Source organism: Aeromonas sp. DSM 116730 (genome assembly GCF_046581335.1).
GTDB lineage: Bacteria > Pseudomonadota > Gammaproteobacteria > Enterobacterales > Aeromonadaceae > Aeromonas > Aeromonas rivipollensis.
Genome location: NZ_CP144265.1, coordinates 2551135 through 2608805, shown reverse-complemented (window position 1 = coordinate 2608805; position 57671 = coordinate 2551135). Strand labels below are relative to the sequence as shown.

Annotated in this window: 48 protein-coding genes and 1 pseudogene (2 of these 49 only partly in view); 30 read left to right on the top strand and 19 right to left on the bottom strand. The window is 59.0% G+C overall.

Translation table 11 applies throughout. The annotated features are described in order from the left end of the window. From serS to purF, 3 genes are all read left to right on the top strand, one after another. Positions 1-443, top strand: partial view of a serine--tRNA ligase gene (gene serS, locus Aeroheme_RS11905; RefSeq protein WP_106886969.1) — the 3' portion only. The gene continues 853 nt to the left of window position 1, outside the view; 443 of the gene's 1296 nt are visible here — the last part of the coding sequence; the start codon falls outside the window, past its left edge; it ends in the stop codon at positions 441-443. Positions 444-629: 186 nt separating this feature from the next. Continuing rightward, a complete protein-coding gene (locus Aeroheme_RS11900) occupies positions 630-1121 on the top strand; it encodes a CvpA family protein (protein WP_106886968.1) in 492 nt (163 codons plus the stop codon). A gap of 18 nt (positions 1122-1139) precedes the next feature. After that, complete coding sequence (gene purF / locus Aeroheme_RS11895) at positions 1140-2660, top strand: amidophosphoribosyltransferase (RefSeq protein ID WP_025326767.1); 1521 nt, start codon at positions 1140-1142, stop codon at positions 2658-2660. Positions 2661-2766: 106 nt separating this feature from the next. On the opposite strand, the gene Aeroheme_RS11890 is transcribed toward purF, so the two are convergent. Continuing rightward, positions 2767-4197 (bottom strand): 6-phospho-beta-glucosidase, encoded by a 1431-nt coding sequence (locus Aeroheme_RS11890; protein WP_411165897.1) that lies wholly within the window; start codon positions 4195-4197, stop codon positions 2767-2769. 31 nt (positions 4198-4228) lie between these two features. Then, entirely contained in the window at positions 4229-5683 is a 1455-nt protein-coding gene (ascF, locus tag Aeroheme_RS11885; RefSeq protein ID WP_393935650.1) for a PTS cellobiose/arbutin/salicin transporter subunit IIBC, read from the bottom strand. 253 nt (positions 5684-5936) lie between these two features. Between ascF and Aeroheme_RS11880 the strand changes: the two genes are divergently transcribed. Then, positions 5937-6947, top strand: coding sequence for a LacI family DNA-binding transcriptional regulator (locus Aeroheme_RS11880; protein ID WP_411165896.1), 1011 nt, complete (start codon positions 5937-5939; stop codon positions 6945-6947). A 128-nt stretch (positions 6948-7075) separates the two neighbouring features. Then, positions 7076-7834 (top strand): tRNA isopentenyl-2-thiomethyl-A-37 hydroxylase MiaE, encoded by a 759-nt coding sequence (gene miaE, locus Aeroheme_RS11875; protein WP_234690610.1) that lies wholly within the window; start codon positions 7076-7078, stop codon positions 7832-7834. 145 nt (positions 7835-7979) lie between these two features. On the opposite strand, the gene Aeroheme_RS11870 is transcribed toward miaE, so the two are convergent. The 6 genes from Aeroheme_RS11870 to pspF all read right to left on the bottom strand — a co-directional run bounded on the left by Aeroheme_RS11870 (position 7980) and on the right by pspF (position 15253). Next, entirely contained in the window at positions 7980-8765 is a 786-nt protein-coding gene (locus Aeroheme_RS11870; protein WP_111910994.1) for an ATP-binding cassette domain-containing protein, read from the bottom strand. 136 nt (positions 8766-8901) lie between these two features. After that, entirely contained in the window at positions 8902-9900 is a 999-nt protein-coding gene (locus Aeroheme_RS11865; RefSeq protein ID WP_005325353.1) for an oligopeptide/dipeptide ABC transporter ATP-binding protein, read from the bottom strand. A 210-nt stretch (positions 9901-10110) separates the two neighbouring features. Continuing rightward, a complete protein-coding gene (locus Aeroheme_RS11860; RefSeq protein WP_005325348.1) occupies positions 10111-11004 on the bottom strand; it encodes an ABC transporter permease subunit in 894 nt (297 codons plus the stop codon). 314 nt (positions 11005-11318) lie between these two features. Then, on the bottom strand, positions 11319-12278 hold the full coding sequence (locus Aeroheme_RS11855; protein WP_163155166.1) for an ABC transporter permease: 960 nt from the start codon (positions 12276-12278) through the stop codon (positions 11319-11321). A gap of 76 nt (positions 12279-12354) precedes the next feature. Beyond that, positions 12355-13950 (bottom strand): ABC transporter substrate-binding protein SapA, encoded by a 1596-nt coding sequence (sapA, locus tag Aeroheme_RS11850; RefSeq protein WP_411167240.1) that lies wholly within the window; start codon positions 13948-13950, stop codon positions 12355-12357. 259 nt (positions 13951-14209) lie between these two features. Further along, the gene (gene pspF, locus Aeroheme_RS11845) at positions 14210-15253 is read right to left on the bottom strand and encodes a phage shock protein operon transcriptional activator (RefSeq protein WP_411165895.1); all 1044 of its coding nucleotides are present in this window, start codon (positions 15251-15253) and stop codon (positions 14210-14212) included. A gap of 195 nt (positions 15254-15448) precedes the next feature. On the opposite strand from pspF, the gene pspA reads away from it, so the two are divergent. The 12 genes from pspA to hutW all read left to right on the top strand — a co-directional run bounded on the left by pspA (position 15449) and on the right by hutW (position 26639). Next, positions 15449-16126 (top strand): phage shock protein PspA, encoded by a 678-nt coding sequence (gene pspA, locus Aeroheme_RS11840; protein ID WP_411165894.1) that lies wholly within the window; start codon positions 15449-15451, stop codon positions 16124-16126. 3 nt (positions 16127-16129) lie between these two features. Beyond that, positions 16130-16366, top strand: coding sequence for an envelope stress response membrane protein PspB (gene pspB / locus Aeroheme_RS11835; protein ID WP_106886960.1), 237 nt, complete (start codon positions 16130-16132; stop codon positions 16364-16366). Between the two features lie 94 nt (positions 16367-16460). Then, entirely contained in the window at positions 16461-16862 is a 402-nt protein-coding gene (pspC, locus tag Aeroheme_RS11830; protein WP_106886959.1) for an envelope stress response membrane protein PspC, read from the top strand. Positions 16863-16938: 76 nt separating this feature from the next. Continuing rightward, positions 16939-18345, top strand: a complete 1407-nt coding sequence (locus tag Aeroheme_RS11825) for a YcjX family protein (protein ID WP_408817403.1) — start codon at positions 16939-16941, stop codon at positions 18343-18345. 30 nt (positions 18346-18375) lie between these two features. Next, positions 18376-19407 (top strand): YcjF family protein, encoded by a 1032-nt coding sequence (locus Aeroheme_RS11820; protein ID WP_408817405.1) that lies wholly within the window; start codon positions 18376-18378, stop codon positions 19405-19407. Positions 19408-19628: 221 nt separating this feature from the next. Then, complete coding sequence (gene phhA / locus Aeroheme_RS11815; RefSeq protein ID WP_408817408.1) at positions 19629-20423, top strand: phenylalanine 4-monooxygenase; 795 nt, start codon at positions 19629-19631, stop codon at positions 20421-20423. Between the two features lie 40 nt (positions 20424-20463). After that, a complete protein-coding gene (locus Aeroheme_RS11810) occupies positions 20464-20802 on the top strand; it encodes a 4a-hydroxytetrahydrobiopterin dehydratase (protein WP_163149019.1) in 339 nt (112 codons plus the stop codon). A 146-nt stretch (positions 20803-20948) separates the two neighbouring features. Next, positions 20949-22496: a transcriptional regulator TyrR gene (gene tyrR, locus Aeroheme_RS11805; RefSeq protein WP_106886955.1), complete on the top strand. Its 1548-nt coding sequence runs from the start codon at positions 20949-20951 to the stop codon at positions 22494-22496. 195 nt (positions 22497-22691) lie between these two features. Continuing rightward, positions 22692-23240 carry a YfiR family protein gene (locus Aeroheme_RS11800; protein ID WP_163149018.1) on the top strand — a complete coding sequence of 183 codons (549 nt, stop codon included), beginning with the start codon at positions 22692-22694 and terminating at the stop codon, positions 23238-23240. Next, positions 23237-24478, top strand: a complete 1242-nt coding sequence (locus tag Aeroheme_RS11795; protein ID WP_408817411.1) for a diguanylate cyclase domain-containing protein — start codon at positions 23237-23239, stop codon at positions 24476-24478. Before Aeroheme_RS11800 ends, Aeroheme_RS11795 begins: the two co-directional genes overlap by 4 nt. A gap of 34 nt (positions 24479-24512) precedes the next feature. Continuing rightward, positions 24513-25001, top strand: a complete 489-nt coding sequence (locus Aeroheme_RS11790) for an OmpA family protein (RefSeq protein ID WP_106887963.1) — start codon at positions 24513-24515, stop codon at positions 24999-25001. Between the two features lie 264 nt (positions 25002-25265). Next, the gene (hutW, locus tag Aeroheme_RS11785; protein WP_408817414.1) at positions 25266-26639 is read left to right on the top strand and encodes a heme anaerobic degradation radical SAM methyltransferase ChuW/HutW; all 1374 of its coding nucleotides are present in this window, start codon (positions 25266-25268) and stop codon (positions 26637-26639) included. Positions 26640-26697: 58 nt separating this feature from the next. On the opposite strand, the gene xseA is transcribed toward hutW, so the two are convergent. Both xseA and Aeroheme_RS11775 read right to left on the bottom strand, forming a co-directional pair. Continuing rightward, the gene (gene xseA / locus Aeroheme_RS11780) at positions 26698-28062 is read right to left on the bottom strand and encodes an exodeoxyribonuclease VII large subunit (protein WP_408817416.1); all 1365 of its coding nucleotides are present in this window, start codon (positions 28060-28062) and stop codon (positions 26698-26700) included. A gap of 161 nt (positions 28063-28223) precedes the next feature. Further along, complete coding sequence (locus tag Aeroheme_RS11775) at positions 28224-29138, bottom strand: DMT family transporter (RefSeq protein ID WP_163149013.1); 915 nt, start codon at positions 29136-29138, stop codon at positions 28224-28226. A 386-nt stretch (positions 29139-29524) separates the two neighbouring features. Between Aeroheme_RS11775 and Aeroheme_RS11770 the strand changes: the two genes are divergently transcribed. From Aeroheme_RS11770 to Aeroheme_RS11750, 5 genes are all read left to right on the top strand, one after another. Next, the gene (locus Aeroheme_RS11770) at positions 29525-32731 is read left to right on the top strand and encodes an alpha-amylase family glycosyl hydrolase (protein WP_411165893.1); all 3207 of its coding nucleotides are present in this window, start codon (positions 29525-29527) and stop codon (positions 32729-32731) included. 621 nt (positions 32732-33352) lie between these two features. Beyond that, positions 33353-33988: a YitT family protein gene (locus Aeroheme_RS11765; protein ID WP_106886946.1), complete on the top strand. Its 636-nt coding sequence runs from the start codon at positions 33353-33355 to the stop codon at positions 33986-33988. 268 nt (positions 33989-34256) lie between these two features. Beyond that, entirely contained in the window at positions 34257-35720 is a 1464-nt protein-coding gene (guaB, locus tag Aeroheme_RS11760) for an IMP dehydrogenase (RefSeq protein ID WP_041205879.1), read from the top strand. A gap of 83 nt (positions 35721-35803) precedes the next feature. Further along, positions 35804-37393: a glutamine-hydrolyzing GMP synthase gene (gene guaA, locus Aeroheme_RS11755; RefSeq protein ID WP_005330318.1), complete on the top strand. Its 1590-nt coding sequence runs from the start codon at positions 35804-35806 to the stop codon at positions 37391-37393. A 307-nt stretch (positions 37394-37700) separates the two neighbouring features. Continuing rightward, positions 37701-38894: a tyrosine-type recombinase/integrase gene (locus tag Aeroheme_RS11750; protein WP_323582251.1), complete on the top strand. Its 1194-nt coding sequence runs from the start codon at positions 37701-37703 to the stop codon at positions 38892-38894. A 149-nt stretch (positions 38895-39043) separates the two neighbouring features. Here the strand turns inward: Aeroheme_RS11750 and Aeroheme_RS11745 are convergent, their stop codons facing one another. Together Aeroheme_RS11745 and Aeroheme_RS11740 are read right to left on the bottom strand one after the other, a co-directional pair. Further along, on the bottom strand, positions 39044-40909 hold the full coding sequence (locus Aeroheme_RS11745; protein WP_323582252.1) for a hypothetical protein: 1866 nt from the start codon (positions 40907-40909) through the stop codon (positions 39044-39046). Positions 40910-40949: 40 nt separating this feature from the next. Beyond that, on the bottom strand, positions 40950-41936 hold the full coding sequence (locus tag Aeroheme_RS11740; RefSeq protein WP_323582253.1) for a LuxR family transcriptional regulator: 987 nt from the start codon (positions 41934-41936) through the stop codon (positions 40950-40952). A gap of 86 nt (positions 41937-42022) precedes the next feature. Between Aeroheme_RS11740 and Aeroheme_RS11735 the strand changes: the two genes are divergently transcribed. The 4 genes from Aeroheme_RS11735 (at position 42023) to Aeroheme_RS11720 (ending at position 45318) form a co-directional block, all read left to right on the top strand. Then, on the top strand, positions 42023-42253 hold the full coding sequence (locus Aeroheme_RS11735) for a helix-turn-helix transcriptional regulator (protein WP_033134993.1): 231 nt from the start codon (positions 42023-42025) through the stop codon (positions 42251-42253). 4 nt (positions 42254-42257) lie between these two features. Further along, positions 42258-43121, top strand: coding sequence for a helicase RepA family protein (locus tag Aeroheme_RS11730; RefSeq protein WP_323582067.1), 864 nt, complete (start codon positions 42258-42260; stop codon positions 43119-43121). Next, positions 43108-43863: an ABC transporter ATPase gene (locus Aeroheme_RS11725; protein ID WP_323582068.1), complete on the top strand. Its 756-nt coding sequence runs from the start codon at positions 43108-43110 to the stop codon at positions 43861-43863. Before Aeroheme_RS11730 ends, Aeroheme_RS11725 begins: the two co-directional genes overlap by 14 nt. Before the next feature lie 906 nt (positions 43864-44769). Then, positions 44770-45318: a 3'-5' exonuclease gene (locus tag Aeroheme_RS11720; RefSeq protein ID WP_323582069.1), complete on the top strand. Its 549-nt coding sequence runs from the start codon at positions 44770-44772 to the stop codon at positions 45316-45318. Between the two features lie 25 nt (positions 45319-45343). On the opposite strand, the gene Aeroheme_RS11715 is transcribed toward Aeroheme_RS11720, so the two are convergent. The 5 genes from Aeroheme_RS11715 to Aeroheme_RS11695 all read right to left on the bottom strand — a co-directional run bounded on the left by Aeroheme_RS11715 (position 45344) and on the right by Aeroheme_RS11695 (position 50542). Next, positions 45344-45826, bottom strand: coding sequence for a Mov34/MPN/PAD-1 family protein (locus Aeroheme_RS11715; RefSeq protein WP_410198458.1), 483 nt, complete (start codon positions 45824-45826; stop codon positions 45344-45346). Beyond that, positions 45823-47340, bottom strand: a complete 1518-nt coding sequence (locus Aeroheme_RS11710) for a HesA/MoeB/ThiF family protein (protein ID WP_411165892.1) — start codon at positions 47338-47340, stop codon at positions 45823-45825. Before Aeroheme_RS11710 ends, Aeroheme_RS11715 begins: the two co-directional genes overlap by 4 nt. A gap of 247 nt (positions 47341-47587) precedes the next feature. Then, a complete protein-coding gene (locus tag Aeroheme_RS11705; protein ID WP_323582071.1) occupies positions 47588-48841 on the bottom strand; it encodes a nucleotidyltransferase in 1254 nt (417 codons plus the stop codon). Beyond that, positions 48835-50127 (bottom strand): SAVED domain-containing protein, encoded by a 1293-nt coding sequence (locus Aeroheme_RS11700; protein ID WP_323582072.1) that lies wholly within the window; start codon positions 50125-50127, stop codon positions 48835-48837. The genes Aeroheme_RS11705 and Aeroheme_RS11700 overlap by 7 nt, the downstream gene beginning before the upstream one ends. A gap of 193 nt (positions 50128-50320) precedes the next feature. Next, positions 50321-50542, bottom strand: a complete 222-nt coding sequence (locus Aeroheme_RS11695) for a hypothetical protein (RefSeq protein WP_411165891.1) — start codon at positions 50540-50542, stop codon at positions 50321-50323. Positions 50543-50774: 232 nt separating this feature from the next. Between Aeroheme_RS11695 and Aeroheme_RS11690 the strand changes: the two genes are divergently transcribed. After that, entirely contained in the window at positions 50775-51047 is a 273-nt protein-coding gene (locus Aeroheme_RS11690; protein WP_265435599.1) for a hypothetical protein, read from the top strand. 527 nt (positions 51048-51574) lie between these two features. Continuing rightward, on the top strand, positions 51575-52810 hold the full coding sequence (locus Aeroheme_RS11685) for a PIN domain-containing protein (protein WP_411165890.1): 1236 nt from the start codon (positions 51575-51577) through the stop codon (positions 52808-52810). Positions 52811-53176: 366 nt separating this feature from the next. On the opposite strand, the pseudogene Aeroheme_RS11680 reads toward Aeroheme_RS11685, so the two are convergent. Beyond that, positions 53177-53335: pseudogene (locus Aeroheme_RS11680) on the bottom strand (methylated-DNA--[protein]-cysteine S-methyltransferase); the annotation flags it as partial. A 139-nt stretch (positions 53336-53474) separates the two neighbouring features. Between Aeroheme_RS11680 and Aeroheme_RS11675 the strand changes: the two are divergent. Continuing rightward, on the top strand, positions 53475-54836 hold the full coding sequence (locus tag Aeroheme_RS11675; RefSeq protein ID WP_411165889.1) for a leucine-rich repeat-containing protein kinase family protein: 1362 nt from the start codon (positions 53475-53477) through the stop codon (positions 54834-54836). Between the two features lie 216 nt (positions 54837-55052). Then, positions 55053-55700 carry a thiopurine S-methyltransferase gene (locus Aeroheme_RS11670; protein ID WP_234678175.1) on the top strand — a complete coding sequence of 216 codons (648 nt, stop codon included), beginning with the start codon at positions 55053-55055 and terminating at the stop codon, positions 55698-55700. 318 nt (positions 55701-56018) lie between these two features. Here the strand turns inward: Aeroheme_RS11670 and Aeroheme_RS11665 are convergent, their stop codons facing one another. After that, positions 56019-57671 carry the 3' portion of an insulinase family protein gene (locus tag Aeroheme_RS11665; RefSeq protein ID WP_411165888.1) on the bottom strand. The gene runs 1122 nt beyond the window's last position, so only the last 1653 of its 2775 coding nucleotides appear in the window; its start codon lies off the right edge, out of view; it ends in the stop codon at positions 56019-56021.

The window sequence follows — 57671 nt, the reverse complement described above, 5'->3', positions numbered from 1 at the left end:
TCCGAATGCACCAGTTCGACAAAGTCGAGATGGTCCAGCTGGTGCACCCGGAAAAGTCCTGGGATGCGCTGGAAGAGATGGTGGGTCACGCCGAGAAGGTGCTGCAACTGCTGGAGCTGCCGTATCGCGTGATGGCGCTCTGTACCGGTGACATGGGCTTCTGCGCCGCCAAGACCTACGATCTGGAAGTCTGGCTGCCGGCCCAGAACACCTACCGCGAGATCTCCTCCGTCTCCAACTGCACCGACTTCCAGGCGCGCCGCATGCAGGCCCGCGTGCGTGTCGATGGCAAGCCGCAGCTGCTGCACACCCTGAACGGCTCCGGCCTGGCGGTGGGCCGCACCCTGGTGGCGGTGATCGAAAACTACCAGCAGGAAGACGGCCGCATCGCCATCCCGGCGGCGCTGCAGTCCTACATGGGCGGCCTGACCCACATAGGGTAAGCGCCTCTTGCTGAACACAACGCCATGGCCATGCCATGGCGTTGTGCATTTGGGCGCCAGTCGCCCCCCGGCAGGGGAGAGGAGCGTCTCCTTCGGCGCTCCATTGAACCTTTAACACATTTTTATCAAGCATTGCGCAATCGTTTTTGTTAGACTGCGCCGCAATTTCGCAGGACATCTTTTTCTATGGTCTGGATTGATTACGCCATCATCGGCATCGTCGGTTTCTCTGCCCTCATCAGCCTGGTGCGCGGCTTCCTGAAGGAAGCCATGTCCCTCGTCACCTGGTTCGTCGCCTTTTTCATTGCCAGCCATTTCTATCCCGATCTCGCCATCTACTTCACCTCCTTCTCCGACGCCATGGTGCGCAACGGCCTGGCCATCGCCGCCCTCTTCGTGGCGACCCTGATCCTGGGGAGCGTGGTCAACTACGTGGTGGGCCTGCTGGTGGAAAAGACGGGACTCTCCGGCACGGATCGGGTGCTGGGGGTCTGTTTTGGCGCCATTCGCGGGGTACTGATCGTCAGTGCCCTGCTGTTTTTTATGGATACCTTCACCAGCCTCTCCCAGAGCGACTGGTGGGTGGCGTCCAGACTGGTTCCCGAGTTCAAGCCGGTGATCCAGTGGTTTTTCGGGTTCATGCTGAACTCGTCCAGTTTTCTTCAACAGGTACAGTGACTTCGAGGTAGCAAAGACATGTGCGGTATTGTCGGTATAGTTGGCACCACCCCCGTCAATCAGGCCCTCTACGACGCCTTGACGGTGTTGCAGCACAGGGGACAGGATGCCGCCGGGATCGTGACCATTGACAGTGGAAACTTCCGGCAACGCAAGGCCAACGGCCTGGTGAAGGATGTGTTTGAAGTGCGCCACATGCAGCGACTGAAGGGGCATATCGGCATAGGACATGTCAGATATCCCACCGCAGGCAGCTCCAGTGCCGCTGAAGCCCAACCTTTTTACGTGAACTCTCCCTACGGCATGGTGCTGGCCCATAACGGCAACCTCACCAACGCCAAGGATCTCAAGGAGCAGCAGTTCAAGGTGGCCCGCCGCCACATCAACACCACCTCGGATTCCGAAGTGCTGCTGAACGTGCTGGCCCACGAGCTGGATCTGTGCGACAAGATGGCGCTGCGGCCGGAGGATATCTTCTCTGCGGTGCGCAAGGTGCACCAGCAGATCCGCGGCGCCTATGCCGTGGTCTCCCTGGTGATCGGCCACGGCCTCATCGGTTTCCGCGATCCCAACGGCATTCGCCCGCTGATCCTGGGTCGTCGCGTCGACGATCAGGGCCAGGTGGAGTACATGCTCGCCTCCGAGAGCGTGGCGCTGGACGCCATCGGTTTCGAGACGGTGCGTGACGTCGCCCCGGGCGAGGCCATCTACATCACAGAGCAGGGCCAGCTGTTCTCCGAGCAGTGTGCGGAGAACCCCCAGATGAGCTCCTGCATCTTCGAGTACGTCTACTTCGCCCGTCCCGATTCGTGCATCGACAAGGTCTCCGTCTACGCCGCCCGCCTCAACATGGGTCGCAAGCTGGGCAAGAAGATTGCACGGGAGTGGGAAGATCTCGACGTGGACGTGGTCATCCCCATCCCCGAGACCTCCTGCGACGTGGCGCTGGAAATCGCCCATACCCTGGGCCTGCCTTACCGTCAGGGCTTCGTGAAGAACCGCTACATAGGCCGTACCTTCATCATGCCGGGCCAGACCCAGCGCAAGAAGTCGGTGCGTCGCAAGCTCAACGCCATCAGCTCCGAATTCAAGGGCAAGAAGGTGTTGCTGGTGGATGACTCCATCGTCCGTGGCACCACCTCGGAGCAGATCATCCAGATGGCCCGTGAAGCGGGGGCGGCCAAGGTCTATTTCGCCTCGGCTGCACCAGAAATTCGCTTCCCCAACGTCTACGGCATCGACATGCCCACCGCCAACGAGCTGATCGCCCATGGCCGTGAAGTGGAAGAGGTGTGCAAGCTGATCGGCGCCGATGGCCTGATCTTCCAGGATCTGGAAGATCTGGAAGAGGCGGTGCGGGAGATCAACCCCGAGCTGCGCCACTTCGAGACCTCGGTGTTCAATGGCCACTACGTGACCTCGGACGTGGATCAGGGGTATCTGGACCACCTGAACGCCCTGCGCAGCGACGACAACAAGGCGGTGCGCGAGTGGCAGGAAGGGACCAGCAACCTGGAGATCTTCAACGAAGGCAGTTAAACGTTTTCCGATTGCCGTCGACATGAAACAGAGATGGGGGCCCAGGCCCCCATCTCTGTTTTCGTCTCTGTCTCAGGCCGCCGCCCTCATCGGGGGGCGGCCCTCGTCACGCCAGATCTTCCCCGTTGCTGGCGATCACCTTTTGGTACCACCAGAACGACTTCTTGCGCCTGCGCGCCAGGGTGCCCCGGCCGGCATCGTCCCTGTCCACGTGGACGAAGCCGTAGCGCTTGCTCATCTCGCCGGTGGAGGCGGAGACCAGATCGATGCAGCCCCAGCTGGTGTAGCCCAAGAGCGGCACCCCGTCGGCGATGGCATCCCCCATGGCGCTGATGTGCGCGCGCAGGTAGTCGATGCGATAGTCGTCCTCTATTTCGCCAGCGGCATTGATCTCGTCCATGGCCCCCAGGCCGTTCTCCACCAGGAACAGCGGCTTCTGGTAGCGGTCGTACAGGCTGTTCATGGTGATGCGAAGGCCGAGCGGGTCTATGCCCCAACCCCATTGGCTCACTTCAATGTGGGGGTTGCGCAGGGACTTGACCACGTTGGCGGCGCTGGTGTTGCCCGCGTTCATGTCGGCCGAGGCGCAGCGGGAGGCGTAGTAGCTGAAGGAGACGAAGTCGACGCTGTGTTTGAGGATCTCATCATCCTCCGGCGCCTTGACGAGCTGGATCCCCTTCTCGCGAAACAGGCTGGCGGCATAGGCCGGGTAGGCCCCCCGGGCCTGCACATCGATAAACAGCAGGTTCTCCCGCTCCTTTTGGAGCGCAGCCCAGACATCTTCCGGCTTGCAGGAGTAGGGGTAGAAGCTGCCCCCCGCCAGCATGCAGCCCACCTGGTTGTGCGGGTTGACCTCGTGGGCTATTTGGGTCGCCAGAGCGCTCGCCACCAGCTCGTGGTGGGCGGCCTGGTATTTGACCTGCTCCCTCTCTTCCCCTTCCTCGAACACCAGCCCGGCGCCGGAGAAGGGGCTGTGCAGCAGGATATTGATCTCGTTGAAGGTGAGCCAGTACTTCACCAGACCGTCAAATTGCTCGAAACAGGTGCGCGCATAGCGGGTGAAGAAGGTCACCATCTGGCGATTGCGCCAGGAGCCGTACTCCACCACCAGGTGCATGGGCACGTCGAAGTGGCACAGGGTCACCAGGGGCTCGATGCCGTACTTGCGGCACTCCTCGAACAGCGCCCGGTAGAAGGCGATGCCCTCGGGATTGGGTTCGGCCTCGTCGCCCTTGGGATAGAGCCGGCTCCAGGCGATGGAGGTGCGAAACACGGTGAAGCCCATCTCGGCCATCAGGGCGATGTCTTCCTTGTAGCGGTGATAGAAATCTATGGCCTCGTGGCTTGGGTAGAACTCGTCATCCCGCAGGGTGAAGCGCTTCTCCTGGCCGAGTTTGACCGCCATGCGGTTGGCGCCATGGGGGATCATGTCGACCGTGGTCAGCCCCTTGCCCCCCTCGAGATGGGCCCCTTCCGCCTGGTTGGCGGCCAGGGCGCCGCCCCAGAGGAAGCCTTGGGGAAATCTTGCTAACGACATTGGTTACCTCTTGTCATGTCTGATGGGGGAGTCACGCGCCGGCGGTGGCCTGCGTCTGGCTGGCCGCGACGGGCTGGGGTGCGGCGCTCTCGCCGGGTACCTCCACAGGTATGTCTTCAAAGCCCATCAGCAGGGTCAGCACGAAGGAGAGCACCACCGAGAGTGCCATCACGGCGAACACCCAGGCGATACTCATGGGGTTGGCCGGATCGAAGAACTGCACGCTGGTGAAGAGACCCGGTGCCGCCATGGAGTGGCTGGCGAGCCCGGCCATGCCCGCCACGGCGCCGCAGATGAAACCGCTGATGAGGCTGGCGATGAGGGGCCGCTTCAGTCGCAGGGCCACCCCGTAGAGGGCGGGCTCGGAGATCCCCGCCATGATGGCGGAGGCGGCGGCCGCCAACGCGGTCTGGCGCAGCTCGGGGTTCTTGGTACGCCAGGCCACCGCCAGGGAGGAGCCCCCCAGGGAGAGGTTGGCGCCTATCTCGGAGGGCATCACCATGCCTTCCTTGCCGGTCTCGGCGATGGTCTGGATGATGGTCGGGGTGAAGACGCGGTGCATGCCGGTCATCACCAGCAGGGGCCAGAGCGCGCCCATGATGGCCACCGACAGCCAGCCCAGGTAGTCGTGAACCGTGTAGACCAGGCCCGAGATGGCGGTGCCAATCCAGATGCCGATGGGACCGATGAGCAGGATGGCGAGCGGCGCCGCGATCAGCACTATCAGCATGGGCTTCAAGAAGTTCTTGGTCACCGCCGGGGTGACGCGATCGACCCAGCGCTCTATGTAGGAGAGGCACCAGGTCATGACCAGGGCCGGGATCACTGTGTAGGTGTATTTCACCGCGGTGACCGGGATCAGGGCGAAGGTCACCTGCTCCCCCTCGGCGGCCCTGGCCATCAGCTCGATGAAGCTGGGGTGCACCAGCACCCCGGCGATGGCGATGGCGAGCGACATATTGGTCTTGAACTTGACGGCGGCGGAGGCGGCCACCATCAGGGGCAGGAAGAAGAAGGCGCCGTCACCGGCCACAGTGAGTATGGTGAGGGTCGAGGATCCTTTCTCCAGCACCCCTGTCATCTCCAGCACCATGGCCAGCAGCTTGAGCATGGAGCCGCCGATGATGGCCGGAATGAGGGGCGACATGGTGCCGATCAGGGCGTCCAGAATGGCGGCGCCCAGGCGGCGCAGGCTGAAACCTGGCTTGGCCGCCGGCACGTCTCCCTGTGCACCTTCCGGCAACTGGGCAAGCACCTCGCGATAGGCGTGGGAGACCATGTTGCCGATGATCACCTGGCACTGGTTATCACTGCTGACCACCCCAAGTACCCCGGCAGTGGCCTTGAGCGTTGGACTGTCCACCAGGGTGGGGTCTTGCAGCACGAAACGCAGGCGCGTCATGCAGTGGGTCACGGCGACTATGTTGCCGGTTCCGCCGAGGGCCGTGATGACCTTGCCGGCCAGGGCCGCGTAGTTCTTTGACATCTAGTCGTATCCTTTTTACCAAATGAGGCCTGTCGAACCCCGTCATTGACGACGGGAAGAACGGGAATGAAACTGCATTGTGGAACCGGTTCCACATAGCATGCTCAGTTTCATGCTCACAGACAAGACGGTCGCACCGCCATTGTGCAGAAGCGTGAATGGGATCACTGAAAGAGGGGGCCTGCGCCCATTCTCGTTAGCACAAGCGGGTCCCGTGCAGTACACTGCGGCCCGTCGAGAAGAGGGGAAGACGATGACGACTATGCTGGAGGTGGCGAAGCGGGCAGGGGTGTCGAAGGCGACTGTCTCCCGGGTGCTGTCGGGCAATGGCTATACCAGTCAGGAGACCCGGGATCGGGTGTTCCAGGCCATAGAGGAGAGCGGCTATCGCCCCAACCTGCTGGCGAGGCAGCTGGCCACCAAAAACACCCAGACTCTGGGCCTGGTGGTGACCAATACCCTCTATCACGGCGTCTATTTCAGCGAGCTGCTCTCCCACGCGGCGCGGTTGACCGAAGATCGGGGCCGGCAGCTGATCCTGGCCGACGGCAAGCACAGCGCCGAGGAGGAGCGACAGGCCATCCAGTACCTGCTCGACTCCCGCTGTGACGGCGTCATCATCTACCCGCGTTTTCTCAGCGTCGAGGAGATGGACGAGATCATCGAGCAGCACTCCCAGCCCATCATGGTGCTCAACCGGCGGCTGCGCCGACACCCGGCGCACTGCGTCTACTCCGATCAGCAGGCGGCCGCCGCGGCCGTGGTGGACAGGCTGATCGGGATGGGGCACAGGGACATCGCCTTCATCACAGGCTCGGCGGATTCCCCCACCGGTATGGAGCGCCTCGCCGGCTACCGCGAGGCCCTTGCCCGGCACGGCATTCCCGTGCGAGAGGCACTGATCGCCCCCGGCAAGTGGACCCCCGCCTGCGGCGCGGCCGGGGTCTCGACCCTGCTGGCGCGCGGGGTGAGCTTCAGTGCCCTGATCGCCAGCAACGATGACATGGCGATCGGTGCCATCAAGCAGTTGCACGAGTGCGGCCTGTCGGTGCCGGAGCAGGTCTCTGTGGTGGGGTTCGACGACATCGCCCTGGCTCCCTATGTCATTCCTTCGCTGGCCAGCGTCAAGATGCCGGTGACCGAGATGATCCAGGAGACCATCAGCCGGCTGATCACCATGGTGGAGGAGGGGGAAGCCGGTGAGCTGCCCTCTTTCAGCGGCAAGCTGGTCCGGCGCGATTCCCTCAAGCGCCTGCTGGAGTGAGGCCGCCTCTGCGCTGGGCAGGCGGGTCGGGATCCGTTAGCATGGGCCCCCTTCGCGGGCTTCGCCCGCCGTATCAAGCCGCATCAATATATGCCAATCAAGACTAACCAGAGAGTACAAGAGTTCAGATGGATGACCTGCTAGCCCCCGTTCGCCAATTCCTGCATTGTGAGACCCCGGATGAGTGGGTGGAGATGGCGCGGGATCCCGCCCAGTTGCCGACCCTGCTCATCGATCACGCCAACTGCGAGAACAAGGCCGCCCTGACGGCCCACAGCCTGGTGCGCCGCTACTGCCTGCCCAAGGAGAAGCGCCACCTGCTGCCCAAGCTTGAATTTTACCGTGAGCTGGATGCCATCCCCGAGAAGGCCGAGATCCTCGGCAAACGCACCATGGGGGAGTCCGACAGAAGCGTGTTCGCCGAGCTCGAGCGCAATCCCCTGCTGTTTCCCATGGTGCGGCTCATCCAGGAGGAGCTGCACCACTTCGAGCAGGTGCTGGAGATAATGCAGGCCCGCGGCATCCCCTACGGGCCCGTCACCGCCTCCCGCTATGCCCGCAGCCTGCTGGCCCACGTGCGTACCTACGAGCCGGCGGCCGTGGTGGACAAGATGATCATCGGCGCCTACATAGAGGCGCGCTCCTGCGAGCGCTTTGCGAAGATTGCCCCCCACCTGGACGAGGAGCTGGGTCGCTTCTATGTCTCCCTGCTGCGATCGGAGGCACGCCACTACCAGGACTACCTGGCACTGGCGGAGCAATATGCGGGGGAGGATATCGGCGAGCGGGTCGCCTATTTTGGCCGGATTGAAGCCGAGCTTATCTGCTCGCCGGATCCGCAGTTCAGGTTCCATAGCGGCCTGCCTGTCAGATCTGACAGTTGTTGACCCCAGAGGGGCTGCCTACTATCTCGGTGTTCCTACTACGAGCGACGCAATCACTTTTTTGAGCGCAATCCCCCGGCGACTGATGCGACATCAGGCCGGGTTTTTTTATGCCCGGCCCATGGGCCGGAGGGGGAACGGCTGGGGATCAGCGGCGATATTCGTTGTTGTAGTTCTGGATGAGGCGGCGGGTCACGTCGTGCTGGGGATCGGCAAACACCTTGAGGGTCTTGCCGCGCTCCACCACCCGGCCCTCGTGCATCACCAGCACCTCGTCGCTGATGTGGCTGACGATGCCCAGATCGTTGGCCACCAGCACATAGCTCAGCCCCGTGGTCTCCTGCATCTCCAGCAGCAGGTTGATGATCTGGGAGCGCACCGAGATGTCCAGGGTCGAGAGCGCCTCGTCGGCCACCACTATCTTGGGATTGAGGATGAGCGCCCGCGCCAGCCCCACCCGCTGCTGCTGACCGGCGGAGAGCATCTGGGGGTAGAAGAGTGCGTGATCCGCCAGCATGCCCACCATGCGCAGGGTCTGGACCACCTTCTCCCGGCGCTCCTCCTCGCTCAGGGCCGTGTTGAGGCGCAGCGGCGTCTCCAGGATCTGGCCGACCCGGATCTTGCGGTTGAGCGAGGTATTGGGGTCCTGGAAGATCATCCGCAGCAGCTTGCAGCGGGTCTGATAGTCACCGTGAACCAGGGGCTGCCCCTCGATGGCGATCTCGCCGCCGCTCGGCTCTATCATGCCAGCCAGGATCCGCGCCAGGGTGCTCTTGCCAGAGCCCGCCTCCCCGACGATGGCCAGGGTCTGGCCCACACCGAGATCAAACGACAGGGGCTTGATGGCCTCCACCGCCTGGCGCCGGAACAGGCCGGTGCGGTTCTGATAGGTCTTGCACAGGCCCCTGACCTGCAACAGGGCGGGTTCGATCACAGGCTGGGCTCCTTTATGGCGGTATTCAGGGTCAGGCTCATTTCTTCGATTTTTCCATGTTCAGCGGGAAGTGGCAGCTGGGAAATGGATGTCCCTTGGCCTTGCTGATGGGACATGGAGTGGTGATGACTCGGGTTCATTTCTTCGGCTCTTCCATGTTCAAGGGGAAGTGGCAGCTAAATTGGTGTCCCTTGACCTTGCTCATCAGCGGGGTCTGCACGCACTGCTTCTGGGCGTAGGGGCAGCGGGGGCCGAGGCGGCAGCCGATGGGCAGGTGCTGCAGAGGGGGGATCACCCCGGGCAGGGTCTCGAGCCGGGACTTGTGGCGCACCAGCTTGTCAAAGTCGGGAATGGACTTGAGCAGGGCGTCCGTATAGGGGTGGCGGGGGGATTCGAGGATCTGATCCCGGGTGCCCACTTCCACCATCTGGCCGCAGTACATGATGTTGATGGTGTCGGTCAGGTTGGCGATGGCGGCGATGTCGTTGCTGATGATGAGGATGGTGGTGTTGCCCAGCTTGTTCATCTTGTCCAGCAGCCGCAGGATCTGGGAGTGGGTGGTGGACTCCATGGCGCTGGTGGGCTCGTCCGCCACCAGCAGCCGCGGCTGGTTGGCGATGGCCATGGCGATCATCACCTTCTGGCACATGCCATCCGACAGCTCGTGGGGATAGGCCCGCATCACCTTGCGGTGATCCTTGACGCCGACTCTGTGCAGCAGGGCGATGGCCCGCTTCTTGCGCCACTGGAAGCGCTGCCAGAACTTGCCGGCGAAGGCGCTGGTGGGGATGGCCTCCTCGAGCTGGGTGCCTATCTCCTCGGAGGGGTCGAGGCAGCTGATGGGATCCTGGAAGATCATGGCGATCTCCCGGCCCATGATGCGGCGTCGCTCCTTGGGGGCCATGGTCAGCAAGTCCATGTCGTTGAAGCGCATCCGGTCGGCGCGCACCGTCCAGTTGTCCTTCTGGATGCCGACGATCACCTTGGCCACCAGGCTCTTGCCCGAGCCCGATTCTCCTACCAGGCCGCGGATCTCCCCCTCGTTCAGGGTCAGGCTGACCCTGTCCACCGCCTTGACCTTGCCCTGGGGGGTGTCGATCTCTATGGTCAGGTTGCGTATGTCGAGCAAGGGCATCAGTGGCGCTCCTCATGAGGGTGTGGCAGGGCGTGCTGCATCTGGGCCATGCCGTCCTTGATGGTATAGAGCCGCAGTATCATCAATCGTTCCCCTCTTTGAGCGCTTCGCGAATGCCTTCACCCACCAGCGATGGGTTAACCAGCACGCCGTACAGGAATGGGCGGAGAACAAGGGTGAGCATGCCTATCTTCGGCACAGAACATTGCATCAATCGTTCCCCTCTTTGAGCGCTTCGCGGATCCCTTCACCCACCAGGTTAGTCACCAGCACGCTGAACAAAATGGCCATGCCCGGCAGGGTCACTGTCCAGGGGGCCAGATAGATGAGATCGCTCGAATCGGCCAGCATGGCGCCCCACTCCGGCTGGGGTGACTGGGCCCCGAGGCCGAGAAAGCCCACCGCCGAGATATCCAGGATGGCGGCAGAGAGGGTCCGGGTGGTCTGAGTCACTAGGGTTTCCACTATGTTCGGCAGTATGGCGAGGCGCATGATCCGCAAGGGGGGTGAACCGTCGAGGCGGCTCGCGATGATGTACTCCTTCTGCATCTCGGCGTGGACGGCGTTGTAGGTCGCCCGGATGAAGGGGGGGATCAGCGCCAGCGTGATAGCGATCAGGGTGTTGAACAGCCCTGGCCCCAGGATGGCGACCACTATGATGGCCAGCAGCAGGGAGGGGATGGAGAGCAGGGTATCGAGCAGGTGATGGAGCACGCTCGACTTCACCCCCTTGCTCATGCCGCCGAGGATGCCGATGGCGGAGCCGACGAGGAGCGCTATCACCACCACCAGCAAGGCGTTGCCGAAGGTGAGGCGGGCCCCCACCACGAGGCGGGAGAGGATGTCGCGGCCCAGATCGTCGGTGCCGAGGAAGTAGTCTATGTTCCCCGTGCTGGCCCAGGAGGGGGCTAGCAGCAGGCGGCCGCTGTGCTGATCATCGATGCCGTAGGGCACCACCAAGGGGCCCACCAGGGTGATGAGCAGCAGCAGGCCGAAGCACCAGAGGCCGCCCATGGCCAGCGGATTGCGGCGGTAGGAGGCCCAGGTCTGCTCCAGGGGGGAGAGGATCTTGAGCTCCGGATAGATGTTCGATTTATCGTGCATGATGCAGGCTCCAGCCCTGGCCATGAGCGGGGTCAGTCTTGTTTTGCATGGTGTTCTTTACGCCGTGGCGGACAAGGGGGGCGCACATGCGGCCGCAAGCCCAATCAGTCCTGTTTTGCATAGCGTTCATTGCATCGTGCCGGATACAGCATGAAGGCGGTGAGCAGCGCGAGGCCGACATGCAGGCGTGTGTGCCGCTGTGGGCGTACTCAGTCTTGTTTTGCATAGAGTTCTTTGCGCCGTGCCGGATACAGCATGAAGGCGGTGAGCAGCGCGAGGCCGACATGCTGGCGTGCGTGCCGCTGTGGGCATACTCAGTCTTGTTTTGCATAGAGTTCTTTGCGCCGTGCCGGATACATTATGGTGGTCAGCAACTCGGTGCTGACGCTGATGAAGATGACGAAGCTGGCCACCACCAGGAAGGCGCCGCGGATGGCGGCATAGTCCTGAAGCGCTATGCTGCTCACCAGCCAGCGACCGATCCCGGGCCAGTCGAACACCACCTCGGTGATCATGGCGGAGGTGAGCACGCTGCCGAGTTGCAGGCCGAGCAGGGGCAGCACGGGGGGCAGGGCATTCTTGAGGCCGTGGCGCCAGACGATCTGGCGGCGGGAGAGACCGCGGCTGGCGGCGGCCTTGATGTAGTTCTGCTTCATCACGTCGATGAGGGAGCTGCGCACGTGGCGGATCACCTCGGTGGTGGGCACCACGGCCAGCACCAGGGACGGCAGCACCAGGTGGCGCAGGGCGTCATGGAGTGCCGCCTCGCGCCAGGGCTCCTGGCTCATCAGCACGTCGACGATGGCGATCCCCGTGATGGAGGGAACGTCGTAGAGCAGGCTGATCTGGCCCGAAGAGGGCAGCCAGCCGAGATCCAGGGAGAAGAACATCACCATCAGCAGCGCCAGCCAGAAGACGGGCACGGCGTAGCCGATGAGGCCGGCGGCCATGATGGAGAGATCCAGGCCACGCCCCTGATAGAGGGCCGCCAGGGTCCCGAGCGGGATCCCCACCAGCAGCGAGATGGCAAAGGCCGCGAGACAGAGGGTCAGGGTCGCCGGGAAGTAGTGACGGATCTCGTCCAGCACCGGCAGGCCGGAGACGCTGGAGAAGCCGAAATCTCCGGCGGCGATGCGCTGCAGGAAGTCCGGGTAGCCGTGCCAGAAGTCCAGCACCTGGCCGATGAGGCGAAACTCCAGCAGGTAGGCCCCCATGGTCAGCACCAGCAGGGTGATCACCAGCAATGTGATGCGACGCAGAATATAAAAAAACATGCTTATGCCTCCGCGCAGGGGTGCGTCGATGGGAAGGGAGGCCAGATGCCACCGATGGGATGGATGCCCGCCATGTTCACTCCCGATAGGCCTGGTTGAAGGTGGTGCCGCCAAAGGGCATCAGGGTCAGTCCCTGAATGTCACTGCGGCTCACCTGGGTGCGCAGGGCATGGGCCAGCGGGATGAGCGGCAGCTGTTCGTTGAGCAGCGACTGGGCATAGTAATAGTTGCGCAGGCGGAAGGCGAGTTGCGGTGTGGTCACAGCGTCGTCCAGCAGCTGATCGAAGGCGGGGCTGCACCAGCGGCTGTAGTTGTTGCCCCGCTCGACGGCGGCGCAGCTCAGCAGCTGGCGGAAGAAGTTGTCCGGATCCGCGTTATCGGCGATCCAGCCGGAGAGCAGGCTGTCATATTGCCCGTGGGCGAGCCGGGTCTCGATGACCGGCCAGGCCTGCTGCACTATCTTGAGCTTCACCCCTATCTTGGCGAGATCGCTGCGCATCAGCTGGGCCGTCTTGAGACCATCCGGGTTGTAGGGGCGGGCGCCGGGCTGCACCAGCACCTGCATCTCGAACCCTTGCGGGTAGCCGGCATCCCTGAGCAACTGACGGGCGAGCTTCAGATCGGGCTTGCGCTGGGTCAGGGAGGGGTTGTAGCCCCAGGAGAGCGGCGGCAGCAGGCTGGCGGCAGGCTGACCCGTCTCGAAATAGACCGCCTGCAGCAGGTTTTGCACGTTGATGGCACTGGCCAGCGCCTGGCGCACCTGCACCTTGTTGAAGGGGGCCTTGCGGGTATTGAGGGCGAGGAAGGCGACGTTCATGCCCGACTGCACCGACAGATTGAGGTGGGAGTCCTTGTCTATCACCGACAGCTGGCTGGCGGAGGGGGTGCTCATCACATCGCACTCGCCGGTCAGCAGCTTGGCGAGCCGCTTGGACGACTTGGGGGTGATGTCGTAGATGAGCTGCTCAATCTTCGCTTCGCCGCCCCAGTAGCCGGGGTGGCGCAGGTAGCGCACGAACTCGTTGTGACGGTACTCCTTGAAACTGAAGGGCCCTGTGCCTATGGGGCGGCTGTCCAGCAGCTCGGGGGTGCCAGCCTTGTCCATCTGCTCGCCATATTCAGCCGAGAGCACTATGGCGTAGTCACTGGCCAGGGTCGCGAGGAAGGAGGCATCCGGCCGGTTCAGCTCGAACACCACCTCATTGGGGCCCTTCTTGTAGACCCGCTTGATGAGGCTGCTTAGCCCCAGGCTGTGAAAATAGGGGTACTCGCCACCCGAGATGCTGTGGAAGGGGTGGTGCTCGTCCAGCAGGCGATGATAGGTGAAGAGCACGTCGTCGGCGTTGAAGTGGCGCGTCGGATTGAACCAGGGGGTGCGATGGAAGGTCACGCCCTTGCGCAGGGTCAGGGTATAGGAGAGGCCGTCCTCGCTGCTGCGCCAGTGGGTGGCCAGGCCCCCCTCGATGCTGAGGGTATTGGCATTGACCTCGAGCAGGCGATCGTAGAGCGGGCGGGCGCTGGCATCCAGGGTCGCCTCGGAATTGGCAAGCTGCGGGTTGAAGGATCTGGGCGCCCCGTCGGCACAATAGATGAGCCCGGTCCTGGAGGCATCGTCTTGTTTCTGACAGCCGGTGACCAGTACCAGGAGGCCGAGCAGCAGTGGTGTGAGCATTCTCATGTTGGAACCATGTTTTCAGACAGAGTTGCCCGCCAGAGGGCGGGCGCGTTGCGGGATCCTGCCGGGCAGGGCGTCCCATCGGGGTGTGCGAACATTCCCCTCGTCAATTCCCTCGAGCAGCGGGTATTTACCAGGCATGTCTCGACGGGGGTGGTGGCAGAGGGTCAGTCGTTGTCCGCATTGCCATTGTTGTCATCCCCCTCGAGCAGCTGGTATTTGCACAGCATGCTTCGGAACGGGTGGTGGCAGAGGGTCAGTCGTTGTCCATGTTGCCATTGTTGTCATCCCCTTCGAGCAGCTGGTATTTGCGCAGCATGCCCCTGAACTGGTGGTAGCTCAGGGTCAGCAATTGGGCGGCTTTGCGCTGATTATACTGGGATTGCTGCATCGCTTGCTTGAGTAAATTAATCTCGTATTCCGCGACCGCCCCCTTGAGATCCAGTGGCAGGCTCATGGCCTGGGTGCCGCTTGCCGAGGTCGCCTCGGTGGTGACCGGGGACGGGCTGCCGGTACGGGGGCGCCAGGGGGAGTCGAAGGGGTTGATCACCAGCTCCGAGAGCGGCAACTGCGGATTGCCCTGACGGTAGAGGCTGCGCTCCACCACGTTCTTGAGCTCCCGCACGTTGCCGGGCCAGGGGTAATCTTGCAGCAACTGGGTCGCCTTGCGAGAGAAGCCGGCAAACAGCGGATACCCCAGCTCCCGGGTCATGCCGTGGGCGAAGTGCTCCGCCAGCATCAGGATATCTTCTCGCCGCTCCCGCAGCGGGGGCAGGGTGATGACGTCGAAGGCCAGCCGGTCCAGCAGATCGTGACGAAACTGCCCCCGGGCCGCCAGCTGCGGCAGATCCTCGTTGGTGGCGCACACCAGGCGCACATCCACCTTGAGTGCCTTGGCGCCGCCCACCCGCTCGAATTCACCGTACTCTATGACCCGCAGCAGCTTCTCCTGCACCCGGGCGCTGGTGGTGGCCAGCTCGTCGAGGAACAGGGTGCCGCCATCGGCCCGCTCGAAGCGACCCTGATGACGCTTGGCGGCGCCGGTGAAGGATCCCGCCTCGTGGCCGAACAGCTCGGTTTCCAGCAGGCTCTCGCTCAAGGTGGCGCAGTTGATGGTGACAAAGCTTTGATCCCAGCGATCCGAGAGATAATGTAGGCGGTGGGCGATGAGCTCCTTGCCGGTCCCCCGCTCGCCGATGATCAGCACGGGTTTGCGCAGGGGGGCGAGTCGCGAGGCCTGCTCGATGATCTCTAGAAACGCGTTGGACTCACCCAACAGACTTTCCGTGGCCGTGGTCATCCTGATCCCTGTTCGTTGAAAAATCTGGTTAATCTTACCAAAAGTTGGTTATTTTAATCATCTCTTGTTCCGGGCGTCTTGAAACTCATGGAGAGTGCCCATATAAATCAACAAGTTAATTATTGTTCCAGATTGGCACACAAGTTGCCATTGTCAATGGAGAAACAACCCAATGCCCATCACAGGAGTACAACCATGAGTATTTTTTCCCGCCTGGCCGACATCATCAATTCCAATCTGACGTCCCTGCTCGACAAGGCCGAGGATCCCCAGAAGATGGTGCGCCTGATCATCCAGGAGATGGAAGATGAACTGGTGAAGGAGCGCTCCAACCTGGCCCGCTTCCTCGCTAACCAGAAAGAGATCGGCCGTCAGGTCAGCCGCCATCAGGAGCGGGTGAACGAATGGCAGGCCAAGGCCGAGCTGGCCCTGACCAAGGGGCGCGAGGATCTGGCCCGTGCCGCCCTCATCGAGAAGAACAAGCAGAGCGAGCTTGCCGAGGCGCTCTATCGCGAGCAGCAGGCGGTGGACTGCGGCATCGACAAGCTGGGCGACGAGATCCGCCAGCTGGAAGCCAAGCTCGAAGACGCCCGTGCCCGCCAGAAGGCGATGGCCATTCGCAGCGAGGCCGCCAGCAGCCGTTTGAACGTGCAAAGCCAGGTGGCCCGTGGCGACAGCCAGGCCGTGGTCAGCAAGTTCGAGCGGATGGAGCGCCGCATCGACGAGATGGAAGCCCGCGCCGATCTCGGCCAGTCCGACAAGGCGCTGGCCCAGCAGTTTGCCGAGCTGGAAGCGGACGATCAGATCAGCCGCGAGCTCGAGGCCATGCGCCAGAAGCTCGGCCAGAGCGACACCGCCTCGAAAGGAGAGTGATGAATGGAAGACATTCTTGGGATATTGGCGACGCCACTCATCGTCTTCATGGTCATAGTGGCCCCCATCTGGCTGGTGCTGCACTATCGCGCCAAGGGCCGGATCGGTGCGGGTCTCGCCGACAATGAGCGGGAGCAGTTGCAGGGCCTGCTGGTCCGTGCCGAGAAGATGCAGGAGAGAGTCGGGGCACTGGAATCCATTCTGGATGCCGAGGTCCCCGGTTGGAGGAACAAGGTATGAATGCCATCTATGGCTGCCATGGCGTGAGGTCTGCGTCGGTCGGTACACAGGGTTTCATTGCGGATGCTGAAGTCTCTGGCTGGAGGAACAAGGTATGAGCGCCTCGAACAACTCTCGCAATCTCTACCGGGATCCCCAGAAGGGCAAGATAGCCGGCGTCTGCGCCGGCCTTGCCGACTACTTCGGGGTGGAGACCTGGATAGTGCGGCTGCTGGCCATCACAGGCCTCATCTTCGCCGGTTTCATCACCTTCACCGCCTACATTGCCGCCTGGTTCCTGCTCGACAAGAAGCCGGTCACCCTCTACGGGGAGCAGGAGGCGGATTTTGCCGAGGTGCGCATGAAGGCGCGCAGCTGGCAGGCGGGGGTCACCCCCCATCAGGCGCTCGGCCGCATCGCCCAGGAGCTCGACACGCTCGAGCCCAGACTGCAACGCATCGAGAAGCTGGTGACCTCCAAGGAGTTCACCCTGCAGCGCGAGTTCAGCAAGCTCTGAGTACCGTACGGGCGCGGGGCCCTGGCCCCGGCCCTTATCCCCATGGTTCGGCTGTGACAGGAGAAAAAGACCCGCCTTGATACGCAACAAACTCGAACAGTCATGGTCTGTGCTGCAGCACAAGGCCTTTGAGGTGGTGAACCGGGCTCGGGATCGCCACATCCGGCTGGCGGTCACCGGCCTGTCCCGCAGCGGCAAGACCGCCTTCATCACGGCGTTGGTCAATCAGCTGGAGCACGCCGCCATCGACGGTCGTCTGCCCCTGTGGGATGCCCAGCGCCAGGGGCGGATCCTCGGCGCCCGCCGGGTTCCCCAGCAAAATGCCCACATTCCCACCTTCCCCTACGAGCGGGGCCTAGACGCCCTGTTCGGCGAGCCCCCTGCCTGGCCCGAGCCGACACGTGGGGTGGCCGAGGTGCGCCTGGAAATCCGCTACCGCACCCGCCACCCCTTGCGCCGGCACTTGGGGGAGATCTCCACCCTCTATGTGGATCTGGTGGACTACCCCGGCGAGTGGCTGCTGGACTTGCCGCTGCTGGATCTCGACTACGAGCAGTGGAGCGAGCAGGTGGCAAACCAGTTGCGTCGCCCCGAGCTGCAGGCCCTGGCCGCCGACTGGCTGACCCCCGGCTGGCAGGCCGAGCAAGCCTTCGAGGAGCGGCCGGCGAGCCAGCTGGCGGAGCGTTACACCGACTATCTGCACGCCTGCAAGCGCGAGCTGGGGCTGCACCTTATCCAGCCGGGCCGTTTCGTGTTGCCGGGGGAGTATGCCGGGGCGCCGCTGCTGCAATTCGTGCCCTGGGTCTGGGACAAACCCGCCCAGGAGCCCGCCGATGGCAGCCTCTACGCCACCTTCAAACAGCGCTTCGAGCAGTACAAGCAGCACCTGGTGCAGGGCTTCTACGAGCAGCACTTCGCAGGCTTCGATCGCCAGATAGTGCTGGTGGACTGCCTGGCGCCCCTCAACGCCGGGGCCGCCAGCTTTGGCGACATGCAGCAGGCCATAGCCCGCATCATGGAGAGCTTCGCCTATGGCAAGAGCAACTGGTGGCGCCGCCTGTTCTCCCCGCGCATCGACAAGCTGCTGTTCGTGGCGAGCAAGGCCGATCACGTCACCCCGGAGCAGCATGGGCCCCTGGTCTCCCTGCTCCAGCATCTGGTGAGCAGCGGCCGGGGCCAGGCCCGCTTCGAGGGGATAGAGACCGAATGCCTGGCGCTGGCCGCCATCAAGGCCACAGAGGTGGGCAAGGGGCAGGCCAATGGCCGCGAGTTCCCGGCCATCCGTGGCACCAGCCTGGCAGGGGAGCCGCTCTTGCTCTTCCCGGGGGAGGTACCGCCCCAGATACCGCCTGCCCTGTGGTGGCAAAGCCAAGGTTTTGATTTTCAGGCATTTCGCCCCATGCCCATGAGCGCCCATCAGGCGCTGCCCCATATCCGGCTGGACGCGGCACTGGAGTTCTTGCTCGGGGATCACCTCGAATAACCGGCGCCGCACCAAGGAGCAGAGAACAAGATGAACGATCAGACAACACAGAAGGTGCCGCTGCAAGGCAAGGTGATCCTGGAGCCGACCCTGTCGGTGGCGAGCGAAGCGCCGCCCCCGGCCCCGGCCCAGCGGCTGGAAGAAGAGAGCTTCGAGCGACTCGAGGAGCTCGATGAGTTCACCGAGGTAGCCCCGGCCCTGACGGTGCGGCCCCGTCGCCGCCATCGCCTCTTGGGCTGGGGACTGGGGGCGGTCGGCCTGCTCTCTCTGGGCCAGTTTGGCGCCTTCCTCTACGACCAGTTTCTCACCACCCCGCTATGGGGCGGCGCCTGGCTGCTGGCTTCTGGCCTGGTGGCGGTCGGCACGGCCGGGGTGGTCGGGCGCGAGTGGCTGCGGCTGCGCACCCTCAAGCGGCGCCAGGATGTGCGCTCCCGGGCCGAAGATCTGCTGGCCCATCAGGGGGTAGGGCAGGGGCAGGCATTCTGCGAGGCCCTGGCCGAGAAGAGTGGCGACAAGGGGCGGGAGGGGTATCGCAACTGGCTCAGCCAGCTCGATAAGAGCCACAGCGATCGGGAGGTGCTGACCCTCTACAGCCAGCTGGTGCTCGGCGAGCGGGACAAGCTCGCCCAGGCCAGGGTCGCCAAATGGTCGGGGGAGGCCGCCGTGCTGGTGGCCCTGAGCCCGCTCGCCACCGTCGACATGATGCTGATGCTGTGGCGCAATCTGCGGATGATAGAGGACATCGCCGATGTCTACGCCATCGAGCTTGGCTACTGGAGCCGCATTCGCCTCATCCGCCAGGTGTTTCGCAACATGCTCTATGCCGGCGCCACCGAGCTGGTGACAGAGGTGGGCATGGATCTGCTGGGGGCCGAGCTCACCGCCAAGCTCTCCGCCCGCGCCGCGCAAGGGGTGGGGGCCGGCCTGCTCACCGCCCGCCTGGGGCTGCGCACCATAGAGGCGTGCCGCCCGCTGCCCTGGTGTGCGGACGAGAAACCCAGGCTAGGTGAGCTGCGCAAACGGCTTATCGGCCAGCTGGCGGGCTATCTTCGCAAGTCATAGGGGCCATTCAAGGGCTGTGATCTCCCTGCCTGAGCCATCCCCGGGCGGCTTGCCTCATCCACGGCAGCGCCCCAGGAAAGCACATCGAGATGTCACAAATTATTTACATCTGTGGCAGTCAGCCGACCTCGGGGTCGGCTGCTTTTTTGATGGGCAAGCCGTTACAGTGATCCTGAAGAGCAACGACAAGGGGCCTTTAGGGGCCGAAGATGGCAGGGATCATGGCAAGTAGCTACACAGCACACCAACCGGACGATCAGGGCTGCATCCACTACTCGGAGGAAGAGCAGGGGACCTGGCAGATCCTGATCGCGCGCCAGCTCGCGGCGCTCGAGGGCAAGGCCTGCGACGCATACCTGGCGGGGCTGGATAGGCTGGCACTGCCCCGGGATCGTATCCCGCAACTGGGGGAGATCAACGCCGCCCTGAGCCCCACCACCGGCTGGTCGGTGGCCGCCGTGCCCGCGCTCATCTCCTTCGATCGCTTCTTTGCCCTGCTGGCGGATCGCCAGTTCCCGGTGGCCACCTTCATCCGCCGCCGGGACGAGCTCGACTACCTGCAAGAGCCCGACATCTTCCACGAGATCTTCGGCCACTGCGCCATGCTGACCAATCCCGCCTTCGCCCACTTCACCCACCTCTATGGCCAGCTCGGGCTGAACGCCAGCAAGGAGGAGCGGGTCTATCTGGCGCGGCTCTACTGGTTCACCGTGGAGTTTGGTCTCCTGCAGGAGGGGGAGGGGCTGCGCATCTACGGGGGCGGCATCCTCTCCTCCATCGGCGAGACTGCCTATGCCCTTTCCGGCAAGCCGGTGCTGCAACCCTTCGATCTGCTGGAGGTGCTGCGCACCCCTTATCGCATCGACATCATGCAGCCCGTCTATTTCGTGCTGCCAAGCCTGGATTGCCTCTACCGCCTGGGGCCGCAGCAGATCATGGCGGCGGTGGCCGAGGCCCGTCGCCTTGGCCTGCGTCCGCCCCGCTTTGCCCCGGCCTCTGGCCGGCAGGCGAGCTGACCCCGTTTCCAACCCATTCCATTGATGAAAGGAGTCCCGAATGTCTGAACTGGCAAATCAGCGGTGCGAAGCGTGCCGCGCCGATGCCCCCAGGGTGACCGAGCAGGAGCTGAGCGAGCTGATGCACGCCATCCCCGACTGGCAGCCCCTGGTGGTGAACGGCGAGCTGCAACTGAGGCGAGAATTTGCCTTTCGCAACTTCAAGGAGGCGCTGGCCTTCACCAACCGGTTGGGCGAGCTGGCGGAGGTCGAGTTCCACCATCCGGCGATCTTGCTCGAGTGGGGCAGGGTGACAGTGAGCTGGTGGACCCACAAGATAGGAGGATTACATCGCAACGACTTCATCATGGCGGCACGCACGGACGAGCTGCTGAGCTGAGATCCTGCGCCTCTGCATCTCCATTGAGAGGGCCTGCCCGGTGAAAACGGGGCGGGCCCGCATTTTTATGGGGGAGCGCTCGCACTGGCGGGATCGAGTCTGTATCATCCGGCTATTCAGAATGTTAGCTAGGAAGTGTGTGCCGAATGCGTCTTGAAGTCAGCTGTGAAGACCGTCTGGGCCTGACCCGGGAACTGCTCGACCGACTGGTGGAGCACAACATCGATCTGCGCGGCATCGAAATCGATACCTCAGGCATCATCTATCTCAATTTCCCCGAGCTGGAGTTTCGCGATTTCCAGCATCTGATGCCGGAGATCCGCCGCATTCCCGGCGTCTATGACGTCAAGACCATCCCCTATATGCCCTCCGAGCGGGAGCATCACGAGATAGAGGCCCTGCTCAAGGCGCTGCCGGATCTGGTCTTCTCCCTCGACAGCAAGGGGCGGGTGACCCAGGCCAACCAGGCCGCCCTCACCACGCTGGCGCTGCCGCCGGAAGAGGTGCGCGGGGTGGCGCTCGGCTCCCTGGTCAAGGGCTTCTCCTTCGCCCGCTGGCTGGAGGCGAGCGAGATCAAGCCCCAGACCTGCAAACTCAGCCTCGGCGGCGAGGAGTACCTCGGCGATCTGATGCCGCTGTTCGTGGCCGAGGAGAAGGGCAAACAGGCCCTGGCCGGCGCCGTTGTGGTGCTCAAATCCGCCCGCCGGGTCGGCATGCACTTCAGCGCGCTGCACGCGGTGGAAGTCGGGGGCTTCGAGCACCTGCAGGCCGAGAGCCAGAAGATGAAGGAGGTGCTGGCCCAGGCCGCCAAGCTCGCGATGCAGGATGCCCCCTTGCTCATCGTGGGCGAGACCGGCACCGGCAAGGAGTTGCTGGCCCGCGCCTGCCACGGCGCCAGCCTGAGATCCAGCCATCCCTTCATGGCGCTCAACTGCGCCGCCATGCCGGACAACGTGGCCGAGAGCGAGCTGTTTGGCTACGCCCCCGGCGCCTTTGGCAACAACACCGAGGGCAAGCGCGGTGTGCTGGAGCTGGCGAGCGGCGGCACCCTGATGCTGGACGAGATAGGCGACATGTCCCCCCATCTGCAGACCAAGTTCCTGCGGGTGTTGCAAGACGGCGTCTTCCGTCGGGTCGGGGACGAGCAGGAGGTGAGGGTCAACGTGCGCTTCATCTGCACCACCCAGAAGCAGTTGCTGGATCTGGTGCACGAAGGCAAGTTCCGGGAAGATCTCTACTACCGCCTCAACGTGCTGAGTCTGGCGCTGCCCCCCCTGCGCGAGCGCAAGGCGGACATCATGGCCCTGGCACAGCAGTTCGTCTCCCGCTTCGCGAGCGAGTTGCAGCGCCCACGCCCGCGCTTTACCCGCAACATGGCCGAGTACCTGACCGCCTACCGCTGGCCCGGCAACGTGCGCCAGCTGCGCAACTGCCTCTACCGGGCCATGACGTTGCTGGAAGGGGACGAAATAGGCCCCGAGCACGTGGACCTGCCGGTGGCGGCCGACGCCATGCCCCTTATCGACGAGTGGTTCGAGGGGGGGCTCGACGAGGCGGTGAAGCGCTTCGAGAGCCGGCTGCTGGAGCGGCTCTACCCGGCCTTCCCCTCTACCCGCCAGTTGGCCAAGCGGCTCGGGGTCTCCCACACCGCCATCGCCAACAAGCTGCGTGAATATGGGATTGGCAAAAAGTAACCCTGAAGGCGTGCCCCCGGGGCGCCCGTCCTGGTCTGTGGCGTTGTGCTCGCTGCGTCGGCCGCTGACGCAGCCGATGCCAGTACGGATAGGCAGCCGCTGGGCGGCTGATAAGCTCGGTGCGACTCCTCTCTGGCACTCCCTCCATGGGCGTCGGACCACCCAGGTACCGATGTGGGCATAAGCGCGGGCATCATGCAGTTTTTCTCCTCCTTTCGGATCCTGGCGTGGCTGACGCCCCTGTGCTGCCTCTGGGTGCTGACCTGCGAGGCGGCCCCGGCGACCTCGGCGGAAGTGCGCAGCGAGCTGGTGCGGCAAACCGTGCTCGATATCCTGAGCTACACCCGCTGGCCCAGCGAGCCTGCCAGGTTGCGGCTCTGCGTCGCCGCGCCCACGGAATATGCGGCGTCGCTGCTCACCATCCGCCAGCAGGCCAATGGCCGCCCGGTCGATGTGCATCGCTACGAGGTCGACGACGAGGCGCTGATCCAGCGCTGCGATGTGATCTATCTGGGGGTGCTGGTCCCCGAGCAGCGGCTCTCCCTGTTCGAACGTCTGCGGGGGTACGCCATCCTCAGCATCAGCGAGCAGAGCCGCGAGTGCATCGCCGATGCGGTGTTCTGCCTGCAGGCCGGCAAAGAGAGGGTCCGTTTTCGGGTCAACCTGGATGCACTGGCCCGCAGCGGCGTGCGGGTGCACCCGGCCGTGCTCAAGCTCGCCAGAGCGGATGAGGAGGCGCGATGACCATCAATCACGCCAGCCCCCGGCTCACCCTGCGCCAGAGCCTGGGGCGCACCCACATGGTGATCTCCCTGACCGCCGTCTGTATGGCGGGCCTCTTCCTGACCATCACGGCGCTGCTGGCGCTGCGCCTCTATGCGGATCACAACCTCAAGCTGGTGGCACGAGCCATCAGTTACACCGCGGAAGCGGCCGTGGTGTTCGATGACAAGGATGCGGCCAAGGATGCCCTGGAGGCCATTACCTCCCGGGAGGACGTGGCCAGCGCCCGCATTCTGCTGCCCGGTGGTCAGGTGCTGGCGAGCTGGCGCCGGGACATTACGACCCCCTGGAGCAGTCTGGAGCAACATCTGGCCCATCTTATTCTGCCGGGACCTGTGGAGCAGCCCATAGTGCGGGAGAACAAGGAGATAGCCCAGGTTCACCTGGTCGGTCACGGCCAGCACCTGCTGCGCTTCCTGTTGCAGACCCTGATGGCGACCCTGCTGTGCCTGCTGCTCAGTATCCTGGGGGCGCTCTATGTGGCGCGCCGGATGCAGCGTTCCATCACGGCGCCCCTCAAGGCCCTGACCGAGGTCGCCTACAACGTCAGCCGCCAGCGCGCCCTCAAGCAGCGGGTGCCGGAGGCCAACATCGCCGAGCTGCACGAGCTCGGGGAGGACTTCAATTCACTGCTCGACGAGCTGGAAGCCTGGCAGGCCCACCAGAAGCGGGAGAACGCCACCCTGCTGCACCAGGCGACCCATGATCCCCTCACCGGTCTGCCCAACCGGGCGCTGTTCGAGGCGCGGCTGGAGCAAGCCATCCAGGCCGGGCGCACCCGACAGGAGCGCTTCGCCCTGCTCTATCTGGACTGTGATCGCTTCAAGCAGATCAATGACAACCTGGGCCATGCAATCGGTGACGAGGTGCTCATCACGCTGGCGCGGCGGGTGCAGCATCAGCTCAGGCCCATGGACCTGGTGTGTCGGCTGGGCGGGGATGAATTTGTGGTCCTGCTCTTTCCGGTGCATCAGGGGAGTGAGGTGCAGGAGGTGATGATGCGGATCCAGCAGGCGATGAGCACCCCTGTGGTCTTGAGCGATGGCCGTCATCTGGGGGTCGGCATCAGCGTCGGCGCGGCCCTCTACCCCGAGCAGGGGGAGACGGCGGATGCCTTGTTGCAGGCCGCCGACGGTGCCATGTATGAATCCAAACGACAACGCAGGGAGGGACACAGAGACGACCAGACAACCACGTGAAATTGATATGAAAAATAATGAAAGGACAAGAATGATGACGTTTTTCAACCTGATGAGAGCAGGTCTGTTCGCACTCTTGCTCGGTGGGCTGGCGGCTTGCCAGAGCGCTCCCCAGGGCCTCACGCAGGCGCAGATCGCCGCACTCAAGGAGCAGGGGTTTCACCTGACCGACGAGGGCTGGACCCTGGATATCTCCAACAAGGTGCTCTTTGCCAACAACGTGGGGGCCCTCAATCCCGGCACCCGCCAGGTGGTGGAAGCCTTGGGCAGGGCCCTGATTGAGGTGGGGCTGAACCGGGCCCGGGTGGACGGTCACACCGACTCCAACGGCGAGGCGGCCTACAACGAGCAGCTCTCGTTGAAACGGGCCCAGTCCGTGGCCGAGGTGCTGGCGTCTGTGGGCATGCCCGCGGCCAACCTGGACATCCGTGGACGCGGTGAAGAGGCGCCGATCGCCGATAACGGCACCGCCGCCGGACGGGCGGAGAATCGCCGGGTCGCCATCATCATAGACAACGGCTGATCTGCCCAGCCCGGCGTCAGCGCCCTGATCCCGCCGCCGGGATCCTTCTTCTGGCCTGATCGCGTGTGTGCCACCACTCTCCCGCCGGAGAGTGGCTCTCTTCCTGCCATTCCTCCTGCATGATCTCGCTTTACATCTGCTCTCGCGCCCAGTCAGAGGGGGAGATGACGCCCTCTCAATGTCCCTGACTTGATCCAGCACAACACAGGGCTTAACTGATATTCGTTATCATTTGCATTATTTCCAGACGGTAACCTGCCAGTGATGACGCCACAGTTCACCCCGACCATGACGGGGCTCGCCACCCCGGATCCCCTGAAGTTCGCCTTTGGCGCCAAGACCTCGGCCCATGCCAGCCGGGGCGGCGCAGGCCCCCTGACGCTGGACGACGCCGGCTGGCAAGCCTGGTGGCAACGGCCGAGCGAGGCCCGGGAGCGGGCGCTCTATATCCATGTTCCCTTCTGCCGCAAGCGCTGCAGCTTCTGCAACTTCTTCGAAAATGGCGCCAACCCGGCGCGCATGAGCCGCTATATGGCGGCCCTGTGTGACCAGCTAAGTCGGGCGGCGAAGACGCCGCTCGTGCAGAGCAAGCCCTTCTCGGCTGTCTATGTGGGAGGCGGCACCCCCACCGACATGGCGGCGGACGATCTGGCGTGCCTCGCCGAGGCCATCCGCCGTTTTCCGCTGACGGCCGATGCGGAAGTGACCCTGGAGGGGCGCCTCAACGGCTTTGATGATGAGAAGTGGCAGACGGCCCTGGCGGGGGGCTTCAACCGCTTCTCGTTCGGGGTGCAGAGCTTCAACACAGAGGTGCGCCAGCAGGCGGCCCGTTTCGACGACAGGGAGACACTGCTCGCCCGGCTGGGGGAGCTGACCCGGGATGACGCCGCCGTCATAGTGGCGGATCTCATCTTCGGCCTGCCGGGGCAGGATGAGGCCCTGTGGCGCGAGGACATCGCGGATGTGATGGCCAGCGGCGTGCACGGGGTGGATCTCTATCAGCTCATCGCCATGCAGGGCACCAATCTGGATCGGGCGCAGGAGAAGGGCCGACTCGGCTGGTCCGCCGATGGTCAGCAGCGGGCGACCATGTATGCCTATGGCGCCCGCACCCTGGAGCAGGGGGGCTGGCAGCGGCTCTCCTGCAGCCACTGGCGGCGAAGCGAGGCCGAGCAGAGCCGCTACAACCAGATGGCCAAGCGCGGCGCCGAGATCCTCCCCTTCGGTGCGGGGGCGGGGGGCAGCATTCATGGCCACGGCCTCATGTATGGCCGGGATCTAGGGGCCTGGCACCAGGCGCTGGCGGCCGGTCAGCGTGCCCCCGGCATGGTGATGAGGCCCAATCCCAACGGGCCCATGGACGGCCTGCTGCGCGGTGGCCTCGATACCGGCTGGCTTGCCCTCGGGCGCTTGCCATCCCCCGTGCGGGCGCATCTGTTGCCTCTTTTTGAGCGCTGGCAGCAGCATGGCCTTGCCGAGCTGACCGGGGAGATACTGGCGCTGACCCTGGCGGGGCGCTTCTGGAACGTCAATCTGCAGGCAGGTTTGTTCGAATATCTGCAGTCAAATCCCTTGGGAGGGGAGGCGGCAACCCCCGCCGCTCATCCGGGCGGGGCCCGGCATCATTCGCGGGTGTAGCGGGCAGGGGCAAGACTAAGGAGGGAACGAAAGGGGGCCGCTTGACGGCCCCCTTTCGTTATTGGTTGTGCACTTCCTCCACCCGCACCCGCAGCTCCCCCTCTGCGAGCATGGTGACCAGTTGTTGGCCCGGGCTCACCTGGGCGGCGCGGCTTATCACCTCGCCACTGGGCGTGCGGGTGATGGAGTAACCCCGCCCCAGAGTGGCCAGCGGGCTCACCCCGTCGAGCCGCGCACTCAGCATGGCGAGGCGGTGGGCGGCCAGATCCTGGCGCTTGCTCATCAGGGTATGGAGCCGCTCTTCGGCCAGCTGGTGACGGCGCTTGCCGGCGGCCAGCAGCGTTGAAGGGCTCCTGGCCTGCAGCCGCAGTTCGAGGTTCGCGAGGCGCCGCTCCCCCTGATGCAGGCGCAGATTGAGCAGTTGCTGCAGGCGGCCGGACAGCTCGTCCAGGCGCTGGGACTGTTGCTCCAGCCGGCGCTTGGGATCCTGATGGTCGAGCCGCTTTTGCAGCAGCGCGAAGCCATGGCTGGCGGCGGTCTGGCGCCGGGAGATGGCCTGCAGCAGACGCTGCTTGAGGTGAAGCAGGCGCTGGGCCCGGGCGCTTCTGTCCGGTGCCACCAGCTCGGCGGCGGCGGAAGGAGTGGGAGCGCGCAAGTCGGCGGCGAAGTCGCTGATGGTGACGTCCACCTCGTGGCCCACAGCGCTCACCACTGGAATGGCGGAGCCTGCGATGGCGCGGGCCACCACCTCCTCGTTGAAGCACCAGAGATCCTCAAGGGAGCCGCCGCCGCGACCGACGATGAGCACATCCACCTCGGCGCGGCGGTTGGCAAGAGTGATGGCCGCGACTATCTGGGAGATGGCGGCGCTACCCTGCACCTGGGTCGGGTAGATGAAGACCGGCAGATCCGGGGCGCGGCGCTCAAGCACCGTCAGCATGTCGTGCAGGGCGGCGCCGGTGGCCGAGGTGACCAGCCCCACGGCGCGGGGCTCACGAGGCAACGGGCGCTTGCGGCCCTCGTCGAACAGCCCTTCGGCGCCGAGGCGGCGCTTGAGCTCCTCGAAGCGCAGGGCCAGCATGCCGTCCCCGGCGGGCTGCATGGATTCGATGATGAGCTGGTAGTCGCCGCGGGGCTCATAGAGGGAGACCCGCGCCTGCACCAGTACCTGCATGCCATCTTGCGGCCGGAACGGCACCCGGCGGTTGTTGCCCTTGAACATGGCGCAGCGCACCTGGGCCGAGATGTCTTTCAAGGAGAAGTACCAGTGACCCGAGCTTGGCATCGCCAGGTTGGAGAGCTCCCCCGTCAGCCACACCAGCCCCAGATCCTGCTCCAGTATCATGCGCACGGCGCTGTTGAGGCGGGTGACGGTGAAGATCTGCTGTTGCCTGCTCTGGCTGGATTCGTCGAGGTGGTTCAAGGCTGGCCCTGCTGCTGTGTCCGCCGGAGCGGGGAGAAAACGATGGGGCACATCTTACCCCAGTTCAGCCCATCCGCCGAGTCCGTGTCTGCGGCAGCAGCGGCGTCTGGCTTCAGTCTGCCTGTGCCAACATCCGAGCCACGGGGCCCGGCAGATGGCATTCAGCCCTGTGGCTGCGCTTTGGCCGGTTTGGCGGCCCTGCTCGGGCTCACCACCAGCCAGACCGCGAGACAGACGATGGCGCCGCCCGCCACGAAACCGCCGGTGAGGGTCTCGCCCAGCACCAGATAGCCCCACAGGATGCCAAAGGGCGGGATCAGGAAGGTGACCGTCAGGGAGCGCAGGGGCCCGATATCGGCGATCAGCCTGAAGTAGATAAGATAGGCGAGGGCGGTGCAGATGAAGCCGACCGCCAGCACGCTGGCCCACACCTCGGGGAGGGCCCAGTTGACGGCGGGGCCTGTCACCAGGGTGTAACCGAAGAAGGGGAGCAGGAAGAGGCAGGCGCCGAGCTGGCTGCCAAAGGCCACCAGCTTGGCATCGAGGCCGCCCCGCTCGCTGATCCAGCGCCGGGTCAGGAAACCGGCGCAGCCATAGCAGGCGGTGGCGATGAGGCAGGCCAGCACGCCGGTGACGAGATTGCTGGTCAGGTTCACCTCTCCCGTGGTGGTGATGAGGGCTATGCCCATCAGCCCCAGCATGACGCCGCTCCACTTGCGCAAGGTCAGCGTCTCGTTGAAGAAGGAGAAGCCGATGAGGGCCCCCATCAGCGGCGTGGTGGCGTTCAGGATGGCCGAGTAGCCGGCGGGCAGCCAGAGAGCAGCGATGGCGTACATCAGGAAGGGCACGCCCGAGTTGATGATGCCGAGCACCATGATGGATTTGAGCTTGCCCTGGAACTGCATGGGGGTGCGCAGCAGCAACAGCATGGCGGCGAGCCCGACCAGGGCGAAGAAGACCCGCAGGAAGGTGGTGTTGACCGAGCCAAAGGCGGGCGCCGCTATGCGCATGAACAGGAAGCTGGCGCCCCAGATGGCCGCCAGCACCAGCAGCCGCACGTAATCCGATGTTCTCATCTCCACTCCCTTGGATGCTCGTCCTGCCCGACATGAGAAGGAGAGGCTCTGCATCATGGCGGCAAGCTCCCCGAATGGCAACGGCGAAGGGGGCATGTCGCGATCCGCTCTCGTCGGGGATGGCTTGTTCACCGGCCGAGTACCGGATTCTGTGCCCAGTGAAGAGGGGGTCACCCTCTGTCGCCATCGAGAGAAATGAAAGCGCTATCAATCACATATGCATTATTTGCGGGGCGATTCAGGTCACAATTCATACGTATCGGCCATGAGTCGGCTTGTGCACGCCCTAGACTGGCGTGACTCATTCGAAGGCGGGAATGTAGCGGATGGGGAATGCCGGGACACACCGGCGTCACACACAAAACAATGAAAATAAAGGACTATCAATGGCTAGATGGATACTCGCGGCCGGATTGTTGGGAACCCTGATCACGGCGCCGGCGTCGGCGGCGGAGTGGTTCTTCCGGGGCACCGCGAATGGATGGGCGGCGACCGCCATGGTGTCGACCGATGGGCTCAACTTTGACACCTGTCAGTTCTTCCAGAGCGGGGACGCCAGCGGCGGCCCGCGCTTCAAGATCGACCGATACGGCAACTGGCAGCAGAGCTACCCGACCGCCGACTACACGGTCACTGCCAACACCCACTATCAGATCCGCATTCATGCCGGCACCCAGGCCATCACCACCACGGCGGTGACGAGTTGCGAGGCCTCGGGGTTTGCCAGGACGCTGCCGCAGCTTCAGGTGCGCGGCACCTTCAATGGCTGGGCCAGCCTGCCCATGACGCTGGTGGCCGACCACCTGTGGCAGGCCGAAGCCTACATGGATGGCAAGACCAACCAGCGGCTCAAGTTCGATCAGGCGGGGGACTGGGCCATCAACTTCGGCGACAGCAACGCCGATGGTGTGCTGGAGCGCAGCGGTGGCGACATCCTCTGGAGCGGCACGGGAATGGTGCGCTTCCGGGTCAATGACGAGACCCAGGCCTACAGCATCACGCCGCTAGGGGACGACAATCAGCCCCCCATCGCTGTCATCACCCCGGGCGGCGTCCTCTATGTCGCTGTGGGGGATGCGCTCACCTTGAGCGGCAGCGACTCCACGGATCCCGATGGCCAGATTGCCAGCTATCTCTGGAGCAGCGGCGAGACCACGGAGAGCATCAGCGTCAATACTGCTCAGGCGGGTACCTTCACCTATGGCCTGACGGTCACCGACGATCAGGGTGCCAAGAGCAGCAGCAGCGTGAGCCTGGTGGTGTCCGCCCCCCAGACCGGCGGCAGTTGGTATTTCCGCGGTACCCCCAACAACTGGGGCCTGACCGCCATGACCAGCGAGGACGGAGTGACCTTCTGTACCGAGCAGGCCTTTGGCAGCAGCAATCCCCGCTTCAAGGTGGATCGCAAGGGGGACTGGACCGAAGCCTACCCGGCCCAGGACTACAAGGTGAGCGCCGACACCAGTTACCGCATCTGCTTCGATAGCCGGGACAAGACGCTGGAGGTAGCCCCCCTGGCCGGCGCCGACAATCAGGCGCCCACTGTGACCGCCACCCCGGCCCCGGGCAGTTATGCAGAGGCGCAGTCCATCACCCTGGGGGTGAGCGACGATAACGACAGCGCCCCCAGGGTCCATTTCACCACGGACGGCAGCACGCCCACCACGGCGTCCCCCCGCTACGCCGGCCAGGCCATTCTCGCCAGCGACAAGGGCAGCGGCACCGATCTGGTGATCAAGACATTGAGTGTCGATGGGACCGGCAATCAAGTGGAGCAGAGCTTCAGCTATCAGATTGGCGAGACCCCGGTGGCGGGGGGCGATTTTCGTGGCGAGAGCATCTATTTCCTGCTGACCGCCCGCTTCTACGATGGGGACGGGAGCAACAACTACCATAACCGCGACCGCTACAAGGCGGGGGATCCCCACTGGCGTGGCGACTTCAAGGGGCTCATCGAGAAGCTCGACTACATCAAGGATCTCGGTTTCACCGCCATCTGGGTGACGCCGCCGGTGGAGAACCGCTCCGGCCTCGACTATCACGGCTATCACGCCTACGACTTCTATCGGGTCGATCCCCGGCTGGAGTCGCCGGGAGCGGGCTACCGGGAGTTCATCCAGGCCGCCCACGCCAAGGGGATCAAGGTGATACAGGATGTGGTGATCAACCACTCCAGCCAGTACGGCCTGCGTGGCAAGACCTGGATCGATCGCCTGCCGGTCAAATATTACGTGCCGGCAGGATCCAGCCAGGGGCTCATCAACAACGGGCCCTATCAGGGCAACCTCGGGGACTACGCCAGCGCCAACCGTTGTGACGATGACAACCCCGTCGCCCCCGACTGGTACAAGGCCCGCTGCCAGTCCGATCCGGCCGGCACCCAGCCCCTGATCGATCCCAAGACAGGGGCCAGCGTGCCGAGCGCAGGCTACAACCCCAACCGCTTCTTCGGCATCGATGCCCAGACCCTGGATCCCAGCTGGTATCACCTGGACGGTTTCATGTCCGGCGGCGACTGGGAAAACCCGCTCGCCCTGCAGCGCAAGCACATGGCGGGGGACTGCATCGATCTCGCCACCGGCAACCAGAACGTCAAGGATTACCTCAACGGCGCCATTCGTCAGTACCTCGACATGGGGGTGGATGCCATCCGCATCGATACCCTCAAGCACATAGAGCGGGACGAACTGCTGACCTATGTGCACGACTGGCAGGCCCACAAGCCTGGGCTGTTCGTGTTCGGCGAGAACCTGGTGAAAGGCACCGGCTGGGGATCCGAGCTGGCCAACGACAACGCCTCCGCGGTGATCCGCCCCTGGTGGTACACCCGCACCACGGCGAACCCGGCCAATCCTCGTGCTGGCGGAGATTCGGGTCTCTCGGTGCTGGACTTCTCCCTCTTCTCCACCTTCCGTGACAACGTCACCAAGGGGAGCTTTGGCGGAGTGGGGGGGATCTTCGCCATGGACTGGGTCTATGGGGATGCCACCAAGCTCATCACCTTCTTCCAGAACCACGACGTGGGGCCGGACAATGACTTCAAGTACCGCTATGGCGGGGAAGAGGGCAATGCGGCCATGACCTACAACCTGCTCTGGACCGCCCGTGGCATCCCGACCCTCTACTACGGGGAGGAGGTGATGTTCCAGGCCGGCAAGCCGCAAGACATCGACGGGGCCACCATGACGGTGGATCAGACAGGCCGTGCCTACTTTGGGGACGTGCTGGACAACCCGGCCACCCCGAGCCACCCGCTTTATCAGCACATCAAGCGCCTGAACCAGATCCGCAAGGCGGTGCCCGCCCTGCAGAAGGCGCCCATGAGCCAGGTGAACGAGTGGGGGAGCGGCATCAGCTTCGTGCGTGACCTGAGCGCGCAAGGCAGCTACGCCGCCGTGGGCCTTGCGGCCAACTCGGCCCAGCAGATAAGCCTGAGCGGCCTGAAAAACGGCACTTACACAGAGGCAGTGACAGGCGCGAGCCAGAGCGTCAGCAACGGCAGCCTGAGCTTCGCGGTGCCGGCCTACTCGGCCCGGGTCTGGGTGCTGAACGGCCCCGGCAAGGTGGGAGCCGACGGCAAATACCTCAAATAAGGGGCGCCTGTGATGGTGTGCAGCGAGTCGGCCTTGGGGCCGACTTTTTTATGGCGCCGAGGCATGAAGCGGGGGAGGCGCATCCCACCCAGGTCGCGCCGGGCGAGGCAAGCGCAGGGCCCTAAATTGCACGTATTTGGTGCGCTTGCCCTGATATGGTGCATTTCCTTGTTGTTTGCCCTTGGGCCCAATCCCGCAGAAACATGCCAGACAGCCCCATGGCGCCCTCCTAATGGACATCTTCCATGCTGTAAAGTGACATTTTATCGGCATGATCAACCGAATAAATGGGTTTATTAGGAAGGACCACGACACGTTTTGTGGTTAATTGGGTAAACATGCTGATCCGGCATGGGGGCTGATCCTTGGATTGGTATGATCCATCTGTTTTTTGATGTCTATGCGGAATTTAAATTCGATTTTTGATGGTATATCGGACTCTTGTTTTGATTGGCGCTCTTTTTGCTGTGACTTGTCATGCCCATGATGGTGATGTCAGGGGCAGGGGGCCGCAAGGTCGGGGGCGGGTGCCAGCAGGCTGAATGCACCGCCGCCATCCGTGCCGGAACGGCCTGGTTTTCGGGCAAGGGACGCCACAATCAATTCGTGTCAAGGAGTCATATGGAAGGTGAAATGACCATGCAGCCGGCGGCTGTGGGCAGAGGGTTGGCCCACACCCTCAAGGACGACGTCTACGGCATGATCCTCGGGGTCATGTTCATCGCGGTCGGCCTCAACCTGCTCAAGTGCTCCGGCATGATCACCGGCGGCATAGCGGGCATAGCCCTGCTGCTCGCCCACGTCAGCAGCCTGCCCATAGGGGTGCTCTTCTTCCTGGCCAACCTGCCTTTTCTGGTGTTCAGCTACTTCACCATGGGGCGGGGCTTCATGCTCAAGACGCTGGTGGTCAATGTGGCGCTCTCGGCCGCGACCCAGGGGGTGCCGCTGCTCTTGACGGTGAGCTACATCCACCCGCTGTTTGCCGCCCTGGTGGGGGGCACCTTCCTCGGCATGGGGGTGCTCTCCCTCGCCCGCCACAACGCCTCCGTGGGGGGCATAGGCGTGGTGACGCTCTGGCTGCAAAGGCGCACCGGCATCAACGCAGGCAAGAGCCAGATGCTGCTCGATGTGCTGGTGTTTGCGCTCTCGCTGCTCACCCTGCCGCTCTCCCTGCTGCTCTGGTCCACCTTGAGCGCGCTCGCCATGAACGCCATGCTGATGAACTGGCACAAACCCGGTCGTTATCAGGGGGGCTGAGTGGCGGCCCCGAGAGGGGGAGGGGAATTGTTAAAAAGTGACCCGAGGGGCGCCTGGCGGGTATTTGGCTGCCAACGGCAAAAAAGATCATCTTGTCGCGAAAAAAGGCATGGTTACGCCTGAATTTATTGGTTTTTTGCCCCGTTGGCGGCGTTAAACCGGGCTACACCATAAAAAATTCAAAAAACTTCTTTACCAGTGACCAATGCATGAGTAAAATTTGTCGGCAATATTTTACACCCCCACTCCTCAACGGTGAGATATTGCCATGCTCAGGATTGCCAAAGAAGCGCTGACCTTCGACGATGTACTGTTGGTTCCAGCACACTCCACTGTTCTTCCGAATACCGCCGACCTGCGTACCAAGCTCACGTCTGCTATCTCCCTGAATATCCCGATGATTTCCGCTGCCATGGACACAGTGACCGAAGCCCGTCTGGCTATCGCACTGGCCCAGGAAGGCGGTATCGGCTTCATTCACAAGAACATGTCCATCGAGCAGCAGGCTGCCGAAGTGCGCAAGGTCAAGAAGTACGAGAGCGGCGTGGTCTCCGACCCCGTCACCGTACGCCCTGACATGACCATTGCCCAGGTCAAGGAGCTGAGCCACAAGAACGGTTTCGCCGGTTACCCTGTGGTCACTGACGGCAACCAGCTTGTCGGCATCATCACCGGCCGTGATGTGCGCTTCGTGATCGATCTCTCCCAGACCGTTGAACAGATCATGACCCAGAAGGATCGTCTGGTCACCGTGCGTGAAGGGGCCCCTCGCGAAGAGGTGGTTGCCCTGATGCAGAAGCACCGTATCGAGAAGGTGCTGGTGGTGAACGCCGACTTCAAATTGAAGGGCATGATCACCGTCAAAGACTTCCAGAAAGCCGAACGCAAGCCGAACGCCTGTAAAGACGAACGCGGCCGTCTGCGGGTCGGTGCCGCCGTCGGTGCCGGTGCAGGCAACGAAGAGCGCGTCGCCGCCCTGGTGGAAGCCGGTGTGGACGTGCTGCTGATTGACTCCTCCCATGGCCACTCCCAGGGCGTGCTGGATCGCATCAAGGCGACCCGCGACGCCTATCCTGAGCTGCAAATCATCGGTGGCAACGTGGCCACCGCCGCCGGCGCCCTGGCGCTGGTCGCCGCCGGCGTCAATGCCGTCAAGGTCGGCATAGGCCCTGGCTCCATCTGCACTACCCGCATCGTGACCGGTGTCGGCGTGCCCCAGATCACCGCCATCTCCGACGCCGTTGACGCCCTGGAAGGTACCGGCGTGCCTGTGATTGCCGATGGCGGCATCCGCTTCTCCGGCGACGTGGCCAAGGCCATAGCCGCGGGCGCCAGCTGCGTCATGGTGGGCTCCATGTTTGCCGGTACCGAAGAGGCACCGGGCGAAATCGAGCTCTATCAGGGTCGCTCCTTCAAGTCCTACCGCGGCATGGGGTCCCTCGGCGCCATGTCCAAGGGCTCCAGCGATCGCTACTTCCAGACCGACAACGCCGCCGACAAGCTGGTGCCGGAAGGGATCGAAGGGCGCGTGCCGTACAAGGGCCGCCTCAAGGAGATCATTCACCAGCAGATGGGCGGCCTGCGCTCCTCCATGGGCTTGACCGGCTGCGCCACCATAGACGACATGCGCACCAAGGCCGAGTTCGTGCGCATCTCGGGCGCCGGGATGAAAGAGTCCCACGTCCATGACGTGACCATCACCAAAGAAGCCCCCAACTACCGGATGGGCTGATGAAACGGGGCTCTGGCCCCGTTTCTTTAACACGTTTTTATCCCCACGCTTTTTGTGATAAATCAGCCTGATGCAGGAATAAAATGACTAAAGACATTCACCAGCACCGCATCCTCATCCTGGATTTCGGTTCCCAGTACACCCAGCTTATCGCCCGTCGTGTCCGTGAAATCGGCGTCTACTGCGAGTTGTGGGCCTGGGACGTAACCGAAGAGCAGATCCGCGAATTCAATCCGAGCGGCATCATCCTCTCCGGCGGCCCGGAATCCGTGACCGAGGCGGGCAGCCCCCGTGCCCCCGAGTACGTCTTCAACGCCGGCGTGCCGGTGTTTGGCATCTGCTACGGCATGCAGACCATGGCCGAGCAGCTTGGCGGCAAGGTGCAATCCTCCACCCTGCGTGAATTCGGTTATGCCCAGGTCGAAGTGCTGGGCCACTCCGGCAAGACCAGTGCGCTGCTGCGCAACATCGAAGACGCCATCGCCGAGAACGGCCACGCCCTGCTGGACGTCTGGATGAGCCACGGCGACAAGGTCACCGAGATCCCCGCCGGCTTCACCACCATAGCCCAGACCGCGACCTGCCCCCATGCGGCCATGGCCGATGAGGCCCGTCGCTTCTACGGCGTGCAGTTCCACCCGGAAGTGACCCACACCCGTCAGGGTGCCCGCATGCTGGAGCACTTCGTCAAGGAGATCTGCGGCTGCGAATGCCTCTGGACCCCGGCCACCATCATCGACGACGCCGTCGCCCGTATCCGCGAGCAGGTGGGTGACGATGAAGTGATCCTGGGCCTCTCCGGCGGCGTGGACTCCTCCGTGGTCGCCATGCTGGTGCACCGCGCCATCGGCGATCGCCTGACTTGCGTCTTCGTCGACAACGGCCTGCTGCGCCTGAACGAAGGCACCCAGGTCATGGAGATGTTTGGCGATCACTTCGGCCTCAAGATCGTCAAGGTCGATGCCGAAGAGCGCTTCCTCTCTGCCCTGGCAGGTGAAGACGAGCCGGAAGCCAAGCGCAAGATCATTGGCCGCGTCTTCGTAGAAGTGTTCGACGATGAAGCGAAAAAGCTGAAAAACGCCAAGTGGCTGGCGCAAGGCACCATCTACCCTGACGTCATCGAATCCGCCGCCAGCAAGACCGGCAAGGCCCACGTCATCAAGTCTCACCACAACGTCGGCGGCCTGCCGGAAGAGATGAAGATGGGTCTGGTGGAGCCGCTGCGCGAGCTGTTCAAGGACGAAGTGCGCCGCGTCGGTCTCGAACTCGGCCTGCCCTACGACATGCTCTACCGTCACCCCTTCCCGGGTCCGGGTCTGGGTGTGCGGGTGCTTGGCGAGGTGAAGAAAGAGTACTGCGACCTGCTGCGCAAGGCCGATGCGGTCTTTATCGAAGAGCTGCGCAAGGCCGACCTCTACAACCAGGTCAGCCAGGCGTTCGCCGTCTTCCTGCCGGTGCGCTCCGTCGGCGTCATGGGCGATGGCCGCAAATATGACTGGGTCATTGCCCTGCGCGCCGTCGAGACCATCGACTTCATGACCGCCCACTGGGCCCATCTGCCCTATGACTTCCTGGGTCATGTGTCGAACCGCATCATCAACGAGATCAACGGCATCTCCCGCGTGGTGTACGACGTCTCCGGCAAACCGCCCGCCACTATCGAATGGGAATGATCACCCGTTAGGTATTAGCTGGTACTAACTGGCACAAAAGACACTTAAGCCCATGTTTACATGGGCTTTTTTGTTTTTGTATTTGGCATGGTCTGGCAACGGATGGCAGCAGGAAGCACCACTTGAGTATGGTATTCAAGGTGGTATTATCGAGGCATGATGCCATGAGTGATAGCCGATACCATGCTGCTTGATCCTGTATGTTCATGGTATTGATTTTATTTAACTAACTGTTTTTATTGGTCTTATTGTCTAATTTTGGGGTGATCTTTCAGCATGGTATCGGATACGAGGAAGGATAAGACTTTTGCTGACTGATACCAAGCTACGCAACCTCAAGCCGAGGGACAAACTTTACAAGGTGAATGACCGGGATGGCCTTTATGTAGCTGTTACCCCCGCCGGTTCGGTCTCGTTCCGTTACAACTACTCGATCAATGGCAGGCAAGAGACGATCACCTTTGGCCGCTACGGTGTCGGTGGTATCAGTTTGGCTGAAGCCCGCGAGCGACTGAATGAAGCCAAGCGGATGGTGGCCGACGGTAAGTCTCCAGCTAAGGAGAAGGCCCGTAAAAAGGCTCGGGTAAAAGATGCTGAAACATTTGGTGCTTGGGCGGAAAAGTGGCTGCGAGGTTACCAGATGGCGGACTCCACCCGTGATATGCGTCGCTCTGTCTATGCTCGGGAACTGGAAACGAAATTTGGCAACCAGAAGCTGACCGAGATCACCCATGAAGATTTGCGCATGCTGACGGATGCCATCGTGGAGCGAGGTGCTCCAGCAACGGCTGTTCATACCCGTGACATAGTGCTGCAGATTTATCGTTGGGCCATCGAGCGAGGGCAGAAGGTTGAAAACCCAGCTGACCTTGTGAGGCCAACGAGCATCGCCAGATTTGAGCCGCGAGATCGAACTTTGTCGCCTGCAGAAATCCGGCTTATGTATGTATATATGGGGAGAATTGGTACATCGCCCTCTATCCGTGCGGCGGTAAAGTTGCTGCTTTTGACTATGGTGCGCAAAAGTGAGCTGACTAATGCGACCTGGAACGAGATCAATTTCAGCGAGGCTCTTTGGGCCATCCCAAAAGAACGGATGAAGCGGCGGACACCCCACTTGGTGTTTCTATCCAGACAAGCCCTAGACATCCTGATCGCATTGAAGACCTTCTCTGGTGGCTCTGACTATATACTGCCATCCCGTTACGACTCAGATTTGCCCATGAGCAGTGCCACCCTGAATCGGGTGATGACCATGACCTACACACTGGCACAGAAAGAAGGCAAGCCGCTCGCCAAGTTTGGGCCCCACGACCTGAGGCGTACCGCCAGCACCCTACTACATGAAGCTGGCTATAACACTGACTGGATCGAGAAATGCCTTGCTCATGAGCAAAAGGGCGTGAGAGCTGTATATAACAAGGCTGAATATCGCGAGCAGCGTACAGCCATGTTGCAGGATTGGGCGGATATGATTGATGAATGGACTCGGTCAATGTAGAGCAGGCCGATTGTTCTTACCGCTCAGTTTGAATTTTTAAAATAGAGCAGCCACATTTTCGTGAAATGTGGCTGCTGACTAGGTGTGTATTATTCTTCAAGAATAAAAATGAGCGCTATATACCAATATATATCAATTGATTTCCGTTGTCATAATTTTTCAGGAAGAGGTGGTCTATCTTTTCCAATTTTATCCATGAAGTTTTTTGAATCATTTTCTAACGCTTGATCGGAAATGATATTGGCAAAATTAATTATGGCTTTGGTAAAGTTTTCGAGCTTGACGTGGTTGGTTATACGTTCATGTTTTAGAATAAATCCAAATAGAAGGTCATTGTCTATTGGTAAGTAGATTTCCGCTGTGTGATCATGATAGCTTATATATCTGGCGTTGATTCTTTGTCGATGAGCGAATTGAATTCTACAGTAATCTCTCAAGATTAACCCAGCACTTGCTATGAGTTGTTCTCTGTCACCATTAGTATATTTTGCTGCAGAGTTTAATATATCCCCTATAAACTCCGATAGAGATATGAAATCTTTTGGTGTTGAGTGAGATAGATAATCATCAATCAATACATTGAAATTTTCTGACTGATTATTGAGGGTTTCTTCTAATAAGGAATTTAATTTCTCCTCATTAAAGTTTAATGTATAGGTTTCGCCAATTATCTCTTTTAAAATTTCAATAAAGTCCTGACGTTCTATGCTAATATCCAAGCTGGGATTTACTATCATAACTAGTTCGTCAGGAAAGTGATCTAATGGAGTTTTTTCAGTTAATTTCTTTTTGGATAATGAATCCAAATTGTATTCTAGGTATGCTTCTCGCCTAATTGGTGATTTTGCTAGGGCTAGGACGAATTTATAAGAAAGTTCAGGGATGTTTGCGGATGAAACAATGTTGATCATTGCCGATATTATTCTTTTTTTAGATAAAATATCTAGTAGAGTATGCGAGACCATGTTGTTTAACATGAAAACAATAGTTTCAATTAGCCTTTGCTCTTGATTTGTAAGGTACAAATAATATAATCCATCGACAAAATTTTGGATAATTTGGAATGTATTAAAGAAAGAAAGACTCTCCGAAATTTCGTATCTGGCACTTGCGTAAATACCTGAAACTAGCTCAGGGTTATATTTGATTAAGGCGAAGTCATTTAGATATTTATAGATTAAATTATTATCTTCATAAGTTACAATAAACTCTTTCAACTCCTTTAATCGATTAGCAGCTCTGAGAGTAGGTGATTCATTTTTTATAGGTTTTTTCCTAGTAGTGAAGATGCTAGGGGTATGAAGGTGAAGCTCTTCTGCCATAATAGGAAAACCAGGAAAAAGAAAATTTTTAATGGTTGATATTTTATGTTCATCATCGAAATACTCTGTTGATTGTGCTATTACAAACCCTATGTTATCGTAGTGACTATATGGCTTACCATTGTTTCCTGAATTTGGTTGTGTCCAAGCAGGAAAAGCAGATTTTATTTCTTTCCCATGATGTTGTATGGTCACTTTCATTTTTAGTAGTGGGTTGTTTTTATTTATGTAACCAATTATTTGCCCTGCTTTCCTCTGATGGATATCCTCATTATCTAAAGCCTCCTCTATAACTTTTATAATTTTATCTCTGTCATAACCTTTAGGAAATAATGTCTTCCAGAGAAAACCTGATTTATAGTATTCATCAGGGTACATTGTTATTTTTGCCGCATTTCCAGTAAATAGTTCTCTGGGAATTCTTAGTGTAATAACTCCGTTTCCAAGCTCTCTTGCATAATACCAATATTTATGTTGTAAACTATGAAAAAAATGCAGGTGCTCTAATTCGTTGATATAGTTTTTTTTGAATTTAACCCATGCATCATAAGTATGTAATCCTCCTCGCAATACAGTCATGTTATCATGCCCTTGAATTGGCCTTATGGTAAAATCCCCCTCTATAATGTGCTTGATTGCAGATTCTGATAGTGTTAGTTTTTTACCATCTTTTTGCGTAAACTCTTTAATCACAACCTTCCCCTTTTAATTTATCGGTTTATTCATGATTTATTTATTGTGACAATAGAAACTCTCTTCGAATAGATGGCAATGATTTGGAAATAGCTTGCCGCGTCATTGGTTTTTGTTTAACGGTTAGTATTCGTCTCCCAATATCAGTCTGATTCAATCCTAACTGTTTGAGGACAAGTATTATTTTTTTTGTGTCAGAAAATTTTGAGTCCACCATTCTACGAGCCAAGTTACGTAATTCGGCTTCATCTGCGGACTGCAAGGTTAATTTCAGCATCAATTGGAAAAAGTATTTATCTATCAGTTCATTGCCTGATAGTGCGTTAGGTCTGGATCGGTTGGTGCACTGATGAGTCAGTCTGGCAAGTTCGATATTAAACTTCGCTAGAGAGCGTTTTGCCTGTCTGTATAAAGGATTCCACTCACCAGTTACCAGCTTGGGTCGATGCTCACTGCAATACTGGTGACTGAGTTCTAATTTCTTGTGATCTTCGAGTTCGGAATTATTGATCCGGTTCTCCTCCACCGTTGCCATAAAGGTGGCAAACTCAGTCATATTCCCGCAGAATTCGCAAAATCCATGTTTTCGTTGCTTATTCAGGTTGACACCTTTTTGGGAGGTAGACCTTTTGGGAGATTTGCATGCACAGCACCAGACTAATCCAATCAAAGATTCAAGCGTAGCGACAAAGCACATGTCTCTCGTCGTTTGCTGGTCTTCAGTTTTGATGAACTGTCGCAATAACTGACGTTGCATACGGACCATGGCCTCTAGCCCCACCAGTCTGACAATTTCACTGAAAGGTACACCGACCGCCGCACCAGGAAGATACCCTGTGTAGTTTGCTGGAAGAGTCTTTATGTAGCTATTTACAGCGTGGTCGAGGACTTCCTTGATCAAGCGAAGGATGGGGTAGCGGCGTGATGATAGCGAGTATGGCAGCCAGAGTTCTTCAAACTGCTGGATGGCAGCCGAAATGTGATGATCGCAGTTTTCCCAGATGACTATCTTTGGTGCTTTTTTCATGTCAACCATTTTAGCCAATTAATACGCTTACTCAAGTTGTATTGCTTGGCACTATCAAGCCTTCACTAGTTGCTGGAGGCAAACACATGCAAACAATGGCATTCAAGACCCTGATTAATAGAAAAGCACTTTTGGACATGATCCCACTTTCTGCGCGAACAATTTACAACATGGAGCTGCGGGGAGAATTCCCGCGCCGTATTGCGCTGACAAGCAGAAATGTTGCTTGGGATCTATCGGAAGTCGAAAAATGGATTGAAGAGCGTAAGTCTTCAGGATTCCATGCTTCACGCCCCGGCCAGACTATTGGAGGTTAATAGCATGGCCCTCGATCTCATGGTCGCTTTTACTGAGCTGCCGCCGCCTATTGATTACGTCCTACCGAATATGGTTGCGGGAACTGTAGGCGCAATTGTTTCACCTGGTGGGGCGGGTAAGTCCATGTTGGCCTTACAGCTTGCGACACAGATTGCTGGAGGCCCAGATCTACTGAAGATCGGTGAATTCCTGACAGGGGCTGTGGCTTATCTGCCAGCTGAAGATCCGACCGCCACGATTCATCATCGGTTACATGTATTGGGTGCACATCTCACGCTTACAGAGCAGCAGGCGGTAGCTGATGGATTACTGATTGAGCCGCTGATTGGTCGGTGTCCTGACATTATGTCTTCGGCGTGGTTCGACGGACTTATACAGGTTGCTGATGGCCGACGTCTGCTGATTCTGGATACTCTGCGGCGCTTCCATATCGAGGAGGAGAACGCCAGTGGGCCAATGTCGCAGGTGATTGGCAGGATGGAGGCCATCGCTGTCGAAACGGGCTGCGCTATCGTATTTCTCCATCATTCCAGCAAGGGGGCGACCATGATGGGGGTTGGTGATCAACAGCAGGCCAGCCGTGGTTCATCTGTATTGGTCGATAACATCCGTTGGCAATCCTACCTTTCGGGGATGACGCCAAAGGAAGCCGAAGAGTTGGGGGTCAACGACGGCCAACGAGGTTACTTCGTCCGCTTTGGCGTCAGCAAAGCCAACTATGGAGCACCTTTTCCCGAACGTTGGCTGCGCCGACATGAGGGGGGCGTACTCAAGCCGGCTGTGTTGGAGAGACGGCGTAAAACTAAAGAAGTATTGCCGTTCAAGAAATCGGAAATTGCTCTGGAGGGCGCTGATGACAATTGGTAACAAGGTCGTTCCAACCAGTACCAGCGCGCAGGCACGAGTGATGATCTACCAGGCGACTCAACGCCCGAGTATGAGGGAGGCAAATTGGATGAAGACATCCTTTGGCCGTTGTTCTATTCAGGGGAGGCTAGGCCAGCGGCACGCAGATGTTGTTGAGGCAATCTTGTATTGTGCCGAACGTCGCCGCGATGTGTCCGATGGTGGTGTCGAACTTCTGGTAGACCCTGCCAAAGTGCGGAAAACGCTGTCAGACAGCCGGTATAGCCTCTTCCAGCTTGAGAAATTACTGACTGAGCTGCGAGCAGCAACCGTAACTATTGAAACGTCACAGTTCGATTTTCCAATAATCGGTGGTTTGATAGATCATGTTATCCCTTCACCGATGACACGCCTTGATCCTCTGACGGGAGGGGAGCGGAACTTATGGAGAGTTCGGCTTGGTATTGCACTGGTCATGCTATTGGAGCACGACCTAAGCCTGTACTACGATCCGGCCCCCATTGCCCGTTTGCGGCACGGTATTAGCCAAGCTATTGCTCGCCATATATTGACCCACAAGCATGATCCCACCGGAGGATGGCATGTTGACACCCTGATTCGCGCAGTGTGCGGTGAAAATCTCAATAGCAAAAAGATACGAAATGAGCGTTACAGGCTCAGGGAAGATGCGGAAAAATTGCATGAGGTTGGGATAGCAATAGATGCTGAAAATAGGATAAAGCGTCTCACACCCGCCCGATAGCGTCTCACACCCGCCCGATGGCGTCTCGCACCCGCCCGATGGCGCCTCACACCCGCCCGATTTTTTACTCTTTTGGCAGGATATTCAGGATATCTCAGGATCCCCAGGCGGTGTAACCGTCCGCTTTATGCGGACGGTTACACCTTGTCGGACTGCGTAATCGGCCAGAGGCCGATAATTGAACGCCAGGAAAGGATCTAGCCCTATAAGTTGACTGAGGGGAGATCGTAGGAAAGTGCATGGAAACTATGTGTAAAGTTATTGGGTTTAGCTAAGTAAAGTATGTGACTTTGATTCGTATTTTACTGTTTTATATGGATTTTTATCTGTTTTTATATCTTTTCCTGGCGTAAGTACATTACTTAATCCTATGTATTGCGATAACAGCCCTTTCCTATTGAGTATCCCCGAGAGAAACAAGGCTGATCTGAGGGCAGGATGTGTGAAGTTAGCTAACCGGCAAGCCGGTTAACTCTCTTCACTGTCCCTTATTCGCACCTGCGGCGCTCAACGTACTTCCTGCCCTGCGTGGCTTGTCAGCTCTAAGCTGGTGATCACAAACCTTGTTGAGTCGGGCAATCGTTCCGTCTACGGGCCAATTCTGTCCGCATCTTGGCTGATGACTCGGCCATGTCTCGACGAAGCTCTGCGAGCTCCTTGGTTGTAAGTCTTCTGGCTCTTTGGGGTATGCTGTTGCTTAGCAAGGCTTGGTTCATACTCTTGGCCTTAGTAGATTCTGTGTAGATTTTCCTGCCAGTTTGATTGGAAGCATTGCTCTTGGCTCGAATCAGATGGCTGACATAATCGAAGCGGCATCCTTGTTCTTCAAGTCATGCTTGATAGCGCACAATTTGTTCACGACTACTACATTTGCAGTTTTGTCTTAAAACATTTATAGGAGATGTGATGAGAAACCAAGAATACTACGTGTCAGTTGATGTTGAAACTTCTGGACCGATACCCGGTGAGTTTAGTCTGCTGTCTATTGGTGCGTGCCTTGTCACCGAACCAGAGACATCGATTTATCTTGAGCTTCAGCCCGATAGCGTGAAACATGATCCTGAAGCCGTTGCAGTATCAGGTCTGGATCTCGGCGTATTAAAGCGTGAAGGGCTCCCCCCACAAGAGGCCATGCGTGCCTTTGCTCAATGGATTAGTGCTGTTGCAGAAGCAGGTCAGCCTGTAGTTTTCGTGGGACTTAATGCTCCTTTCGACTGGTCATTTGTGAATTACTATTTCCATAAATATTTGGGATACAACCCCTTTGGATTTACAGCAATTGATATGAAGGCCTACTTTATGGGAGCGACCGGCTGCATCTGGAAAGAGACAAAGTCTTCTTATATGACTGCTTGCTTAACACCCTTGCGGAGACCTAATCACAACGCTCTAGATGATGCCCTTTTCCAAGCTGAGCTATTCGCACTCATGTTAGCAAACAGGTGTAGGCAATGATTGCATGTCTGTGCAGATCTAGTTATCACCTAGCCCTAGTCGCTTCAATATACATACCATTTCTAAAAGACCATGCCTTAATCCCTTCAGGGTGGGGGGATTGACCGACGATAACAGCCATTGGATTGGGTAGATCCTGCCGGTAACGCGCAGCAAATGCGGAGAAACTACGTATATCGGTGAGGGAGATTTCCGGGACAGTTTGGGGATGTGTATGCCAGTAACCAACCAAACGCAGGCCTTGTGCATTAGCCTGCTTTGTCTCGAGCTGACAGCGGTGCACATCCAGCTCTAGCCAAGTTAGGCCTGCGCGGTCCGAAGGGTGCGGTGGGGTCGCGAATGCAAGCAGTAAGCCGTCAGGCGTGGCGGGATTAACGAATAGCTGTCCTCCACACTCCACCCCTGATGGTTGCTGCCTATGGCTATCAAGGACGTTGGCAACGTCTTGGGAGACTAAGAGCTCTGCATTGACCCCGGACCATCTCCAGCGCCACGCGACAGACGTCATGATAGGGTTTCCATCTCAGGCCACTCTCGTTCTAGTTGCACTTGTTGCATATCCGCTGGCAGTGCGGGGCCAAGATAAGCACCACCCAACGCCATGATATCTTGTGGCCGGTCTATGCTGCTGACCCACGTGGTGCGTTCAAGTGCCCCGCGCAATACACGTAGCGCAGTCTGTGACACCATTAAGGCAATATTCATCATCCCGATGGCGCCACCAGGAATAAAGCTTTCACCACATCCTGGTAGAGCAACGATACCGCCATCCGGCCAGTCGGTGAACTTATGCTTGAAATCGCCGTTTTCCCGGAATAAATATTGAGCATCAAATGCACCAGTGGGAGCGAAGAGCGCGTGACCAACCTGTGTGTGAGGCTCACTCCATGCTTGGAGCAATCCCCAAGATGTTCCCTCAGATTTTTCACGCCAAAACGTGGCTTCTGAAAGCCAATCTGCGGTCGTGATGATCACCAGATCTGCCCTCGTGAAAACGTCTGGACATCTAAACATGACCCATTCAGCGAAGGTTGAATGAGAGGTCACATCGATAGTAGGGAGGTCTTGGCGAATTTTATCCCTCAGCGCTTCCGCTTTCATCCGACCGAGATCATCAGCCCCCAGAACATGTCTGCCCAGATTGGCGGCTTCCAGTTTGTCGTAGTCGATGATCGTGAGATGGCCGACACCGGCTCGTGCTAACTGCAACGCAACGCTGCTACCGAGAGAGCCTGCACCAATACACACAACCCGCGCGTGCTCAAGGGCATGGGTAGCACCACTCTGGTCGCGGGAGAGAATCGCCGTCCGATCAAGCACATCCAGTGTGGTCGCGCGGATTTGTTTCGGGGCATCGCTCACCGCGGTGGCAGGTTGGCGTCGCAAGGTCCGCAGGTTAAATCTGGCCCCTCGCTCTGGTTGGGCACTGTAAGAGCGAACATTGAGACAATAGATCGACGCGTCGTTTTCCCCTGGTAATGCCAACGCAATCCATCGATTGGTGAGTGAGCCACGTTCATGGAACCAAGATAACAACATCTCTGCATCTGCGGGTGCTAAGTGGGGGACTAGCCATGGTAACAAGTGAGCCGGTGCAGGCATGCGTAGAGCGGGATGACTTTGAAGCTTTACGTAGAATCCTGGGCTTTGCGCTGCACGGACTTTTGCACTACGCCCCACTATGCGCCTGTAATGTCGCTCAAGCACAGATAGTTGTGCCGCTAACCATACTGTTTCCCGTCCAGACGGCACGACGTTGCGTGGATCACTTAGCGCAAAAAGCGCGGATGCGACTTGGGGTCTGTCCAATAAAATGATGTTCTGCGCAGCGCGCTCAAGCTGCATCGACCAATATGAGGTGACTTCTTTTTGGAACTCGGCATCACGCAGTGCTTTATTGGCGTCTATGCAAGAGAGAGACACAATACTTGCCACACGTGCAAGGCTATCTTGCACTACAAATTCTGGAGAGCCAGTAATAGGCCGTTGCTGAAAACCATGCAGGCACAATCCAGACTTCATCGCGTGCGGCCACACTAGCCAAGGCGAGGGCTCAACCTCTAATTGCAGTAGCCCACGAGGGAAGTTGGTGGGAAAACCAATGCGTAGGCGTCGTTCTTGACCGGTGTAGTCGATTGGAAGAGGAAAGTAAAAGCTAGCGGCTTCACCTCTTCGCTTTGGGGCTGGCTGCAGAAGAGACGCGGCAGCCTCACTGCCTAAAGCACGCTGCAGTGCCGCTATGCCGCGCTCCAGCGCATTCTCATCATGATTAGCCAAGGCGTTCAACCGGTTTGACACTCGCCTGTGAGTGGCCAGAGGCGGTGTTTGTGCCAAACATAGATCCCATCAACACGGTGTTACGAGTGGTACCATTAGGCCTCCCTGGCATCGTCCAGTTAGCCGGAAGTTCGTTATTTACCACGCTGATGAAGGTCGATTCCATGCCAAAGCTCTTCTTAAATGCATCCGCAAAAGCCTCGGTAGAGTCGAAATTCCCCAGTCCTAAGAGCACGGATTGACGCGCCTCATAATGCCATTTATAGAACGCTTGGCGGTAACATTGCCCTTCCTGAGGTCTGTTCCACTTTTCTGCAAAGTTTTCGCCATGATCTGCAGGGTTGCACACAAAATACTCATCGCCCTTTTGCACGATGAACGCCGTCATTCTGTCCACGATTTGCACGATCGCATCCAGTGGTTTTATTGGCTGTGACTGTGACGTTTTCACCACATCTAGATAAGCATGCGTCGCCAATGTGGTGATCACCGCCGAAATGGGTCGGACAGCCTCATTCTCGGTCCGTATAGCCCACTCGTCACGGTGTCGCTTCAACAGCTTGATGGTGGCTCGGAGTGGATCTTGGTCTATATAATCTTCGTAAGTGGGCATGGGATCTTGTGTTGCCGCATCAAATACCAGCTCTCGCTTGTTCAATCCGACGCTTTCCAAGGCAACAATTTGATGGGTCGAGGCCTCTTCCAACCATTGGGAATAGGGAATGGGGCTACTCGCTTTCCAGCCCGTTTGCCGGTCAGGTACCTCCAACTTACCTTCGCCCTTTTCTTGGGGGTTGCCATATGTTGCACGTGCGGGCGTGACATCAATGTGGAAACCTGGTGCATCGTCAGCGTAAACGATACGGATACCACGCCGTAGCTGCTGAATGTCCTCCTTGACGCGGCTCCCTTCTTTGAATCGTTTCTCAATCGCCTCTAACACCACATCGGCACTCGCACCTTGAGCATGTGGTAGCCAGACTACCGCATCGGCATCAATGGTGTTCATCTCTCCAGGAGCGTCGGGCACAGGCTTGATCGTTGTTTGTAATTTGATAGATCCTTGCACAAAAATATGTGCGCCCGCCAAGAGGGGGTCACTAGAGGCAGAGAGGATTTTCTCTAGCTGGGAGTAGCGTTCATCGATCTTGCTGTACTGTGCTGCCGACAGCGAAATGTCGTGTGCAGCACGAAGCAAAAGGTGTTGCCAGCTGTCGCGTTTAGTCTGTTCATCGATCATCAGCATGATTGGGCCTCCTGGGCCGTGAGACCCAACTGTAGTGCTGGTTTAAACTGGTTATCGCTATTTTTATCTCGATCAAAGATGTCGTATCGACGTTGGTGTTGTGTCGTCAAGAGTGCTCCAAACTCGATAGCGCAAGCTGCAGGAATCGCTGAAAAGACGCAGATGGGAGCGGTGGTCATTGCCTCAAGTTGGCTCAATCGGATTTGCAGTGCATCGCGAAATGCGTGAATCACACGCCGGTTTTGGACCATCATGTAACTGGGTTCTGGAATGGTCAGTTCCGCAATGCGAGCATTCTGTAATGTCGCGGTCACATCACGATGAGGGATTTGCGCAGAAATCGACAAGACCAGTGCTACTGGGCCGTCCCCCTGGGGGGGGGGAGTGAATAGAAATTGAGGCGGCGTTGCAGATTGATCAGCCCAACGCAATTGATGCTCACGATGGTACGAGAAAAGTAGTCGCTTTGATCGATCCCCTATAGCCTGTCCTAATAGAATGAGCGCGGGAATATCAGCAAGTCCTACAACAGCAAGCGTTGGCGTGTCACTGTGGAGTCCTCCACGTCGGTTTAGCTGCCTTTCCAATTCATAAAGGATTTTGTCTTTTATTTGCGCCCAGTAAATATAATCTCTGCCACGTGGCCCAGGTGCTGGAAAAACAATCCGGATTGGATCATCAATTGCCGTTAATCCTTCTGCTGACATAGTAACTAAGAGGTCGCGAGATTGTATGTCATTGGTTGTTGCAAAATGTTGGCTGAGCACGATCACCGGGATCGCTCGACCACCATCCGGCGTTGTTGCGGCAAGCCGGATACGAGTCAGATATGCGTCATGCAGGCCGCTCAAATCTGCCTGAGGATAGCCATCAGCATCACGATCAATCTTGTCATGGCAGTTAGGACAGAGCAGCATCAGGTTAGCAGGGTCGTTGGTCCGTTCCTGTGCGGTGGTGTTGTCATGCCCTTCAGTACCACGTGGCCCTTTGGGGCTGGCGGGCAGAATATGAGCCACCTCCCCCCACTTCATTCGCGTACCGGCACGATAATCCTTTGTGAGATTGCTTCCACATAGCTCACAGTGTCCAGCCGACTGTACCCAGACAATCATTTTTGTTTCTAGATTGGTATTGTACCGTCCCTGAGTGGGTTTACTGTTGTCTGTCTTGCTCAAGTCACCGTCCTCCAAAACGTCCATGTTTTTTGATGGCATCATCATGTTCATGGTGAAGTTGCTGTATGCAACTAACCACAACATATAGGCTTGATGCCATTTCTTAATCATACATGTAGTGCTTTTGAGAGTCATTAGGCACAAGGGTAGAAACGTGTTTTTTTGATCCAGAGTATGATTTGAGTGTTCTTGGAAGCCGGTTGTTATGAGTCTGCAGGTGGGCGATATTAGAGATAGCCATGAATCGCCAATGCATAGTGAGTTGCCTGAATAATTATAAAAATTATGGTTTTTATCATGGTATTTAGTGTCTGGTAACATGTAATGCATTGATTTTTTTGGTGTTTTTATTTTTGTTTACAATTGAATGGGAATAAGCGCTCACCGCTTTCCTTGCCGATAATGCAAAACTGTCAAAAAGACGCCCTTGAGGCGTCTTTTCTTTTTCCAATCGTTTGCGCCACACATCTTCTTTTTCCGAGCAGCTTTTTCGCCGCTTTGCCCCTGTCATATGTGACAGGGGCATTTTCGCGATCCCGCACTAGGCTCTCTCTTGCCAATTGAGCCCGTTATCATCAATCGCTCGTGGCAAGGGGGAGGGTTTACGTTCACGTGCAGACAGCCGCGAACACTGGCCCATCGTCATCACGCCAAGCGGCACTGATGGCACCCCGGTGGAGTCCGGACACCACTTGAATCAACGGGGCGGAACCCGAACAGCCAAACGAGTAGGGACAAGAGATCACGGAGGGTTTGTTATGTCAGAACAAGCAGTGCTGTTGGGCGGATGGACTGCCTACCACAAGCTGAGCGCCAAGGATCAGGCCGTATTCAACCAGGCGCTGGAAGGATTTGTCGGGGTGCAGTACCAACCCTTTGAAGTCTCCACCCAGGTCGTCGCCGGTACCAACTACCGCTTCAAATGCAAAACCACGGTGCCGCTGCCCAACCCGATCCACGGGGAAGCCGTGGTGCAGATCTTCCAGTCTCTGGATGGGTCGGCCCATATCACCTCCATCACCCCGATCTGATTGGGTTGCGGGGCAAGACGGAGAGGGGAAAAGCTCTCAAACGGTTGGCTCCAACGTCCAGCAATAAGAAAAGACGCCTTAGGGCGTCTTTTCTTTATCTACGAGCTGGCACCGCTGATATGCGGCCAGCATTGGTATTTATTTGTTGATCTTGCTCAGGAAACTGTCATCTCACACTTTTGATTATCTGCCTTGCTCGTTATGATTATCATTTGGAAACTGTTTGTGTCACCAATACGCACTACAGGTAAAAAGTAGAAGTCTTGGTCTGTCATAAAAGGCGGTAGTTTTGCCAAAGTTATCCATGGTCGACTTTTTGAGTATTTTTACACAGCTAGTGGTATAGCTAAAGGCGGAGGGTAATTGAATATGCCAAGATGCCAGAGGCTGGTTGGAAATATTATTATTTATAATGAATTTTTTGGTGGTCATAAAAACATAACGGTCTTTTGTTAAAAACACTGTTATATGATTAATACACTCCGCTATTTAATTACCCTTGAACTATCTAAGGATGGCATATCGTGATGAGCGAGAAAAAACAAATGACGAGTAAGGAACTAGTAAATTTTGCATTAGAAGAGGCCTTTCCCGATGCTGAGGGTATATTTACAACAACTTTCAAGAAGTTGAATGATAGCTACGAGAATGCACTGATTGTTTTTGATACGAATGTTCTACTATTGCCCTATTCAATGGGAAGTGAAGGCCTAGAGCAGTTAAAAGGATTATACAATCAGCTTATATGCAATGACAGATTGTTTATTCCGAAGCGTGTAGCTAGAGAGTTTGCAAGGAATAGAAATAAAAAATTGGCTGAAATATATAACTCTGTTCTCCAGAGAAAATCCGGGAAATCGAGAAGCAACTTAAATTATCCAATTCTTGAAAGTTTAGAAGAAAAGAAAGCGCTGGATGCAGCTTTTTCTGAGTTAGAAAAAATAGAAGGTATTTATTATAAGGCGATTGATAAGCTGGCTAGCACAATGCGCTCATGGGAGTGGAATGACCCGGTTAGTTCAATGTATTCAGAGCTTTTCAAGCCTAATGTTTTAATTGAACACTCAAAATCAAAAGAGGACTTAGTTAAAGAGCTTGAAAGGAGGTTTGCACTACAGATCCCTCCCGGTTATAAAGATGCGAGCAAGGATGATGGCGGAATCGGAGATTTAGCAATCTGGTTAAGCTTACTCGAAATAGGGGCTAGCAAGAAGAGAGATATTATTTTTGTAACCGAAGATATCAAGCCAGATTGGTGGAATCAATCAAATGGGTCTGAGTTTCTTCCTCGATATGAGCTAATCGATGAGTTTAGAAGATGTACTGAAGGGAATACACTTCATATAATACGCTTATCTAAGCTTCTAGAAATATTCAAGATGAAGCAAGACCTCATCGAACAGGCCTTGATTGCAGAAAACAAACGAAAAGAAGCGTATAAAAAATTTGTGCAGGCGATGCAAGATAAGAGAAGAAGTGAAGCGCAAAGATTTAGCGCTCTAAGCAATGATGAAAAAATTGAAGAAATGAAGTCTTGGTTCTTTTCTAATTTTGAAGATCCAGCTCACAATTGCCCATATGAATCAAGAGAGGGTGGTTACCAGTATATATGGGGTGGTCCATATTATGCGAGAGATGAAATAGTAAATGAATTTGAAGGAATTGCTTCTGATGCAATTATTAACGAAGTTGTTGATGACTTGGATTCAATATGTTGGGAGTGGTCTGGTGTAGCTTCTGACCACCAAGAGGAGGAGTTTTAAGTGTTGGGGATTCTATGGTGGATATCAAAAAATGATCCAATCGAATAGGTAATGGAATTAGCCGTAGTCGCCGTAGGGTGCAATGAAATTGCACCTCTACTTTTTTTCCTTATAGCTTGCCAAAATGCCGCTCTGAAAACGGTGCAATGCGCTGCGCTTATTGCACCCTACGTATCTTCGTCACTCCGCTGGGGTGTCGCTGAGCACCATGCCTCGCCAAAGCAAAAAAAGGGGTGATCTGCGCCCCGATTCTTTTGATCTCCCCGCTTTATATCGCCTCACGCTTGTCTGGCGCTGCCTGATTGTCTGCTGACTCACCACCAACACTCCTGTTTTCCTCATCAGACCGAGCAGAAAAGGCCACGTTCACTCATACCTCGCTGCTTCCCAGGCGTGTATCGCCTGTTTGCGGGTTTCGCCCCAGTGATAGCCGCCAAGCTTGCCGTTTTGCTGGATGACTCTGTGGCAGGGGATCATCAAGGCGACGGGGTTGGCACCCACCACGAGGCCGATGGCTCTAGCGGCCATCTGTAACAAAACAGGCGATCTCGATCCCAATTCTCTATAATGCCCCCCTTTAAAACCGCCGGGCCCATGTCCGGCGGTGCCATATGGTCTGCTTTAGCGCCGCTAGGCAGGGCCACGACAAGATTGAGAAACGGTTATGCATACTCTGGAACAGCTGCGCACTGGTGAACTGTGCGGTGCCCGCCACCTCAAACTCGCCGAAAACCTGACGGTTTTTCCCCCCGAGATCCTGAGCCTCAAAGAGACCCTAGAGGTGCTGGATCTTACCGGCAACCAGTTGAGTCGGCTTCCTGACGAGTTGGCCGAATTCAAGAAGCTTCGCATCATATTCTGCTCCGAGAACCGCTTTACCGAACTGCCAGAGGTGCTGGGGCGCTGCCCGGCACTCACCATGGTGGGCTTCAAGGCCAACCGGATTGCCACTGTCTCGGCCGCATCCCTGCCTGCTGGCTTGCGCTGGTTGATCCTGACCGACAACGTCATCGAACGACTGCCGGACGAGCTGGGCCAGTGCGCCGGATTGCAGAAGCTGATGCTGGCGGGCAACCGCTTGACCGCCTTGCCAGAGACTCTGGCCAATTGCCATCGGCTCGAGCTGCTGCGCATCGCCGCCAACCGGCTGGAGGCGCTTCCCGAGTGGCTGCTCGGTTTGCCACGCCTCGCCTGGCTGGCCTATGCAGGCAATCCCTTTAGCGACAAGCAGGAGCGCCAACTGGGCGAGACGGCAGCCGCGGCCGAGATCCCCTGGCAGGCGCTGACGCTGGGGGAGCTACTGGGGCAGGGGGCGTCCGGGGTTATCCACAGCGCAGCACTGCTCTCCGATGAGGGGACGCAGGGGGTGGCGGTCAAGCTCTTCAAGGGGGCCGTGACCAGCGATGGCCTCCCTCGCTGCGAGATGGCGGTGTCGCTCGCCGCAGGCAGGCACCCCAACCTCATCGGGGTGGTGGGCCGAGTCAGCGATCACCCCTCCGGCATGCCGACCCTGGTGATGACGCTGATAGACCCCCGGTTTGTCAATCTGGCGGGGCCGCCGAGCCTGGACTCCTGCACCCGGGATGTCTATCCGGCGGATCTGACCTTCACCCCGAACGCCCTGATTACCATGGTGCAGGGGGTGGCCGCCGCCGCCCGGCATCTGCATGAGAGGGGGATACTGCACGGGGATCTCTACGCCCACAACCTGCTGCACTCTCTGCTGCACTCTGTTCAGGAACAGGGCCGGGTGCTGCTCGGGGATTTCGGCGCCGCCTCCTGTTATGACTGCGCCGACCGTGAGCGGGCTGCCCGGCTCGAGCGTCTGGAGGTCAGGGCCTTTGGCTGCCTGCTGGAGGAGCTGCTGGCGCGCTGCCACCCCAATGACAAGGCGCTTGGGGCGCTTCACTCACTGGCCGAAGAGTGTTTCCTGGAGGCTGTGTTGCAGCGCCCCTCGTTTGCAGAGATTGTTGCCCGGATAGACGCCGTGGCGACCACCATGACGGCGGAGCCTGCCTGTGCCTGAATGAGGCCGCTTAGGTGTCATCGAGCTGTTGCTCCCGGAGCAGGGCCTTAGTCCCTGGCCAGGAGATGAGCATCTTGGAAATGACTCCTCGCGCGGCCCCCGCTGAAGTTGCAACCCTCTGTTTTGCAAAAAGGCGGGGCAGGGGGCAACAAGGGTTGCGCCGCCCCGATGAAGTTGTGATATTGATGCATCATTTCAGATGACGAGAGGATGATGATGGAAGCGGCGTTTTGGCATCAGAAGTGGAAAGAGAACCGGATTGGCTTTCATCAGGCAGATTTCAACCGCTGGCTGCAATCCTGGTGGTCGGCCCAGCAGCAGGGTGAGCCCGTGCTGGTGCCCCTGTGCGGCAAGTCCCGCGACCTGCTCTGGCTGAGCGGTCAGGGGCATCCGGTGGATGGTTTCGAACTCTCGGCCCTGGCCATCAGCCAGTTTTTCAGCGAAAACGGCCTGACCGAGGCACTGACCGAGGTGGGCCCCTATCAATGTCACCAGCACGACGATCTGCGCATCTATCAGGGGGATTTTTTCGCCGCCCCCGAGCTTGGACGCCGCTACCGGCTCGCCTATGACAGGGCCGCTCTCATCGCCCTGCCGACGGCCATGCGCCACCAGTATGCGACCCTGATGAGCCGCCTTATCGAGGCGGGTGGTAAGGTGCTGCTGGTGACGCTTGAGTATCAGCCGGAGCAGCAGGTACAGCCGCCGTTCTCGGTGGGAGAGATGGAGGTGCGCACCCTGTTTGAGCGCGACTTTAGCGTGGAGGTGCTGGGGCGCGCCGCCGAGCTGGATCACCCCAGGGTGCTCTCGGGGCAGCTCTCCTATTTCGATGAGGTGGCTTATCGCCTGATCCGTCGGGGCTGAGGTGACAATGTGATCCCGCCTGATAAAGCCGCAGGCGCGCGACACTTTGTTACCTCCTTTGACATAGATCAACGTGACAAATCGGTGGAATGCCTAAGATGAGGCTGTTTCTCAATCACTGCAGGTGTCGACCGATACGCTCTGGTTTGAACCATTCGGCCGTTCATCGACTCAGTGTCTGATTTTCACGCTCATGTTCACTTTTGGCGGCTCTGGTCGCAATTGATTATGGTTTTTCCAGCCGACCCCCAGGGGTCGGCTTTTTATTGTCTGCAATCTGTCGTGGGACGGGGGAATGGGGCGGGTATCGAGGCCTGATCAGGCCTCGAAGGTGGCGGCATTGAGCCGGAACGCCTTGGGATCGTCGATGAACTGGCCGGTGATCCGCTCGTCATGCTCGTGGCCCAGGCCATAGCTGCAGAGGATCAGCCGGTCCGAGGTACGTGAGCGCAACTGGGTGATAAAGCGCACCAGATCGGCGCGGCTGAGCCTGCCCACCTCCTCGCGCACCCGCTCCCGCTGATCGAAGCCCAGATCCTTGTTGCCTATGCTGACCCAGAGCCGCTGGCCGCGGCTGCGCAGGTTGGCATCCCGCTCGCTGAGCTGGGCCTGCAAGCCCGCCTTGCTGTCCTGCCACTGCTGCTCGGTGAACTCCAGCATGGCCAGCGGGAAGAGATCGATGAACTCCTCCACCGCATCCAGCAGGATCTGCGGCCCCGCCACCGGCGACTGTATATAGAAGATGAGGCCGGGATGGCGGTTCAAGGGCAGGTTGCCGGCCCCCACCACGTAACCGAGCTGCTGGCGAGTGCGCAGCTCGTGGAAGAAGGTGGAGGACATGATGTGGTTGGCCAGGGTGAAGCAGGCGAGATCCCGCGCCCGGGTGGTGCGGGACTGGTAATAGACCAGCAGCGCCGAGTCTTCGTGATCGCACCCCTGCTCGCGAATGAGGGTCCCCCTGTCCTGAATGGAGATGAGGGGGCGGCGGGTCTCGGCGCTGGGCTGGCTGCTGACGCCGAGGTGACGCTCCAGCAGGGCGGCCAGCTCAAGCGCCTCGGCAGCGGTCCAGTCGCCGTGCACCAGGGTCTCTATGTGCACCTCGGCAAAGAGTCGGGCGACGAAGTCGGGCATTTCGTCGAGTGCTATGGTGCGCAGGTGGCGCAGCAACTGCTCGAACGGCGGGTTGTTCGGTTGCAGCAAACTGGTGAGCTGGTTGAACAGCTGGGAGATGGGCCGGGTCTTGGACTGGTTCTCCCAGTTGCGGATGAGCTGCTCCTTGATTTCGCTGAAGCGAGCCGGATCCGGATAGCCCAGGGTACGGTTGCCGAGGATCATGTCGAGCAGCAGCGGCAGCTTGTCGGCAAAGCCGCTCAGGTTGATGGTAAAGCCCCCCTGATGGGCATAGATCTGGTAGCCGAGCCCGGCGAGTTCGGCCGGGTAGGTGAGGGCATTGAGGTGATCCGTGAGCAGCTCCACCGCCAGCCTGGCCATGGCGATGTGGCGCGGGCTTCTGACCGCATGCTCGCTGTCGATGGAGATATAGAGGCTCCCCTTGGGCACCCCAAACAGATGCTCGTGCAGATGCCAGAGGCGAAAGCCGGGGCGGTCGACCAGGCAGGCCGGCATGTCGGCACTGAGGGACGGCGTTCTGGCATCGAGGCGGTTGCTGATAAAGGGGTTGGGGGAGGGCAGATGCAGGGCGGGATCCGGCTCGCTCTGCTGCCAGCGGATCTTCTCGGCCTCGGTGATGGCCTGGACGCTGTAAGGAGTCTGATACCAGCGGGCCAGGCGATCCGTGCTCACCTCCGGCGCCTGTATGGTGACGCGCAGGTTGTGGGGGGTCAGCTTGGCGAGGAAGCGCCGGATCAGGGGCTCATCGTACTCGCGCATCATGTAGTCGCCGTGGAGCAGATCGTCCGGGGCATAGCTGAACAGGTTGAGCACCAGCCCGGAGACGGTGTCCAGCGCCCG

Coding starts and splice junctions, on each gene's coding strand:
- Aeroheme_RS11865 (WP_005325353.1), bottom strand. CDS start 9,900: ATGCCCTTGCTCGACATACGCAACCTGACCATAGAGATCGACACCCCC.
- phhA (WP_408817408.1), top strand. CDS start 19,629: ATGGCAAGTAGCTACACAGCACACCAACCGGACGATCAGGGCTGCATC.
- Aeroheme_RS11890 (WP_411165897.1), bottom strand. CDS start 4,197: ATGTCGTTAGCAAGATTTCCCCAAGGCTTCCTCTGGGGCGGCGCCCTG.
- pspC (WP_106886959.1), top strand. CDS start 16,461: ATGAGCGCCTCGAACAACTCTCGCAATCTCTACCGGGATCCCCAGAAG.
- Aeroheme_RS11810 (WP_163149019.1), top strand. CDS start 20,464: ATGTCTGAACTGGCAAATCAGCGGTGCGAAGCGTGCCGCGCCGATGCC.
- Aeroheme_RS11795 (WP_408817411.1), top strand. CDS start 23,237: ATGACCATCAATCACGCCAGCCCCCGGCTCACCCTGCGCCAGAGCCTG.
- tyrR (WP_106886955.1), top strand. CDS start 20,949: ATGCGTCTTGAAGTCAGCTGTGAAGACCGTCTGGGCCTGACCCGGGAA.
- Aeroheme_RS11800 (WP_163149018.1), top strand. CDS start 22,692: ATGCAGTTTTTCTCCTCCTTTCGGATCCTGGCGTGGCTGACGCCCCTG.
- guaA (WP_005330318.1), top strand. CDS start 35,804: ATGACTAAAGACATTCACCAGCACCGCATCCTCATCCTGGATTTCGGT.
- hutW (WP_408817414.1), top strand. CDS start 25,266: ATGACGCCACAGTTCACCCCGACCATGACGGGGCTCGCCACCCCGGAT.
- Aeroheme_RS11770 (WP_411165893.1), top strand. CDS start 29,525: ATGGCTAGATGGATACTCGCGGCCGGATTGTTGGGAACCCTGATCACG.
- Aeroheme_RS11775 (WP_163149013.1), bottom strand. CDS start 29,138: ATGAGAACATCGGATTACGTGCGGCTGCTGGTGCTGGCGGCCATCTGG.
- Aeroheme_RS11900 (WP_106886968.1), top strand. CDS start 630: ATGGTCTGGATTGATTACGCCATCATCGGCATCGTCGGTTTCTCTGCC.
- Aeroheme_RS11765 (WP_106886946.1), top strand. CDS start 33,353: ATGGAAGGTGAAATGACCATGCAGCCGGCGGCTGTGGGCAGAGGGTTG.
- Aeroheme_RS11675 (WP_411165889.1), top strand. CDS start 53,475: ATGCATACTCTGGAACAGCTGCGCACTGGTGAACTGTGCGGTGCCCGC.
- ascF (WP_393935650.1), bottom strand. CDS start 5,683: ATGTCAAAGAACTACGCGGCCCTGGCCGGCAAGGTCATCACGGCCCTC.
- Aeroheme_RS11730 (WP_323582067.1), top strand. CDS start 42,258: ATGGCCCTCGATCTCATGGTCGCTTTTACTGAGCTGCCGCCGCCTATT.
- Aeroheme_RS11735 (WP_033134993.1), top strand. CDS start 42,023: ATGCAAACAATGGCATTCAAGACCCTGATTAATAGAAAAGCACTTTTG.
- Aeroheme_RS11855 (WP_163155166.1), bottom strand. CDS start 12,278: ATGTTTTTTTATATTCTGCGTCGCATCACATTGCTGGTGATCACCCTG.
- Aeroheme_RS11820 (WP_408817405.1), top strand. CDS start 18,376: ATGAACGATCAGACAACACAGAAGGTGCCGCTGCAAGGCAAGGTGATC.
- purF (WP_025326767.1), top strand. CDS start 1,140: ATGTGCGGTATTGTCGGTATAGTTGGCACCACCCCCGTCAATCAGGCC.
- Aeroheme_RS11690 (WP_265435599.1), top strand. CDS start 50,775: ATGTCAGAACAAGCAGTGCTGTTGGGCGGATGGACTGCCTACCACAAG.
- Aeroheme_RS11705 (WP_323582071.1), bottom strand. CDS start 48,841: ATGCTGATGATCGATGAACAGACTAAACGCGACAGCTGGCAACACCTT.
- Aeroheme_RS11670 (WP_234678175.1), top strand. CDS start 55,053: ATGGAAGCGGCGTTTTGGCATCAGAAGTGGAAAGAGAACCGGATTGGC.
- Aeroheme_RS11715 (WP_410198458.1), bottom strand. CDS start 45,826: ATGACGTCTGTCGCGTGGCGCTGGAGATGGTCCGGGGTCAATGCAGAG.
- sapA (WP_411167240.1), bottom strand. CDS start 13,950: ATGCTCACACCACTGCTGCTCGGCCTCCTGGTACTGGTCACCGGCTGT.
- Aeroheme_RS11740 (WP_323582253.1), bottom strand. CDS start 41,936: ATGAAAAAAGCACCAAAGATAGTCATCTGGGAAAACTGCGATCATCAC.
- pspB (WP_106886960.1), top strand. CDS start 16,130: ATGGAAGACATTCTTGGGATATTGGCGACGCCACTCATCGTCTTCATG.
- Aeroheme_RS11710 (WP_411165892.1), bottom strand. CDS start 47,340: ATGAAGTCTGGATTGTGCCTGCATGGTTTTCAGCAACGGCCTATTACT.
- Aeroheme_RS11725 (WP_323582068.1), top strand. CDS start 43,108: ATGACAATTGGTAACAAGGTCGTTCCAACCAGTACCAGCGCGCAGGCA.
- Aeroheme_RS11720 (WP_323582069.1), top strand. CDS start 44,770: ATGAGAAACCAAGAATACTACGTGTCAGTTGATGTTGAAACTTCTGGA.
- pspF (WP_411165895.1), bottom strand. CDS start 15,253: ATGACCACGGCCACGGAAAGTCTGTTGGGTGAGTCCAACGCGTTTCTA.
- Aeroheme_RS11695 (WP_411165891.1), bottom strand. CDS start 50,542: ATGCCCCTGTCACATATGACAGGGGCAAAGCGGCGAAAAAGCTGCTCG.
- Aeroheme_RS11790 (WP_106887963.1), top strand. CDS start 24,513: ATGACGTTTTTCAACCTGATGAGAGCAGGTCTGTTCGCACTCTTGCTC.
- Aeroheme_RS11700 (WP_323582072.1), bottom strand. CDS start 50,127: ATGATTAAGAAATGGCATCAAGCCTATATGTTGTGGTTAGTTGCATAC.
- pspA (WP_411165894.1), top strand. CDS start 15,449: ATGAGTATTTTTTCCCGCCTGGCCGACATCATCAATTCCAATCTGACG.
- guaB (WP_041205879.1), top strand. CDS start 34,257: ATGCTCAGGATTGCCAAAGAAGCGCTGACCTTCGACGATGTACTGTTG.
- Aeroheme_RS11880 (WP_411165896.1), top strand. CDS start 5,937: ATGACGACTATGCTGGAGGTGGCGAAGCGGGCAGGGGTGTCGAAGGCG.
- Aeroheme_RS11685 (WP_411165890.1), top strand. CDS start 51,575: ATGAGCGAGAAAAAACAAATGACGAGTAAGGAACTAGTAAATTTTGCA.
- Aeroheme_RS11860 (WP_005325348.1), bottom strand. CDS start 11,004: ATGCACGATAAATCGAACATCTATCCGGAGCTCAAGATCCTCTCCCCC.
- miaE (WP_234690610.1), top strand. CDS start 7,076: ATGGATGACCTGCTAGCCCCCGTTCGCCAATTCCTGCATTGTGAGACC.